Annotated in this window: 57 protein-coding genes and 1 tRNA gene (1 of these 58 only partly in view); 41 read left to right on the top strand and 17 right to left on the bottom strand. The window is 47.1% G+C overall.

Annotated features, from left to right (window positions below; genetic code table 11):
* From IC21_RS17600 to IC21_RS11910, 16 genes are all read left to right on the top strand, one after another.
* A protein-coding gene (locus tag IC21_RS17600) for a CDP-glycerol glycerophosphotransferase family protein (protein WP_050996537.1) crosses the window boundary here: on the top strand, positions 1-1,017 show its final stretch. The gene continues 1,131 nt to the left of window position 1, outside the view; only the last 1,017 of its 2,148 coding nucleotides appear in the window; its start codon lies beyond the left edge, outside the window; it ends in the stop codon at positions 1,015-1,017.
* A complete protein-coding gene (locus IC21_RS11980) occupies positions 1,014-1,817 on the top strand; it encodes an ABC transporter permease (protein ID WP_029141773.1) in 804 nt (267 codons plus the stop codon). Before IC21_RS17600 ends, IC21_RS11980 begins: the two co-directional genes overlap by 4 nt.
* A gap of 45 nt (positions 1,818-1,862) precedes the next feature.
* Positions 1,863-3,413: a glycosyltransferase family 2 protein gene (locus IC21_RS11975; protein WP_029713773.1), complete on the top strand. Its 1,551-nt coding sequence runs from the start codon at positions 1,863-1,865 to the stop codon at positions 3,411-3,413.
* 403 nt (positions 3,414-3,816) lie between these two features.
* Positions 3,817-4,962: a DUF4097 family beta strand repeat-containing protein gene (locus IC21_RS11970; protein ID WP_029141771.1), complete on the top strand. Its 1,146-nt coding sequence runs from the start codon at positions 3,817-3,819 to the stop codon at positions 4,960-4,962.
* A 123-nt stretch (positions 4,963-5,085) separates the two neighbouring features.
* A complete protein-coding gene (locus tag IC21_RS11965) occupies positions 5,086-5,430 on the top strand; it encodes a phage holin family protein (RefSeq protein ID WP_029141770.1) in 345 nt (114 codons plus the stop codon).
* A 421-nt stretch (positions 5,431-5,851) separates the two neighbouring features.
* Complete coding sequence (gene hprK / locus IC21_RS11960) at positions 5,852-6,805, top strand: HPr(Ser) kinase/phosphatase (RefSeq protein WP_029141769.1); 954 nt, start codon at positions 5,852-5,854, stop codon at positions 6,803-6,805.
* A gap of 63 nt (positions 6,806-6,868) precedes the next feature.
* Complete coding sequence (gene lgt / locus IC21_RS11955; protein WP_013858682.1) at positions 6,869-7,684, top strand: prolipoprotein diacylglyceryl transferase; 816 nt, start codon at positions 6,869-6,871, stop codon at positions 7,682-7,684.
* Between the two features lie 100 nt (positions 7,685-7,784).
* The gene (gene ppaX / locus IC21_RS11950) at positions 7,785-8,438 is read left to right on the top strand and encodes a pyrophosphatase PpaX (RefSeq protein WP_029141768.1); all 654 of its coding nucleotides are present in this window, start codon (positions 7,785-7,787) and stop codon (positions 8,436-8,438) included.
* Complete coding sequence (locus IC21_RS11945) at positions 8,435-8,950, top strand: acyltransferase (RefSeq protein WP_029141767.1); 516 nt, start codon at positions 8,435-8,437, stop codon at positions 8,948-8,950. Before ppaX ends, IC21_RS11945 begins: the two co-directional genes overlap by 4 nt.
* 99 nt (positions 8,951-9,049) lie before the next feature.
* Positions 9,050-10,561, top strand: a complete 1,512-nt coding sequence (locus tag IC21_RS11940; RefSeq protein WP_029141766.1) for a tetratricopeptide repeat protein — start codon at positions 9,050-9,052, stop codon at positions 10,559-10,561.
* A 182-nt stretch (positions 10,562-10,743) separates the two neighbouring features.
* On the top strand, positions 10,744-11,691 hold the full coding sequence (gene trxB, locus IC21_RS11935) for a thioredoxin-disulfide reductase (protein ID WP_013858686.1): 948 nt from the start codon (positions 10,744-10,746) through the stop codon (positions 11,689-11,691).
* A gap of 636 nt (positions 11,692-12,327) precedes the next feature.
* The gene (locus tag IC21_RS11930) at positions 12,328-12,786 is read left to right on the top strand and encodes an NUDIX hydrolase (protein WP_013858688.1); all 459 of its coding nucleotides are present in this window, start codon (positions 12,328-12,330) and stop codon (positions 12,784-12,786) included.
* Between the two features lie 36 nt (positions 12,787-12,822).
* Positions 12,823-13,713, top strand: coding sequence for an RNase adapter RapZ (gene rapZ / locus IC21_RS11925; protein WP_017551709.1), 891 nt, complete (start codon positions 12,823-12,825; stop codon positions 13,711-13,713).
* On the top strand, positions 13,710-14,690 hold the full coding sequence (gene mgfK, locus IC21_RS11920) for a gluconeogenesis morphogenetic factor MgfK (RefSeq protein ID WP_029141765.1): 981 nt from the start codon (positions 13,710-13,712) through the stop codon (positions 14,688-14,690). The genes rapZ and mgfK overlap by 4 nt, the downstream gene beginning before the upstream one ends.
* An 80-nt stretch (positions 14,691-14,770) precedes the next feature.
* Positions 14,771-15,724, top strand: coding sequence for a DNA-binding protein WhiA (gene whiA, locus IC21_RS11915; RefSeq protein ID WP_029141764.1), 954 nt, complete (start codon positions 14,771-14,773; stop codon positions 15,722-15,724).
* A gap of 110 nt (positions 15,725-15,834) precedes the next feature.
* Positions 15,835-16,104: an HPr family phosphocarrier protein gene (locus IC21_RS11910; RefSeq protein WP_014095819.1), complete on the top strand. Its 270-nt coding sequence runs from the start codon at positions 15,835-15,837 to the stop codon at positions 16,102-16,104.
* Positions 16,105-16,185: 81 nt separating this feature from the next.
* On the opposite strand, the gene clpP is transcribed toward IC21_RS11910, so the two are convergent.
* Positions 16,186-16,776: an ATP-dependent Clp endopeptidase proteolytic subunit ClpP gene (gene clpP / locus IC21_RS11905; protein ID WP_013858693.1), complete on the bottom strand. Its 591-nt coding sequence runs from the start codon at positions 16,774-16,776 to the stop codon at positions 16,186-16,188.
* 240 nt (positions 16,777-17,016) lie between these two features.
* On the opposite strand from clpP, the gene IC21_RS11900 reads away from it, so the two are divergent.
* From IC21_RS11900 to fumC, 5 genes are all read left to right on the top strand, one after another.
* Positions 17,017-17,088 (top strand) — tRNA-Arg (locus tag IC21_RS11900).
* Positions 17,089-17,373: 285 nt separating this feature from the next.
* Positions 17,374-18,327, top strand: a complete 954-nt coding sequence (locus IC21_RS11895) for an RpnC/YadD family protein (RefSeq protein WP_029141763.1) — start codon at positions 17,374-17,376, stop codon at positions 18,325-18,327.
* 1 nt (position 18,328) lies between these two features.
* Entirely contained in the window at positions 18,329-18,598 is a 270-nt protein-coding gene (locus IC21_RS11890) for a hypothetical protein (protein ID WP_029141762.1), read from the top strand.
* Complete coding sequence (locus IC21_RS11885; RefSeq protein WP_013858697.1) at positions 18,595-18,843, top strand: hypothetical protein; 249 nt, start codon at positions 18,595-18,597, stop codon at positions 18,841-18,843. Before IC21_RS11890 ends, IC21_RS11885 begins: the two co-directional genes overlap by 4 nt.
* Before the next feature lie 489 nt (positions 18,844-19,332).
* A complete protein-coding gene (fumC, locus tag IC21_RS11880) occupies positions 19,333-20,721 on the top strand; it encodes a class II fumarate hydratase (protein ID WP_029141761.1) in 1,389 nt (462 codons plus the stop codon).
* A gap of 54 nt (positions 20,722-20,775) precedes the next feature.
* Here the strand turns inward: fumC and IC21_RS11875 are convergent, their stop codons facing one another.
* The 7 genes from IC21_RS11875 to IC21_RS11840 form a co-directional block, all read right to left on the bottom strand.
* Entirely contained in the window at positions 20,776-20,982 is a 207-nt protein-coding gene (locus tag IC21_RS11875) for an alpha/beta-type small acid-soluble spore protein (protein WP_014095815.1), read from the bottom strand.
* Positions 20,983-21,330: 348 nt separating this feature from the next.
* Positions 21,331-22,425, bottom strand: coding sequence for an ABC transporter ATP-binding protein (locus tag IC21_RS11870; RefSeq protein WP_029141760.1), 1,095 nt, complete (start codon positions 22,423-22,425; stop codon positions 21,331-21,333).
* A 324-nt stretch (positions 22,426-22,749) separates the two neighbouring features.
* Positions 22,750-23,649 (bottom strand): PucR family transcriptional regulator, encoded by a 900-nt coding sequence (locus tag IC21_RS11860; RefSeq protein ID WP_029141759.1) that lies wholly within the window; start codon positions 23,647-23,649, stop codon positions 22,750-22,752.
* Between the two features lie 65 nt (positions 23,650-23,714).
* Positions 23,715-24,896 carry a YheC/YheD family endospore coat-associated protein gene (locus IC21_RS11855; RefSeq protein WP_029141758.1) on the bottom strand — a complete coding sequence of 394 codons (1,182 nt, stop codon included), beginning with the start codon at positions 24,894-24,896 and terminating at the stop codon, positions 23,715-23,717.
* Positions 24,893-26,254 (bottom strand): YheC/YheD family endospore coat-associated protein, encoded by a 1,362-nt coding sequence (locus tag IC21_RS11850; RefSeq protein ID WP_013858703.1) that lies wholly within the window; start codon positions 26,252-26,254, stop codon positions 24,893-24,895. The genes IC21_RS11855 and IC21_RS11850 overlap by 4 nt, the downstream gene beginning before the upstream one ends.
* Before the next feature lie 417 nt (positions 26,255-26,671).
* Positions 26,672-27,763 carry a YheC/YheD family endospore coat-associated protein gene (locus IC21_RS11845; RefSeq protein WP_029141757.1) on the bottom strand — a complete coding sequence of 364 codons (1,092 nt, stop codon included), beginning with the start codon at positions 27,761-27,763 and terminating at the stop codon, positions 26,672-26,674.
* Complete coding sequence (locus tag IC21_RS11840; RefSeq protein WP_029141756.1) at positions 27,753-29,093, bottom strand: YheC/YheD family endospore coat-associated protein; 1,341 nt, start codon at positions 29,091-29,093, stop codon at positions 27,753-27,755. Before IC21_RS11840 ends, IC21_RS11845 begins: the two co-directional genes overlap by 11 nt.
* A gap of 283 nt (positions 29,094-29,376) precedes the next feature.
* Here IC21_RS11840 and IC21_RS11830 point away from each other — a divergent pair, with 283 nt between their 5' ends.
* From IC21_RS11830 to IC21_RS11810, 5 genes are all read left to right on the top strand, one after another.
* Positions 29,377-30,510, top strand: coding sequence for a DUF445 domain-containing protein (locus IC21_RS11830; protein ID WP_029141755.1), 1,134 nt, complete (start codon positions 29,377-29,379; stop codon positions 30,508-30,510).
* Between the two features lie 191 nt (positions 30,511-30,701).
* Entirely contained in the window at positions 30,702-31,049 is a 348-nt protein-coding gene (locus IC21_RS11825; protein WP_029141754.1) for a YlbF family regulator, read from the top strand.
* A gap of 117 nt (positions 31,050-31,166) precedes the next feature.
* Positions 31,167-32,033 carry a Cof-type HAD-IIB family hydrolase gene (locus IC21_RS11820; protein ID WP_013858709.1) on the top strand — a complete coding sequence of 289 codons (867 nt, stop codon included), beginning with the start codon at positions 31,167-31,169 and terminating at the stop codon, positions 32,031-32,033.
* A 140-nt stretch (positions 32,034-32,173) separates the two neighbouring features.
* Positions 32,174-32,956, top strand: coding sequence for an enoyl-CoA hydratase (locus IC21_RS11815; RefSeq protein ID WP_029141753.1), 783 nt, complete (start codon positions 32,174-32,176; stop codon positions 32,954-32,956).
* Between the two features lie 4 nt (positions 32,957-32,960).
* Positions 32,961-33,146 (top strand): YhzD family protein, encoded by a 186-nt coding sequence (locus IC21_RS11810; protein WP_013858711.1) that lies wholly within the window; start codon positions 32,961-32,963, stop codon positions 33,144-33,146.
* 62 nt (positions 33,147-33,208) lie between these two features.
* Here the strand turns inward: IC21_RS11810 and IC21_RS11805 are convergent, their stop codons facing one another.
* Positions 33,209-33,976, bottom strand: a complete 768-nt coding sequence (locus IC21_RS11805; RefSeq protein ID WP_019721756.1) for a TerC family protein — start codon at positions 33,974-33,976, stop codon at positions 33,209-33,211.
* A 231-nt stretch (positions 33,977-34,207) separates the two neighbouring features.
* Here IC21_RS11805 and IC21_RS11800 point away from each other — a divergent pair, with 231 nt between their 5' ends.
* The 6 genes from IC21_RS11800 to IC21_RS11775 all read left to right on the top strand — a co-directional run bounded on the left by IC21_RS11800 (position 34,208) and on the right by IC21_RS11775 (position 41,762).
* On the top strand, positions 34,208-35,098 hold the full coding sequence (locus IC21_RS11800; RefSeq protein WP_174760510.1) for a permease: 891 nt from the start codon (positions 34,208-34,210) through the stop codon (positions 35,096-35,098).
* Between the two features lie 12 nt (positions 35,099-35,110).
* Positions 35,111-35,965 (top strand): TIGR03943 family putative permease subunit, encoded by an 855-nt coding sequence (locus IC21_RS11795; RefSeq protein WP_029141752.1) that lies wholly within the window; start codon positions 35,111-35,113, stop codon positions 35,963-35,965.
* Positions 35,966-36,087: 122 nt separating this feature from the next.
* Positions 36,088-37,359, top strand: a complete 1,272-nt coding sequence (locus IC21_RS11790) for a metallophosphoesterase family protein (RefSeq protein WP_029141751.1) — start codon at positions 36,088-36,090, stop codon at positions 37,357-37,359.
* A complete protein-coding gene (locus IC21_RS11785; protein ID WP_029141750.1) occupies positions 37,356-40,343 on the top strand; it encodes an AAA family ATPase in 2,988 nt (995 codons plus the stop codon). Before IC21_RS11790 ends, IC21_RS11785 begins: the two co-directional genes overlap by 4 nt.
* A gap of 143 nt (positions 40,344-40,486) precedes the next feature.
* Complete coding sequence (gene yhaM, locus IC21_RS11780) at positions 40,487-41,431, top strand: 3'-5' exoribonuclease YhaM (RefSeq protein WP_013858717.1); 945 nt, start codon at positions 40,487-40,489, stop codon at positions 41,429-41,431.
* Positions 41,432-41,567: 136 nt separating this feature from the next.
* Positions 41,568-41,762, top strand: coding sequence for a sporulation YhaL family protein (locus IC21_RS11775; RefSeq protein WP_013858718.1), 195 nt, complete (start codon positions 41,568-41,570; stop codon positions 41,760-41,762).
* 49 nt (positions 41,763-41,811) lie between these two features.
* Here IC21_RS11775 and IC21_RS11770 read toward each other — a convergent pair whose 3' ends face one another.
* A complete protein-coding gene (locus IC21_RS11770; protein WP_029141749.1) occupies positions 41,812-42,684 on the bottom strand; it encodes a peptidylprolyl isomerase in 873 nt (290 codons plus the stop codon).
* Between the two features lie 299 nt (positions 42,685-42,983).
* On the opposite strand from IC21_RS11770, the gene IC21_RS11765 reads away from it, so the two are divergent.
* Positions 42,984-43,076 carry a YjcZ family sporulation protein gene (locus IC21_RS11765; protein ID WP_017550228.1) on the top strand — a complete coding sequence of 31 codons (93 nt, stop codon included), beginning with the start codon at positions 42,984-42,986 and terminating at the stop codon, positions 43,074-43,076.
* A 534-nt stretch (positions 43,077-43,610) separates the two neighbouring features.
* Entirely contained in the window at positions 43,611-43,940 is a 330-nt protein-coding gene (locus IC21_RS11760) for a DUF1878 family protein (protein ID WP_019721764.1), read from the top strand.
* 14 nt (positions 43,941-43,954) lie between these two features.
* On the opposite strand, the gene IC21_RS11755 is transcribed toward IC21_RS11760, so the two are convergent.
* Together IC21_RS11755 and IC21_RS11750 are read right to left on the bottom strand one after the other, a co-directional pair.
* The gene (locus tag IC21_RS11755; RefSeq protein WP_029141748.1) at positions 43,955-44,521 is read right to left on the bottom strand and encodes an HTH-type transcriptional regulator Hpr; all 567 of its coding nucleotides are present in this window, start codon (positions 44,519-44,521) and stop codon (positions 43,955-43,957) included.
* Between the two features lie 144 nt (positions 44,522-44,665).
* Positions 44,666-45,028: a YtxH domain-containing protein gene (locus IC21_RS11750; RefSeq protein WP_019721766.1), complete on the bottom strand. Its 363-nt coding sequence runs from the start codon at positions 45,026-45,028 to the stop codon at positions 44,666-44,668.
* Between the two features lie 261 nt (positions 45,029-45,289).
* Between IC21_RS11750 and yhzF the strand changes: the two genes are divergently transcribed.
* The gene (gene yhzF, locus IC21_RS11745) at positions 45,290-45,478 is read left to right on the top strand and encodes a membrane protein YhzF (RefSeq protein ID WP_013858725.1); all 189 of its coding nucleotides are present in this window, start codon (positions 45,290-45,292) and stop codon (positions 45,476-45,478) included.
* A gap of 42 nt (positions 45,479-45,520) precedes the next feature.
* Here yhzF and IC21_RS11740 read toward each other — a convergent pair whose 3' ends face one another.
* Both IC21_RS11740 and IC21_RS11735 read right to left on the bottom strand, forming a co-directional pair.
* Positions 45,521-46,045 carry a tryptophan transporter gene (locus IC21_RS11740; protein ID WP_029141747.1) on the bottom strand — a complete coding sequence of 175 codons (525 nt, stop codon included), beginning with the start codon at positions 46,043-46,045 and terminating at the stop codon, positions 45,521-45,523.
* Positions 46,046-46,278: 233 nt separating this feature from the next.
* The gene (locus IC21_RS11735) at positions 46,279-46,692 is read right to left on the bottom strand and encodes an HIT family protein (RefSeq protein WP_019721768.1); all 414 of its coding nucleotides are present in this window, start codon (positions 46,690-46,692) and stop codon (positions 46,279-46,281) included.
* Positions 46,693-47,181: 489 nt separating this feature from the next.
* Here IC21_RS11735 and IC21_RS11725 point away from each other — a divergent pair, with 489 nt between their 5' ends.
* From IC21_RS11725 to IC21_RS11715, 3 genes are read left to right on the top strand one after another with little or no spacing between them, the layout of a single operon-like run.
* Complete coding sequence (locus IC21_RS11725) at positions 47,182-47,928, top strand: ABC transporter ATP-binding protein (protein ID WP_013858728.1); 747 nt, start codon at positions 47,182-47,184, stop codon at positions 47,926-47,928.
* Entirely contained in the window at positions 47,915-49,129 is a 1,215-nt protein-coding gene (locus tag IC21_RS11720; protein ID WP_029141744.1) for an ABC transporter permease, read from the top strand. The genes IC21_RS11725 and IC21_RS11720 overlap by 14 nt, the downstream gene beginning before the upstream one ends.
* 57 nt (positions 49,130-49,186) lie before the next feature.
* Positions 49,187-49,459: a hypothetical protein gene (locus IC21_RS11715; protein ID WP_142236772.1), complete on the top strand. Its 273-nt coding sequence runs from the start codon at positions 49,187-49,189 to the stop codon at positions 49,457-49,459.
* 15 nt (positions 49,460-49,474) lie between these two features.
* Here IC21_RS11715 and IC21_RS11710 read toward each other — a convergent pair whose 3' ends face one another.
* The 3 genes from IC21_RS11710 to IC21_RS11695 form a co-directional block, all read right to left on the bottom strand.
* A complete protein-coding gene (locus IC21_RS11710; RefSeq protein ID WP_019721772.1) occupies positions 49,475-50,656 on the bottom strand; it encodes a M20 family metallopeptidase in 1,182 nt (393 codons plus the stop codon).
* A gap of 244 nt (positions 50,657-50,900) precedes the next feature.
* The gene (locus IC21_RS11705; RefSeq protein ID WP_029141356.1) at positions 50,901-52,295 is read right to left on the bottom strand and encodes a hypothetical protein; all 1,395 of its coding nucleotides are present in this window, start codon (positions 52,293-52,295) and stop codon (positions 50,901-50,903) included.
* A 415-nt stretch (positions 52,296-52,710) separates the two neighbouring features.
* Positions 52,711-53,223: an antibiotic biosynthesis monooxygenase family protein gene (locus IC21_RS11695; protein ID WP_029141741.1), complete on the bottom strand. Its 513-nt coding sequence runs from the start codon at positions 53,221-53,223 to the stop codon at positions 52,711-52,713.
* A gap of 409 nt (positions 53,224-53,632) precedes the next feature.
* Here IC21_RS11695 and hemE point away from each other — a divergent pair, with 409 nt between their 5' ends.
* The 3 genes from hemE to hemY all read left to right on the top strand — a co-directional run bounded on the left by hemE (position 53,633) and on the right by hemY (position 57,137).
* Positions 53,633-54,688: a uroporphyrinogen decarboxylase gene (hemE, locus tag IC21_RS11690; protein WP_029141740.1), complete on the top strand. Its 1,056-nt coding sequence runs from the start codon at positions 53,633-53,635 to the stop codon at positions 54,686-54,688.
* On the top strand, positions 54,688-55,638 hold the full coding sequence (gene hemH / locus IC21_RS11685) for a ferrochelatase (RefSeq protein WP_019721777.1): 951 nt from the start codon (positions 54,688-54,690) through the stop codon (positions 55,636-55,638). Before hemE ends, hemH begins: the two co-directional genes overlap by 1 nt.
* Before the next feature lie 68 nt (positions 55,639-55,706).
* The gene (hemY, locus tag IC21_RS11680; RefSeq protein ID WP_029141739.1) at positions 55,707-57,137 is read left to right on the top strand and encodes a protoporphyrinogen oxidase; all 1,431 of its coding nucleotides are present in this window, start codon (positions 55,707-55,709) and stop codon (positions 57,135-57,137) included.
* Positions 57,138-57,459: the final 322 nt, after the last annotated feature.

The following is a 57,459-nucleotide window of genomic DNA, read 5'->3' as shown; positions in this document are numbered from 1 at the left end:
TATAAATTATATTGGAGTGTTGATAGGAGGTTTTCTTTTAATTTTGAGAATAGGGATTTAATTGTTGTAAAACGTCTTTCAATCAGATGGCTGTTTGCTATGGCGAGGGCAAGATACTGGGTTGTGAACAGCAGAATGCCGCTTTGGATACCGAAGCCGGCTCATACAGTCTATCTTCAAACCTGGCATGGGACGCCGTTAAAAAAACTGGCTGCTGATATGGAAGAAGTTCATATGCCCGGCACAACAACTGAGAAATATAAACGTAATTTCCTTAAAGAAGCGAGCCATTGGGACTACCTTATTTCTCCAAATGCTTATTCTACTGAAATTTTCAGACGAGCTTTCCGCTTTGACAAGGAAATACTTGAGACGGGGTATCCTCGTAACGATTTTCTTTTCAAAAAAAATCACCCTGAAGAAATACGGGCTTTGAAACTCAAATACGGGCTCCCGGAAGATAAAAAAATTATTTTATATGCTCCGACATGGAGAGACAATAAGTATTATGGGAAAGGCAAGTATAAGTTTGACTTGGCATTAGATTTGGAAAAACTTAAGGAGAAATTAGGTGATCAATATATCATTGTGATGCGGATGCACTATCTTGTTGCCAGCAAACTGGATCTAAAGCTTTATACTGGGTTTGCTTATGATTTCTCTAATCATGAGGATATCCGGGAATTGTACCTCTTAGCCGATTTATTAATTACAGATTATTCATCCGTGTTCTTTGACTATGCAATCCTAAAGCGGCCAATGATCTTTTTTGTTTATGATATTGATGAGTACCGTGACAAATTACGTGGTTTCTATTTTGACTTTGAAAAGAGCGCACCAGGGCCGCTAGTAAAAACAACTGATGAAATCATTAATGAAATTAAAAAGCTTGATGCGAATGGCTATAAACTTCCGGAGTCTTTTAGTGTTTTTTATAAACAATTCTGTTATTTGGAATCCGGAAGATCATCTGAAAAAGTCGTAAACCGCGTTTTTCTAGGAAGGAAAGAAATATGAAATCAGCTATTATTGTCATAAGGGAACAAATAAATAGTTTTTATCTAATCCTTAGATTGTCGGCTTATGAAATGAGAAGCCAAAATAAAAGTAATTACCTGGGAGTTTTGTGGGAAATCATTAACCCGATGATTCAAATATCTATATATTGGTTTGTATTCGGTTTTGGTATTAGAGGAGGGCATCCTCGCCCTCAATTTATTCCATGGATGCTTTCGGGTATATCTGTATGGTTTTTTATTTACCCTTCTGTCTTGCAGGGTTCTAGATCTGTTTATACAAGAATTAAAATGGTAGCGAAGATGAATTTTCCACTAAGTGCCATTCCCAGTTATGTGATTTTGTCTAAGTCTTATCAACATTTCATGCTTTTAGCGATTGTTATTGTGGCCTTAAATTTAAAGGGATATCCGGTTTCTATTTATTATATTGGTATACCCTATTACTTTATTAGCGTCTATATTTTTGTATTTGGATTGTCCCTTGTTACTTCAACTTTATCGACTATTGTTCGGGATGTACAAAATATAGTTCAAGCTCTTATGAGAATGATGATTTATCTTACACCAATTTTATGGAATCCTAATACACTTTCTCCCAAAATACAAGCAGTTTTAAAGCTTAATCCGTTTTATTATGTCATTGAAGGTTATCGATACTCATTACTCGGAAATGGAGGATGGTATTTTATTGATCATTGGCACTATACATTATATTATTGGGGAATGACCATTTTTATTTTTATTATAGGTTGTATCTTACATGTAAAATTTAGAAATCGGTTTGTTGACTTTCTTTAAGTTAACCTTTTATAAGAGGAATATCTAAAAAAGGCTGGGATTATTGTGGACGAAAAACAACTGTTGGAAAAGAGGAAGGCTTTCGAGAGGCAAAATAATATTAAGTATAATTTGGAAGGTTACTTTGTTAAAAATAAAAAATATTTTTTGAAAACAAATGTTTATCCTAAGGTAACAGTAGTGACGCCGGTTTATAATGCGGAGAAAAATTTAGAAAAGACAATCAAGTCAGTGATTAATCAAACGATTGGCTTTGAAAATATTGAGTATATTCTAGTGGATGATTGTTCGAACGATAATTCTAGGAAAATCTTATTGGAATTCAGTGAAAAATATTCAAACATTGTAGTTGTTTTTTTGAAGAAAAATACAGGGACACCTGCTCAGCCTAGAAATTTGGGAATAAAATTGTCAAATGCAGATTATATAACGTTTTTGGATGCTGATGACTGGCTCGATCCAAATGGCATAAAAGAAATGTATGATATTTTAGAGAAAACAGGGGACGACTATATTGTAGGCAAAACGATAGAAGTGAATTCGAAGGGGAATAAAATTGTAGGGGAACATGAGTCGTGTGAGGAAAGAAGAAGTGTTTCTCCATTTTCAATCCCACATATTTTTCAACATTTAGGACCGAGAGCCAGAATGATGAGAACAAAGTTATTAAAGGAAAATAAAATAAGATTCCCTGAAATGCGATTTGCAGAGGATAAACAATTTTTTATAGATGTTCTTATTAATTGTAAAGCAATCTCCACAACAACTGTGCCAATTTATTATCTAAATAGGTTGGATGAAAATAATGGTTCTTTAACAAAGAAAACGGATATTACAGAGAAAATGGAGAGCAATATTGCGGTAATCAATTATGTTATCAAGAAACGTTTAGATGTAGAGAAAGAAAAAATGATATTAAATCGATTATACGAATTTGACTCCATTACTCGGCTCTTTAACAGGCAACATTTTTTAAAGAGCAAAAACAAAAGTACTTATTTCAATATTTTTGAGGAAGTACTAAAAACAACCCAAAAATTAAGATACGATTTTTCGGAAAACTTTTTCAAACCAATTAACAAAGCCGCGTATGAACTTTTTAAAGAAGGTCGATATGACGATATTGAAAAATTGTTCAAATGGGAAAAGGGGGAGAAGGTAAAGGATGTATTAATTAAAAACCAGCTTCCTTATGTTGTTTCCCCTTTGAAAGATGAAAAATATAAATTCATCAGAGTTTCAATGCTTGCTGTTTTTCAAAAAGATTATTTTGAAGGGGATTGCTACCATTTAATATTTAGTGTTTATGGGGACTATGTAGACAAAGTGAAAGATGTTTTGTTTGTTGATAAACAGAATGCACTGTACCAAAAAGCTTATCCTGTAGATATTGATGAAAATGGAACTGCCCATTTAGTGGTGAATATGGAGGAATTAAAACCCCTTCCGACTTCGAGTTTTACAATATATTTGCGATACAATGGATACGAAAAAACAAATATAAGAAGAATCAACGAAAATAAAATCACTTATGAAGGGCGAAATTACACTTTCTATACAACTGTTAACTCTAATATTGCCCTTAAGATAAAATGAATAAAAAAGTGCCTCGAAAAGGCGCTTTCTTTGTATATTGAGCCTGCTACAAAAGACATGCTGGATAAAATTTTGAGCAAAGATAAAAACCGGTAACTTGAGATTATTTAACTGAATTTTTTAACAAATATTTTATATTTTGATGACCAGATTTGGGCTTTTATTTAACTTTATCTGAGTCGTTCAGCCAGATATCTGAGAGTAACAAATTTGAATACGAAAATTATTGTAGATTTCAACAGAATTATTAAAAATCGGATGTTTTAACTTATTTTTTACGTTTTTCAGTATGCATTTGAATTTTTATTTGCATTCAAATATGCTATAGATATTAGGTCAAAACAGAAACTTTGCTTTCCTGTTTTTCGTAAGAGTGTTGTAGGTATAAAAAAGGAGGCCCCCCATGGAAAACAAACGAAAACGGATTTTGGATATGGTGAAGGACGGGAAGTTGTCGACGGATGAGGCGCTAACGCTGTTGGAGGCTTTGGACCGGGAAGAGGCGGGCGAAATGGCGCCGAAAGAGGATCCGGCAGAAAGCGGGAAACAGGATGCAAACGGCGGCAGCGGAGAGGCTGGGAGCACAACCGGGCAGAAAAAGTTCCGGGATGCAGACCGGAATATTAATGAAACGAAAGAAAAACTGTTTGATCTTGTCGGCGGCGCGCTGAAAAAAATAAAGGACTTTGATCTTCAGCTGGGCCAGTCTGCCGAAGTCTCCCATGTCTTCCAGCAAAGCCTGCCGGAAACCGATATGATTGAATTGGATATCGCAAACGGGCATTTAACGTTTAAACAATGGGATCAGGAAGATGTGCGAGTGGAATGTCAGGCAAAAGTGTACCGTACCAATGACAGGGAAGATGCCCGCAGTTTTCTGCTCAACAATAGCACGTTTTCGGTGGAGGGCGGCAGGCTTGTGTTTTCTACGCAATCCAAATGGATGAAAGTGGATACTGCCGTTTACGTTCCGGCGTCCCGCTACCGGAAAATCACGTTGAGCACTTTCAATGGAAACGTCCAGGTGAAAGACATTCAGGCAGACCAGTTAAAAGTGAAAACACTCCACGGAAAAGTACTTGTGGAACATGCCGATTTGGAAACGGCGGAAGTCGAAACGGGAAACGGCACCATTGATTTTGACGGAAATACAATCGGGCAGGTTGAAGCACAGACGATGAACGGGGATATCCGGTGGAACGGTGCTTGCAGGCGGTCAGACTTTGAAGCCTTTAACGGCAATATTACGGTAAAAATGGCTCCGGGCGCCGATTCATTGCACAGCAAGACCGTCTCCGGAAACATTGAAATGACCATCCCGGAAAACATCTCCGTACATGGGGAAGGAAAAACCAACTTCGGCAACTTTGCGATCGACCTTCAAGGCATGGAGAAATATGAAGAACGAAAAGAAATGATTCAGAAAGTGGCGCGGTTCAGCAGAAAAGGGACCACCGAGCCCGCATTATACATTTTTGCCGATGCCAAAACAGGGTCCATTACGATCAACGAACAAAAGTTGGAGGAAGAAGAAAGCCCGGAAGCATAATCGCATTTTTGCCGGGGAGCAGAAATTCCGCGAAAAAAAGATGCGTGCCTGCTCTGCTACTGGCATCAGCAGCTGTGTCGTTATATACTGTAAAAAGAACCATACAGAAAAGGTTTGATGATCATGCGCTGGTTACTTGGAATCTTGATCAATGCTGTATTATTTATTGCCCTTTCCGGCTATTTTCATGGCTTTTATGTCGAAAATATCGGGGCTGCCGTTATGTCAAGCCTCGTCTTGTCCATTTTGAATATTTTGGTGCGGCCGATCCTGATTTTGCTTACATTGCCGATCACGATTCTCACCCTGGGCATCTTTTTGCTCGTCATCAACGCGATTACGCTTGTGCTGACGGATGAACTGATGGGCGCAAGTTTTGAAATTGACAGCTTCGGCATGGCTTTTATCGTAGCGGTCATCATGGCGGTCGTAAACTTGATTTTACAGAAAACCGTATTCCGTAAATAAGACAGGCGGCGGACCGGACAGAGGCTTTGAAAAAGCGGCGGCGAATACCCGCCGTTTTTTCATGCCATGGCCCGATAGGCTAAATCATTTTCAGGCAGCCAAACTGTTTTACAATGAAAACGCACCGCCCGGCATTTATTTCAAAGGACTTAAGCATGAAGCATCCATCTTTTTACAACAGGGTGGCGATTTTTCGTTCATTTATAGCGTCCGCCCTTTTGGAAGAGGAGAAAAGCAGCATCCGCTCTGATTTGCCATGCAGGCCCTGAACCGCTTTAACGCAGTTTATACGGCATGGGATGATTTTTGGTTGAAAAGGGTGGAACGGGCCCTTTGGGAAATGATAAAATAATAAGAAGCCTTTGAATCATCAACAAGCCGTTCCGGTGGTTTTCATCCGGAATTAACAGGAGGAATTACAGTGGCAAAGGTGCGCGTAGCAGATATTATTGAACATTTTAATCTGGAATTGATCAGTGGGGAAGAGGGCATCCACCGCCCCATTACCACAAGCGATATTTCACGGCCGGGGCTCGAGATGACGGGATTTTTCGATTATTACCCGGCCGACCGGATCCAGCTGCTCGGGATGACGGAAATCACATTCAGCAACAGGCTCTCGCCGGAAGAACGGAAAAGCAGGATGGACAACTTATGCAGCGATATTACACCGGGCATCGTGATATCACGTAATTTGGAAGTGCCGGATGAATTAAAAGAAGCTTCCGAAGAAAAGTCGGTCCCTGTGATGCGGACGCCGATGAAAACAACCCGGTTTTCAAGCCGCTTAACCAATTATTTGGAATTTAAGCTCGCCCCGGCAACAGCCATCCACGGTGTGCTTGTGGATGTGTACGGGGTCGGCGTTCTGATTACCGGCAAAAGCGGTGTCGGCAAAAGCGAAACAGCGCTTGAACTTGTCAAAAGGGGGCACCGCCTTGTCGCGGATGACTGCGTGGAGATTGTCCAGGAAGAAGAAGGGTCTCTGATCGGGCATGCGCCGGAATTGATCGAGCACTTGCTTGAAATCCGCGGCCTTGGCATTATCAATGTCATGACGTTGTTTGGCGCTGGCGCGGTCCGCAGCCATAAAAAAATTACCATGATCGCCAATCTTGAGTTATGGGACGAGCATAAGCAATATGACCGGCTCGGGTTGGATGAGGAAAAAGTCAAAATCCTTGATACCGAAATTACAAAGATGACGGTACCGGTACGGCCGGGGCGGAACCTCGCCATCATCATCGAAGTGGCGGCGATGAATTACCGCCTGAAAAATATGGGCGTCAATGCGGCGCGGCAATTCACGGCCAAGCTCGCAAACGTCATTGAAGAACACGAACAGGGAACGGAAGAAGAAAAGAACGAACCGTAAAAATGGCCGGCTGTATTTTAGGCTGGCCTTTACGGCGCGGAAAAAAAGGAGTGGTTGTGGAAAATGGATTCGAATATAACCCCGCTCGATCCGATTGCATTTCATTTAGGCGGGTTTAGTGTGCACTGGTACGGAATCATTATCGGCTGCGGCATTCTTTTGGGCCTTGCCCTCGCGATGCGGGAAGCTGACCGGCTTTCGGTTGACCAAAATATCATTGCCGATTTATGCATATGGGCGATTCCGGTTTCAATTATTTGCGCCCGTATTTACTATGTCCTGTTTGAATGGAAATATTATGCACAACATACAAGTGAAATCATTAAAATCTGGAATGGCGGCATTGCCATTCACGGCGCGCTGATCGGGGCGGTCGCCACCGCGATTCTTTTTACACGTGCAAAGGGTGTTTCTTTCTGGAAAATTGCAGATATCGTTGCGCCAAGCCTGATTTTAGGGCAGGCGATCGGGCGCTGGGGCAATTTTATGAATCAGGAGGCGCACGGCCGGGCTGTGTCCAGGGCTTTTCTCGAAAACTTGCATCTCCCGGACTGGATCATCAATCAAATGTACATAAACGGCACTTATTACCAGCCAACATTTTTATACGAATCACTTTGGGATCTTGCAGGTTTCGTTTTTTTGCTTTTGTTGAGAAGGCGGGCGGCGATGCACAGGGGCGAGATTTTCCTGACCTATCTTATCTGGTACTCGATCGGCCGGTTCTTTATCGAAGGCTTGCGGACGGACAGCCTGATGTTGACCGCGCATATCCGCATGGCGCAGGTTGTATCTTTCATACTGATTGTTTGCGCGCTCATTCTCTGGTTTTACCGTAGAAAAACAGGCTTATCGGCCAAACGATATGACGAGCAGTGAAGAGGATTGATTTTTCCGGATAGTTCAGCCCGTTGCTGGCAGAAAAACGGGCTTGACAGCCAAACGTTTTATGAGCCTTGAAAAGAAAGAGGGAAGCAGATTGAAAAACCGGATTACGACATTGCTGTTTGACTTTGACGGTACTTTAATTGACACAAACGAATTGATTATCCAATCCTTTTTATATACGCTCAATGCGTACTATCCGGGCCGTTATAGCCGCGGGGATGTGCTCATTTTTAACGGCCCGCCTTTAATCGACACGTTTGCGTCGATCGATCCGGAACGGGCGGAGGAAATGACTGCCAAATACCGGGCGTATAATATTCAGCAGCATGATGCGCTTGTCAAGGAATTTCCGGGCGTATATGACACGATTAAAATGCTTAAGGAACACCGCTTTAAACTCGGGATTGTTTCAACAAAAATGAAGGGCACCATCATGAAAGGGATGAAACTTGCAAAATTGGAACCGTTTTTTGACGTGGTGGTGGCGCTTGATGATGTCAAAAAGGCCAAACCGGATCCGGAGCCTGTCCAAAAAGCGCTCCGCCTTCTCGGTTCGAAGCCGGAAGAAGCGATCATGATCGGAGATAATTACCATGATATCGAAGCGGGGAAAAATGCCGGCACCTTGTCGGCCGGTGTCGCATGGTCGGCAAAAGGGCGCGCTTTTCTTGAGCAATACAACCCGGATTTTATGCTCGAAACGATGCCGGATCTTGCTGAAATTGTCGGGGTCCATGTAAAATGAGAAATACAAAGCGGTATCCGGTTAAAGGATCGAATGCCCTTTGGCAAATTTATAAAACCGTTTCGTTCTGGAAAGTGTTTAAAAATGTGCTTGTCATTGAAATCGCGCGTTTTCTTCCGTTTTTGCGCCTCAAAAATCAAATGTACCGCACCTTTTTGTACATGGAAGTCGGGGACAAGACGGCTTTTGCCTACAAAGCGCTTGTCGATATTCTGTTCCCGGAGATGATCACAGTCGGCAAAAACTGCGTGATCGGCTATCATACGACCATTCTCGCGCATGAATATTTGATTGATGAATACCGGATTGGTGAAGTGGTAATTGGCGATGATGTGATGATTGGCGCGAACACGACCATCCTTCCCGGCGTAACGATCGGAGACGGGGCGGTGGTGGCCGCCGGTTCTGTCGTCCATAAAGATGTGCCGTCCGGTTCCTTTGCCTGCGGGAACCCGCTTCAAATCAGGCATAAAAGCAGCGAAAAGAACGGTCCGGGACAAACAAAACTGTAAAAAAGGGAAGAATTACTTCATCCCAAAAGGTTAAAGGCTTCCCGATTGTATGTTATACTACAAGAAATAATGAATGTTACTTGTTTGTGAGGGAACAACATGAGCAAAGATTCCAAATTAAGGCAGGAGCATGGCAATGTGCTGTCTTTTATACCGACGGGAGAATACTATTTTAATAAAGGTGTCCAGGCTTATGACCGCCGGGATATCAAAAAAGCATTGAAATATATGCAGCGCGCTGCCCAGCTTGACCCGTACGATCCGGTCATCGCCTGCCAGCTTGCGATCATTTATACCTATTGCGAAGAATATCGAAAGGCAATTGACATTTTTCGCCATATCCTGGCAAAACTTGATCCCGGCATGGTCGAATGCCATTATTTTATTGCCAATAATTATGCGGACCTCGGGCTTTTTGATGAAGCTTTATACAATGCACGGAAATATCTTGAACTGGACCCGTTTGGCGAGTACAGGGAGGAAGCGGAAGAACTCATTTATATACTGAACGCCGAAAAAGAGGATGAAACGGGTTCTTTTTCGTATGAACAGGACGAACTCATGGCAAGGCAGGAGGAAGCCAGGCAGTATCTCGAAGCGGGACATTTCGAAATGGCGCTTTCGGAGCTGAACAAATTGATCAAGAAATATCCTGATTTTTGGTCCGCCTACAACAACATGGCACTTGCGTATTTTTACCTTGGCCAGACGGAAAAAGCGGTTGCGGTGCTGATGGATTTGCTCGAAAAGAACCCCGGCAATCTTCATGCGCTTTGCAATTTAGCGGTCTTTTACTACCATAAACACGATGACGAAAAGCTGGAACAGATTGTACGCGGCCTTGAAAAAGTCCGGCCAGTGTTACTGGACCATCAATATAAACTTGGCGCCACATTTGCGATTGTCGGACGCTATGAAGAGGCGTACCTTTGGCTGAACCGGTTGAGAAAAGCTGGATTTGACGGGGATGCTTCGTTTTACTACTGGCTTTCGCAGGCGGCTTACCATACGGGCCGGCAACAGGCAGCAGAAGCCGCCTGGGAACAGCTCGTGGAACTGAATCCGGAGAAAAAAGGCTGCGAACCATGGAACCGGGAAATGGAAAAGAAAATGAACGAGAAAAATGTCCAATTTGTTTTGGACAGGCTGAACAGTGCGGAGTTGCCCGAGCGGTTTTTCGGGATTTTCATGATCGGGTTGTCCAGCAACCGTTCGGATATTGTCTCGCATCCGGATTTTAAGCCGCTTGATGATTTTACGCTTGCCGAAAAAATTTACCTCGCCCATGTGCTGGAATCGGATATTCGCGAGCGGTTTGACCCGGATGAGGTGTTTGTGCACGGCCACAATATTGCATGTATTCTCCACAGCCATTACGGGCCGATGTTTCCGGGCTACACCAACTTAATGATCGCCTGGTTTTCGATCTTTTTAACCGGCCTGAAACGCGGGGAACGGTTTCAAAATGAGGCCGGATTTGCCGCCGCTTTCGATTACTTGTGGCACCGCCAAAAAGGCGACAAAGTGTCCCAGCAGGCGATTGCAAAGGAGTACCGGATTTCCGTCTCCACGTTAAGGAAATACGCAAACCGGATCAAATCGCTCCTTTAAGCACAAGAATGGACGATAAACCAATATTCCTTTACTATAGAGAATGAAAGAAAACCCCACTGCATAAAAGAAAGTGGGGTTTTTTCGAAAAAATCGTATGGAATTGCATCTTTGTGGAACGATGAAAACAGGCGGCCTGCGGTTTCCCGGCCGCGGCCCTTCAATAAGGAGTGGTACAAACGATGAGTGAAGAACAAATTTATGATGTGATCATTATCGGGGCGGGGCCTGCCGGGATGACAGCTGCCGTTTACGCATCGCGGTCAAACTTGAAAACCTTGATGATCGAGCGCGGCGTTCCGGGCGGCCAGATGGTCAACACGGAAGAAGTGGAAAATTATCCGGGTTATGAATCGATTCTCGGCCCGGAGCTGTCAAATAAAATGTTTGAACATGCCAAAAAGTTTGGTGCCGAATATGCATACGGCGATATTAAAGGCATTGACACAGACGGGGATTATAAAATTGTCAAAGCGGGCACAAAAGCATACAAAGCGCTTGCTGTGATTATCGCAACGGGCGCCCAATATAAGAAACTCGGTGTCAAAGGCGAAAACGAACTGGGCGGCCGCGGCGTTTCTTATTGTGCGGTGTGCGACGGCGCTTTCTTCAAAGGAAAAGACCTCGTTGTGGTTGGCGGCGGCGACTCGGCTGTCGAAGAAGGAAATTACCTGACGCGCTTTGCCAATAAAGTGACAATTGTACACCGGCGTGATCAGCTGCGGGCGCAAAAAATCCTGCAGGACCGGGCTTTTAAAAATGAAAAAATTGACTTTATCTGGAATCATACGGTGAAAGAAATCCACGAAGAAAACGGAAAAGTCGGCTCTGTCACGCTCGTTTCGACTGTGGACGGATCGGAAAAACCATTTAAAACGGACGGCGTTTTCATTTATATTGGCATGGTGCCTTTGACCAAGCCTTTTGAAAACCTGGGCATTACCAATGAAGCCGGTTATATTGTGACGAATGAGGAAATGGAAACAAAAATTCCGGGCATTTTTGCAGCCGGTGATGTCCGCGAAAAAACGCTCCGCCAAATTGTCACGGCAACAGGAGACGGCAGCATTGCCGCACAAAACGCCCAGCATTATGTGGAAGAATTGAAAGAAGCTATGAAAGCCGGTTGAGTGCTGGATAAAAAGGCGTGCATCCCCCGGCATTTTGTCGAAACAGGGAAGTTTGAAACGTCAAGTGGTTTTAACGTGTTTGTAACCCGTATGAAATAAACTTGCGGTATGATATAAATATAAATTGACCCCCTTTTTTATATGTTTGAACCAAGAACACTTATGGCTCCGGCTATAAGCGGTTCAAAGACCCTATCTCCCAGGCACAGGAAAACCCTGTGCCCTTTTTTTGTGCAAAACTTGCAGCCGGTGCAGGATATTGCGCTGCTTTTTCCGATTGATAATGCGCTGGTTCTTTGATACGGGAGATGAAAGACAATTAAAGGGGTGGCGTGCGCCCATTTGTCCTTCATCGGCATAATGAAAGACAGAACAAAGCGTGGCTGCCGGCTATTTGTCCTTCATTTGCCCGGTGAAAGACAAAACAAAGTTCGGGAGCCACGGCCTTTCACCCGCGCGATTTTCTCGATTGGGGAAAACTTGACATATACGGGGCGGGTGCATTCATTGTTCAACCATTTCATTAATAGTATAATAAAAAAGTACATGGTTTTTACGCACGGGAAAGGTTTATCCATCGGTTGAATAGATGCGGATTTGTCCGCATCATTCCGGTTCAGATATGAGGTGACTCCTTTGCAAAGAATAACAAATTGTGTATTCATCAAGGACGGACAGGTTTTATTGCTGCAAAAGCCGCGGCGCAACTGGTGGGTTGCACCTGGCGGGAAAATGGAACAGGGAGAATCGGTCCGTGAAGCCGTGATTCGCGAATACCGCGAAGAAACTGGCATTTATTTAAAACACCCTGATTTAAAAGGCGTTTTCACGATTGTCATCAAAGACAGGGATAAACCCGTGTCTGAATGGATGATGTTTACGTTTGTCGCAACAGACGGCGACGGCAAAAACTTCGAGCAATCTGCTGAAGGAATTTTGCAGTGGCATGCTATTGATGAAATTAAAAACTTGCCGATGGCGGCGGGAGATACCCATATTTTGGAATATATGGTCCACGGAAGCGGCATCATCTACGGCCAGTTTACGTACACGCCCGACTTTGAATTGCTTTCATACAGGCTCGATCCAAGCTGAAACGCCATGCTAAATTTTCCGTCAGGGGGAAAAAGAATGGGTTTAGAAGGAAATCAAATGCAGTTTGTCATCATTACCGGCATGAGCGGGGCCGGAAAAACGGTTGCGATCCAAAGCCTGGAGGATCTCGGGTTTTTCTGTGTCGATAATTTGCCGCCGACGCTTTTGCCAAAATTTCTGGAACTGATGAAAGATGCCAGTAATAAAATGAATAAAGTCGCGCTTGTAATGGATTTGCGCGGCCGCGAATTCTTTGATGACTTGTTCCGGGCACTGGATGAACTTGACAAGTCTTCGTGGGTTACGCCCACCATTTTATTTTTGGATGCGGATGATTCTGTGCTCGTGCGCAGGTATAAAGAAACGCGCCGGTCCCACCCGCTTTCGCCGGATGGGACGCCGCTCGAAGGGATACAGCAGGAAAGAAAAATCCTCGAGGAGCTGAAAGGGCGCGCGCAGCTTATTCTCAACACATCCAATTTAAAACCGCGCGAACTCCGCGAAAAAATCGTGTTGGAGTTTTCGGCGAATAAGCAGTCGGTTTTCACGGTCAATGTCCTGTCGTTCGGCTTTAAAAACGGCATTCCGATTGACTGCGACCTTGTTTTTGATGTCCGGTTTTTGCCGAATCCGTTCTACATTGAGCATATGCGCCCGAAAACCGGACTGGACGAAGAGGTATACACTTACGTTTTAAAATGGAATGAAACGCAAAAATTTCTTGAAAAGCTGACCGATTTGCTTGCTTTTATGCTCCCGCATTACAAACGGGAAGGGAAAAGCCAGCTGGTGATCGGCATCGGGTGCACGGGCGGCCAACACCGTTCTGTCGCGCTTGCCGAGTATATCGGCCATTTTTTTGAAAAAGACTATCATACAACGATTTCCCACCGTGATATCAAAAGAAAGGAGGAGCGTAAGCCATGAGGCATCCGAAAATTGTGCTGATCGGAGGCGGGACAGGGCTCCCGGTGCTTTTGCGGGGGCTGAAAAAATACCCGGTTGAGATCAGTGCCATTGTAACTGTTGCAGATGACGGCGGGAGTTCCGGAAGAATCCGTCATGAAATGGATATGCCTTCCCCAGGGGACATCCGCAATGTGCTCGCAGCTCTATCCGATGTGGAGCCGCTGCTTGAAAAAATGTTCCAGCACCGTTTTGAAACCGGCGATGAACTTTCCGGGCATTCGCTTGGCAATCTGATCATTGCGGCGCTCACTTCGATAACTGGAGATTTTGTACACGCCGTAAAGGAACTGAGCAAAGTCCTGAATGTCCGGGGGCAGGTTTTACCGTCCGCCAACCAAAGTGTCGTGCTGCACGCGGAAATGGAAGACGGATCGATCATTGCCGGGGAATCCAAAATTCCGAAGTCCGGCAAAAAAATCAAAAGGGTGTTTTTGACGCCTGAAGTCATTCAGCCGCTTCCGGAAACATTAACGGCCATTCAGGAAGCTGACCTGATCGTGATCGGCCCGGGCAGCCTTTATACAAGCATTTTGCCGAATTTAATGGTGCCGGGTCTTGGAGAAGCGGTATGCCAGGCACATGCGAAAAAAGTGTATGTATGCAATTTGATGACACAGGCGGGCGAGACGAATGATTATACTGCCGCGGATCACGTGCAGACGATTTTCAACCATATGGGCAGTGCCTGCATTGATACGATCCTCGTCAATGATGAAGATGTGCCGGAACCGGTTATGAGCCGGTACCGCGAGGAGCTGGCACAGCCTGTTGTATACGACGTGAAGCGTTTAATGGGGCTCGGCCTGGAGGTGGTTTCGGGAAATATTTTAACGTATAAAGGCGGGGTCATCCGCCACGATACGGAAAAAGTTGCCGAAATCCTTTATGATATTTTGAAAAAGCAGCAATGGCTTTCACGCTCCAGTGCCCGGTGAAAGGATAAAGGTGGAACATCCCCTTTTCATGTGCATTTTTTCGCATAGCTCTAAATTTTGCCAAGGGAGGGGCCTGGAGGATGTCATTTGCATCAGAGATCAAGAAAGAGCTGACCAATTTAGCAGTAAAAGATTGCTGCGTGAGATCCGAATTATCGGCACTGATCCGGATGAACGGATCTTTATCTTTTTCCAACAAGGTGCTGGTTGTCAATGTGCAGACGGAAAATGCCGCCATTGCCCGGCGGATTTACGTCCTTGTAAAAAGATTATATGATGTCCCGGTGGAATTATTAGTCAGGAAAAAAATGCGCCTGAAAAAAAACAATGTCTACATTGTCAGGCTGAAGGCCCGGGCAAAAGAAGTATTGGAAGATTTGCATATTCTCGGTGAACATTTTACCTTTACCCGGAATATTTCCCCGGAACTGCTGAAGAAGAAGTGCTGCAAACGCTCCTATTTGCGCGGGGCTTTTCTGGCGGGCGGATCCGTTAACAATCCGGAAACTTCCTCTTATCATTTGGAAATTTCCTCCCAATACAAAGAACACAACGATGCACTATGCCGCCTGATGAACGGGTTTCATTTAAACAGCAAAACGCTTGAAAGAAAAAAAGGATATATTACGTATTTAAAAGAAGCGGAAAAGATTACGGAATTTCTCAATATTATCGGCGCCCATCATGCCCTGCTCCGGTTTGAAGATGTCCGGATTGTCCGGGATATGCGCAATTCCGTCAACCGGCTCGTCAATTGCGAAACGGCCAATTTGAATAAGACGATCGGGGCGGCCCTCCGCCAAGTGGAAAATATCCGCTATATTGAAGAAACGGTCGGCCTTGACGTACTGCCGGAGAAATTGCGCGAGATTGCAGTATTGCGCGTGAACCATCAGGATGTGACGTTGAAGGAACTCGGCGAAATGGTGTCCGGCGGGCATATCAGCAAATCCGGCATCAATCACCGGCTCCGCAAAATCGATGAAATTGCCGAAAAACTGCGGGCAAACGGGCCTGCCAATAAAAATTCATAATGGGTGCCAAAAATTAATCATGTAAGATGGATAGGTTTAAAAAGTATAAAGACGGGGGGCGTATTGGCAGAAGGCGCCCCCGTCCTGCTACTTGAAAGGAGAGGGTTATCGTGATCGAAAAACAATTGGAAGTGAAATTAAAATCCGGTTTGCAGGCGCGCCCTGCAGCCCAATTTGTCCAGGAAGCCACCCGCTTTTCATCGGAAATTTTTCTTGAAAAAGAAGGAAGAAAGGTAAATGCAAAAAGCATTATGGGGCTGATGACCCTTGCTGCGGGCCACGGGGAAACTGTTACGCTGAGCGTGGACGGGAGCGATGAAGAAGAAGCTTTTGAACACTTGGCAAACTATATTGAAGGGAAAGAAAAACTTCCGTCCTGATGTAAGCGCATGCGGCCGTCAGCCTGCGGGTTTTTCAAACACAGCACAAGGCCGCCCGTTTGCGGACGGCCTTGTTCAATCTTATTTCAATTCTTTTTTTGTCATAATATGGTCAATCAAACCATATTCTTTTGCTTTTTCCGCGCTCATGAAGTTATCGCGGTCTGTATCCCTTTCGATCACTTCAATCGGCTGGCCGGTATGGTCGGACAAAATTTTGTTTAATTTCGCGCGCGTGTACAAAATATGTTTTGCCGCGATTTCAATTTCTGTTGCCTGGCCTTGGGCGCCGCCTAATGGTTGGTGAATCATCACTTCGCTGTTCGGCAGGGCATAACGTTTCCCTTTCGTGCCGGCGGTCAACAGCACGGAGCCCATTGATGCAGCCATCCCGACGCAAATCGTTTGCACGTCCGGTTTGATGATCTGCATGGTGTCATAAATGGCAAGGCCCGCAGTGACACTCCCGCCAGGACTGTTAATATAAAGATAAATATCTTTTTCAGGGTTTTCCGCTTCCAGGAACAAAAGCTGGGAAACAATCGAGTTGGAAACATTGTCGTCAATCGCGCTGCCAAGCATAATAATCCGGTCTTTTAACAGGCGGGAATAAATGTCGTATGCGCGTTCCCCGCGGTTTGTTTGTTCAATTACTGTGGGAATTAAATTCATATTGAGTATCCTCCTTCTTCTCTTCGGAATGGTCCATCATATGCTAATCATGGATGTTAAAGGAATTATTCTCCATCCTTATGTACTGATCATACAATATTGGTCAATGAAGGTCAAAAGAATTGCCTTCACCTGAACTATAATACCCATCATAACCAAATTCCGATAAAATAAAACCAAAAAGGGGCTTGCTTTTTTGTTCATTGTCCTTTATAATCTATTATTGTTGAATCACTTATTGCCCTCGTGGTGCAAAGGATAGCACGTGAGATTCCGGTTCTCAAAATGTGGGTTCGATTCCTGCCGAGGGCGTTTTCTAAAAACTGAACAACTAGCTTAAAATTTTTTAAAACCCTTGATACGACTGCATTTGCAGTCGTTTTTCTTTTTCTCTGAATGTGAAAAAATAATGCAACAATCGATTGAATTTTTCACCGATTTTGCACTACAAATCTCATTCATTGCGCCACCTGCGACATTTCGTTCATAGTGCCATATATTCAGGTTTTGAACAGTTTCTGTATAAATCATGGAACTTGAAAAACGAACGTTTGTCCTTTATAATAAAACTGAAAAATAAGAAAAGAGGTGTTGCCATTGGAACTGGTAATGGAAAAGAAAACCGGTTACAATGTACATGATCGTTTGTTTAAGGAGCTGATCCAAAACTTTTTTCAGGAGTTTATGGAGGCGTTTTTCCCGGATGTGTCAGCGGATCTCGACTACCGCCGGGTGAGGTTTTTGTCGCAGGAACAGTTTACGGACTTTCCGGGCGGTGAACAAAAACGGGTTGATATCCTTGCCGAAACGAAGGTAAAAGGGAAAGACACCGTGATTCTCATCCATGTAGAGCCGCAGTCATATTACGAGAAACCCTTTCCTGAACGCATGTTTCGTTATTATATGATGATCAGTCTCCGGCACCAGAAACCGGTATTGCCGATTGCCGTTTTCAGTTATGAGGAGAAAACAGAAACCCCTGATACATACACCTTTGCGTTCCACAACATTGAAATTCTTCGTTTTCACTATTTATCCATTCATCTGATGAAACAAAATTGGAGAAATTATATCCGGAGCAACAACCCTGTTGCCGCGGCATTATTAAGCAAAATGGGGTATACAGAAAAAGAACGGGTGCAGGTCAAACTGGAGTTTCTGCGGATGCTGGCACGCATGGAACTCGACCCTGCAAAAATGAGGCTGTTACACGGTTTCTTTGATTATTATTTAAAACTGAACGAAAAAGAGGAGGCGGAAGTGATGGAAAACATTAAGATGCTGGATCCGGATGAAGCAGAGCAAGTATTAAAGCTGCCAAATTCTTACTTTGACCGCGGGTTTAAGAGGGGGAAAGAGGAAGGCAGAGAAGAAGGAATTGAAATAGGAGTAGAGAAGGGAAGAGAAGAAGAAAGAAAAAAATTGCTGCAAACGATTCCAATTGCCATCAAAATGTTGCTGGCGGGTATGGAGCTTCAATTAATTGTAGAAAAAACCGGTCTGAGCCAGACGGAAGTGGAAAAAATAAAACAGCAACTGGAGCATTCATAAGATGGAAGTCAGATTTCCCGGTGTGGATGGAAAAGAAGTTGTCCTGGACTTGCCGAATTCCTATTTTGATCGCGGGTATAAGAAGGGAATTGAAATAGGAGTAGAGAAGGGAAGAAAAGAAGAAAGAGAAGAAGGGGAAGATAAGTTAAGAAGATTTATTGCTAACTTGCTAAAAAATCAAGTGGATGTGAAGGTCATCGCCCAAGCATCCGGCTTGAGTGAAGACGAGATCATGAAGATCAAAGGGCAGATAGAATGGGAAAAGCCTTGAACCCGAGTTATGACGAGACGGAGCAAGTATTAAAGCTGCCAAATTCTTACTTTGACCGCGGGTATAAAAAGGGGAAAGAGGAAGGAAGAAAAGAAGAAAGAGAAGAAGGTGAGCAAAGGTTAAGAAGATTTATTATCAACTTGTTAAAAAATCAAGTGGATGTAAAAGTCATTGCCCAAGCATTCGGCTTGAGTGAAGACGAGATCATGAAAATCAAAAGGCAGATAGAGAGGGAAAAGCCTTGAATACGGGTTATGACGAAACAGAACTAGTATTGAAGCTGTCGAATTCTTATTTTGATCCGCGAATATATGAAATAAAATAAGTGCACACCATTGCGAACAGGCTCTCAGGGCGGTAGCAACCCGCAATGCATTGAAAAAACGGCCGGCCTGAGTCAGCAGGGGTGCCGTTCAAGCGGTCGTTAGCGGGGTATGATGTCTGTTACAATCCGGCAAATCCGGAGAGTGGCAGGCATTTTTTCAGGACTGTGACACCGGCAAACGGTAAATGTACGGCATTGGCCGGCTCGTGAACGGATATGCCGCTTTTTTGGTGCAAGATTTCTGAAAATATGTTCTCAAAAAGGAATTGAACAGCGACTCGCGAGCGTTGAGGTGTTGCTTTGCGGGAATTTATAGTAAAATAAACTTGCAGCTACATATCGGCAAGTTTTTTAGGCTTGCCGCCGTTTTGCAAAAGCCAAATGTAAGCACATACAGGAGGGGAAGAAAGTGGAGTACCGGATTGAAAAAGACACACTCGGAGAAATGAAAGTGCCGCGGGACAAATATTGGGGGGCACAAACGCAGCGCAGCAAGGAAAACTTCCCGATCGGCGGGGAAAAAATGCCGATGGAAGTGATCCGCGCTTTTGCCCATTTGAAAAAAGCGGCTGCCGTCAGCAACAACCGCCTCGGCAAATTATCGGATGCCAAAATGAAGGCTATTGTTCAGGCTTGTGAAGAAGTGCTGGACGGGAAATTTGACGGGCATTTTCCGCTTGTTGTCTGGCAAACAGGCAGCGGCACCCAGTCAAATATGAATGTGAATGAAGTGGTGGCAAGAAGGGCAAACGAAATCCTTTCCGCCCAAAACAGTGCAGAACACGTCCATCCGAACGATGATGTGAATATGTCGCAAAGCTCGAACGATACGTTCCCGACTGCGATGCATATTGCCGCCTACCATGAACTGCAGACAAGGCTGCTGCCGCCGCTGGAACAGCTGAAAGAAACGCTGCTTGAAAAAGAAAAAGCATACATGAAAATCATCAAAATCGGGCGCACGCATTTGCAGGATGCAACGCCGCTCACTCTCGGCCAGGAAATCAGCGGCTGGCGTGCCATGCTGGAAAAAAGCGAACGCATGATCAAAGAAAGCGCAAAACATATTTTGAACCTGGCGATCGGCGGCACGGCTGTCGGCACCGGCATTAATGCGGACCCGACTTTCGGCGGTAAAGTTGCGGAAGAACTAGAAAAACAAACCGGCTACCCGTTTGTTTCTTCTGATAACAAATTCCATGCGCTCACAAGCCATGACGAAATCGTTCATGTCCACGGGGCATTAAAAGGGCTTGCTGCAGATTTAATGAAAATAGCCAATGATGTCAGATGGCTTGCGAGCGGGCCGAGAAGCGGCATCGGTGAGATTTCGATTCCGGCCAATGAACCGGGCAGCTCGATTATGCCTGGCAAAGTCAATCCGACCCAGTGCGAAGCTTTGACGATGGTAGCGGTCCAGGTATTCGGGAATGATGCCGCAATCGGATTTGCCGCAAGCCAAGGCAACTTTGAATTAAATGTATTTAAACCGGTAATTATATATAACTTCCTGCAGTCCGTCCATCTGCTCGGCGATGCGATGAAGTCATTTGATGAAAGATGCGTGCGCGGCATTGAACCGAATGTGGAAACGATCCGGGAAAATGTCAATCGTTCCCTCATGCTGGTGACGGCCCTGAATCCGCATATCGGTTATGAAAAAGCGGCCCAGATCGCGAAACTGGCTTTCAAGGAAGGCACAACGCTGAAAGAAGCCGCCATTAAAACAGGTTATGTAACCGAAGAACAATATGATGAGTGGATCGTGCCGGAAAAAATGGTCAATTTAAATCACTGATAAAAAGGGAGGCGGTTGCCCCCCTTTTTTTAGCCATTTTATTGGTTTGTTATATTACGAATGGAAAGTACCGCCAAGTTGTTGTTCAGCCATTTGCACAAGGCGTTTTGTAATTTCTCCCCCGACAGATCCGTTCGCGCGGGATGTCGTGTCTGCGCCGAGGTTTACGCCGAATTCTTGTGCGATTTCGTATTTCATTTGGTCGAGAGCCTGCTCAGCACCGGAAACTAACAATTGGTTTGAATTGCTGTTGTTTGCCATCTGTGTCATCTCCTTGTTGTAAGTTTTTTGGTTGGGCCGGCTGGAATTGCACCAGCAAGCGGGGAATTCCCCGCCACCTTCTTGGTTGAACCCAGCGGAATGTGATCGATGTACTACGTATTATGGAGGAAAAAATTTTAATTATACTGGTTCCCGGCTGGTAACTATTGGCGGCGATTGCGGAGAAAATCAAAAAGCCGGATATAACAGCGAGGCACTGAAAAAGCACCCCAAAAATAGAAAAGACGTTGAGACACTCATGCTGCTTGTGTTTCAACGTCTTTTTGCATTTTATATGTTGGATATACGGATATAAAAAATCACTTTTTCAGTGGCAGGCTTTCTGGTTCACCCAATCCTTAACTCTGTTTCGGCATCAAAGAAATGGGCTTTATTCATATCAAGCCCGAGCGTGATTTCGTCACCCGGTTTGACAACTGTTCTGGAATCGATGCGGGAGATAAACTCCTGCCCGTTGATTCTGGAATAGAGCATCGTTTCAGCGCCATGAAGTTCAGAAACATCAATCGTGGCTTTGATGGCCGAGCCCGGCATTGTTTCAATGAAAACAGGTTCATCGTGGATGTCTTCAGGGCGGACACCAAGAATGACATCTTTGCCGATATGGCTTTTCAAATGTTTCATTTTCCCTTCCGGCACATCAAGCTGGACCGATTCGTTTAAGTGAAATTTGCCGTTGTCCAGTTTACCGCGGAAGAAGTTCATCGCTGGCGAGCCGATAAAACCGGCGACGAACAGGTTGGCAGGTAAGTCGTATACTTCGCGCGGCGTTCCGACTTGCTGGATGACACCATCTTTCATGACGACAATCCTTGAAGCCATCGTCATCGCTTCCGTCTGGTCATGTGTCACATAAATGGTCGTCGTTTGCAGCCGCTGGTGAAGCCGGGCAATTTCGGTCCGCATTTGCACCCGCAATTTCGCGTCCAGATTGGATAAAGGTTCGTCCATGAGGAACACTTTTGCATCCCTTACAATCGCGCGGCCGAGGGCAACCCGTTGCCTTTGCCCGCCTGATAAAGCTTTCGGTTTCCGTTTTAAATATTCTTCAAGGCCAAGGATTTTTGCGGCTTCCTGTACCCGCTTGTCAATTTCCGCTTTCGGCACTTTGCGGAGTTTCAGCCCGAATGCCATATTGTCGTATACCGTCATATGCGGATAAAGCGCATAGTTCTGGAATACCATCGCGATATCACGGTCTTTCGGCGCTACATCGTTCACCCGTTTGCCGTCCATGTATAAATCGCCTTTTGAAATTTCTTCAAGCCCGGCAATCATCCTGAGCGTCGTCGATTTCCCGCAGCCGGAAGGACCGACAAATACAATGAATTCCTTGTCCTTAATATGTAGATTAAAATCGGATACAGCGGTTACATTATTGTCGTAAATCTTATAAATATGCTCAAGCGCCAGTTCTGTCATCGTAAAAACCCTCCCCTGTCATAAGTTGTCTTTATTATAAGGAAAACCCTTTCGTAAAGGGAACGGCAGGATGCACAAAAAATGCAGGGCGATTTTCGGCACCCTGCCCATCCCGTTTTCCCGGCAGATTGGCGCAGTAAAATCCGGGGGCCGGGATCCTTGGAAATTTGAAAGCGGCTCGTTTTCCAATCTTCCGGTTGCGCGGCATTCATTGCAACATGGGATACGATGCCGGTATGCCGCTCTTGATACAACCGGTTAGCCAACTGGTGCCATTTTGAGTAAAACGGGCTTGTTTCCTTTTCAAGGCAAATAACGCGCGGCTTATCGGTGGGAGTTGCCGTCAAAGGTTTCGAGACAGGCGAAATACGCAAAGATGGCATCTGTAAAATGTTTTAAATCCAAGCCCGTTTTTTCTTCAAATTTTTCAATCCGGTACTGCAAGGAATTGCGGTGGATGAACAATTGTTTTGCCGTCAGGCTGGCATTCGCAAAATTTTCAAGATACCGTTTGATCGTTTGCCCCATTTCCCGGTCTTCTTCAAACAGCCTGCGCAGTGATTGGAAGAGCAGGCCCTTTTCCCCTTCAGGCAAATGGGACAGCAAATAAAGAGGGAGCAGAGCATGAGCCGTGAACAAAGCGGACGTTTTCCGGCGGCTTTTGGCAAATTCGAAAAGCCGGCGTTCGAATTGGAAGCTGCGCTTTAATGCCGCCACTTCCTTAAATTCGCCTAAATACAGCAAAACAGGGGTATAGAAATCCCCTTCAAACGCACGGATGGATGCCTCTAGATCGTCTTCGGCCGCTGCTGTTCCGCTTTTTTCTTCAATCACCATGCCTTCAAGCTGATTGGTCATCATCACCAAGACATCATGCACAAACATGTTTTTGATGGCTTCCTGAACGCCGGATACATCCGGCCCTTCTTTTGCCAGCGCAAACTGTGTAACGCGGTATACGCCGCCACGGGCAGGGGCCTCGGCATCCGGCAAAAACAGGTAGTCATACCATTTGGATGCTTCGCCCGCCGTGCCTGGAGCATTTTCCCGGAATTTGGGGAATAATGTTTTCAACAGCATCGTTTCTTCCGGCGTCAATTCGCCCGGATCAATCCCGAAATACTGTTTTTCTTCTTCCATCCAAAACCATAACAAAGGTTTCGCTGCAATCGGTTCATCTGCAATGCAGGCATTTGGATACCTTGTTTTTAATCTGTCGAGCATGTTTGGATCCCTCGGTTTTTCATTGGATATAATCTATTTTACTCAAATTTTTTAAAGAGAGGGAATCATTTTTCCAAAAAGCCGGTAATGGCATAAAACAAATCGGCAAGTTTCCGGGTTTTTGCTGCTTCAATTTCAGGTTCATCAAAGGACATTGGCTTTGCATTCAGTTCAAACAAATAAAAGCCGCCTTCATTGCCGGGCGCGATGTCAGCGGTAAATTCCCCGAAAAAGCCGTACGATTCCGCTAAAGCATTGCCGCATGCTGAAATGACCGGCGCAATCTTTTTTTTAATCTCCATTTTTTCATTGGAAGATAGTACCAGCGTTTCCCCGCCTTTTGCCGTATGGGTCGTCATTCCGCCGGGGTGGGCAACCCGCACGCCGATGCCGGTTATCCGGTAACCTGTTCCGTTGTAATGGGCGTGGACACGGTAGTCATATTTCCGGCCGTCAAGCAATGCAGTTGGCACGGTTTCCTGGACAATGTACGTTTCTTTTTCTGCAAAGGGGCCAATCTCCTCCCACACATCCGAAAAGCTGGCGGGCAAGTGGGCGGATTGGGGCGTGTAAAATGTCCATGCTTCACAGGGCCCCTGCACAATGCGGCGGATGCCGTATCCTTGCGAACGGGCGGCGGGTTTGATATAGACATCCTTGTGCTTCAGTAAAAAGGCGTGAAAGCTGCTTTTATCGGAAATAAGCGCCGTTTCCGGAAGAAAACCGGCAATCGCCGGATCCTGCTTCAATTTTTCGTACACCTCATATTTATTTAAAAAATGCGGGTTGAAAAAAGGGATCCTTTTTTGCCGGAGAAGCCTGGTAAATCGACGGAAATCTTCCTCCAATTCTTCCTTTCGCTTCCGGATCCGGTTATAAACCACGTCTGGAAACGGAAACATTGCCCTGTGCCATTTTTCTTGTTTTACATCCCAAAACACGCCGGTAATATGCGCTGAAATATCGGCAAGGCTGAATAAAAAAGACAGGCCGCCCTGTTTTTCCTGTAATGTTTGTTGGATGGCGATAAAAAAATCACGGTCTCCGCTGATGGCTTTCTTTGATTTACTGATGAGTATCCCGATCAGGGGGCCGGCTGATGCCCCTTTTAACATCAGACGATAAGGCGTTTCCTCTCCGGGTTTCGTGGAGAAAGGAAGCAGTTCCGCTTCTTTTCCCCAAAAAAGCGGGGACGGGGCAGTACGCTTAAATATTTTTTCCTTGCGGTCAAACCAGATGGCGGTCATGGGAACATTTCCCCTGGTGACTGCACTTGCCGTTCCGTCAAATAAACGGCAAACGATAAGCTCAGTTTGCGCGTCAATAAATCGCACGCTTTCATGAACGGATTGTTGAAAATGGAGCGCCCGGGCTTCGAATTGGCTTCAAACAGCCATACTTTCCCGTCCGTGCCGATGCCGAGGTCAAACCCGATTTCCCCAATCACTCCTTCGACATGTTCATCGATGGCGCGGGAAAGTTTGAGGGCGGCTGTTTCCAGCGCATGCCGGTACATCTCCTGTTGCTCGGGGTTTTCCGTAAGTTCGGGAAGTGTTTTAATTAACCCGCCGCTTCTCACGTGCGTTGTCGGGCTGCCCGGGCCGGCCACTTTTGCCGCGATTGCTGTAACGACCCAGTTTCCGCCCTCGTCTTTATTGGTATGGACCCGGAAATCAACCGGCCGCCCTCCGTCTGTTACGAGAAAAATGCCCTGCTGGACGAGCAGCCGGTTCCATTGCTTTTTAGAAAAAACATGGTTGATCAAGTTTTCAAGGCTGCTGAATTTTAACAATCGGTTGCCGGTGTCCCGGTACCGGCAATAATACGCGCCGGAAGCATGGTGGTAATGGATTTGATGGACGCCAAGGCCAAGGCTGCCGTTCACCGGTTTGATGTAGACCATCCCGTAATCAGACAGCATCCGTTCAATTTGATGAAAAGAGGTGAGCGGGTTCGTTTCCGGCAAATAGGGGCGCGCTTCCGGATCTTGAAACAGCCGCTCGTGAATTTCCAGTTTGTTGAAAAAGCCGGGATTGTACCACGGAATAAAATATTCTTTTTCCAATTTTTCTTTGATTTTCTGCGCATTTACAAGTTTTTCACTTTTCCGGTTCGGGAGCCGGTCGTAAATGGCATTGGGAAACGGGACTTCCTGCTTTTCCCAGCCCGCTTTCCCGTAAAAGTAGCCGGTGATCACACCCTGTTCCCAATCGATATGCTGTTCGCCAAATAAAAACGGCACCACGCAGGCAGCAGACTGGGCGGAAAGAAGTTTTGCAAACCACGCCGACCTTGCACCGGCCGGGCGGTTTTCAAAGGGGGTGAAGCCGGCCGTAAAAATGCCGACAAGCGGGCCGAGCATCAGGATATCGCTGTTTTGGAAACAGTGAAGAACCGTTAAAAAGGCGGGCATTCTCAGTTCACCGGCAAGCGCGCTTGAGACGGAAAAAACATTGCGGCCATTTGGATGCGGTTCGATTTTTGCGGCAGCGATTTTAGAGCCGAATGCCACTTTGCCGGTGTTTTCAAGTACCGGAAGGCTTTGCGGCGTGTACAGGATCGGGTCGGAGGCATCAAAAAACTCAATTTTATATTTTCTGGCCATTTGTAAAGCACCTCGTTTCATTTAGATGACCTTTTGTTAAACCGGCAGCGGATGAAATGAACCAACCAAATTTTTCCGGCTACTATCGCGGCTCTTTTTCTCGGGTTCCCTTCTGTTTCAAAAGCAATGTGGCAAAAATTCAGGCGCGTTCTATGCGAAAAGGCTGTCGAAAAATGCGCTGCTTCTTCACATAGGAGCGCTCTATGCGAAGGTATGCCGTTGAAAGCGCCCGGTTTCTTGACGCAGGCGCGTTCTATGCGGCCAAAATTGCCCGGTTTCTTATGGGCACTCTGTGTGAAGGAGAGCCGTCGAAAACGGTGCTGTTCCTTAAACACAGGCGCGTTCTATGCGAAAAGGCTGTCGAAAACGCGCTGTTCCTTCACATAGCCGCTAAAGAGCAGTCCCATTTCTTTCATTTTACACATTTCCGGCCTGCACGCGGTTTCCGATTTCCTGTAAATACCGGCAGTAGGCAAGCGGGGCTTCAGCCATTTGCCCGGCTTTTTCCGGATGGAGAAGGCTGACCATTTTTCTGCCCGGTTTTGAATTGATGTCGAGTATCCAGATGGATTGGTCCCCCGCAATAAGCAGATCGATTCCCAACTCAAATAGCGGTTGAAAAGTTTCTTCCAAAACAGCCGGCAAGATGCTGATGATGTCAGAGATTTCCTGGCTGATATAGACATGATTAAAATGCGGCGTTTCGCGTTGCCAGTTCCCGTATGTTGAGAGGCTTGCCCCCGCGCTCAAATTGGTTAAAATGCCGTTTTCCATGCCGGTACGGATGCCCCGCGTCACTTCCTGCCACTCGCCGCGGCTGTCTTTTTGCAAAAAGATGCGCAGATCAAAAGGCCGGTTTTTCCGGTCCATATTGTCAATCCTTGCCTGAATGAGAAAATCATGCTTTCCGAGCAGTGTATTGAGCCACGCTTGAAATTTATCCAAACGGCCGAAGTTCTGCGATATAAGACTGCCGTTTTTCGTCGTTCTTACAAGCAGCCCGCCCGTTTTCTTTTCGAGGGAATACACCGCATATCCATGCGCACCGTTTGCCGGTTTTAAAATAATGGAAAGATATTTGTTCAGTTCCCGCAAAACCGTTTCCGTACTGTCCGCCCTTACTGTCTCCGGCAAATACGGGGAGATTTCCGGAATTTCCTTCAGACGGTCGTAAAGCGCGGTTTTATTCGGCAGCCCGTATCCGAGAAAGGTAAGGTCTTTCCGTTCTTTCAGCCATGCGACGATTTTTTTGGCATCTTTTGATGGCTGGTCTTCGCCGTAAAAGCAGCGGTCATAAAGGAATTCCGGAATCTGGAAAACTTCTTCTTTCCATATGCCGCTTGTAGTGTCAAAATGAAGTCCCTTTGCTTTCTGCGTGCCGGGCAGTAAATCAAGGGGGGAGAATGAATAAAGATCGGTCCCATATTGTTTTGATTCATGTGCCATTTGGTCAAAATAATCCTGCCGGGAAGCAGGATCCAGCGTAAGAATGCCTAATTTAGCCGGCATGTTCCATTCCCCTTTCAGTCCATAGAAATAAACCGTAGCGGTATAGTGCTTTTACGGATGGGCGGATGCCGCCGCGGGATACGCCAAACGCGGCCTTAGACGGCTTTACGTTTGCTTCAATTACCCACGGTTTTCCATCCCAATCCACCCCTATATCGATCCCGAATTCCGCAAAGTGCCCGTTTCCGGCGGAACAGAGCGTGATGGCGGCGGCTTCCGCCAGCTCATGCATGAGTTCCAGCACGAGCCGGCCTTTTTCCTTTCCAAAATGATGGAAGATAAGCGGCGCCGGTTTTGCCGGAAGCCCTCCTTGTGAGAGGTTTGACACAATCGCATCGTCTGCCGCTGTTCTTGCGAGGGATGACGCGATCTGCCAATCGTTTTTTGCGCCGGTTCTCCAGACAAGGAACCGGAAATCGGTTTGCCTTCCATCTGCCGAAAGCAATGGAATGCCTTGTTGAAGGATATACGGAAGGGTTCCGGTGAGTTGTTCCATTTTTTGAACGGTGTCTTCCACATTTTCTGCAACTTCCGGCAAACGGTTTTCCTGGTGCGTATGGCCAAGGAGGAACCGGCTTTCCTTTTTTTCAATCCGGATGATGCCGCGCCCCTGGCTTCCGTTTTCGGGCTTTGCATACAGGATATTGAATGCCCCAAGTTTTTCCGCTAGGCACGCCGGACCGTACCGGCAAGTTTCCGGTAAATACGACCGCAAAAATCGGTTTGCATAAAGGCATTCGTAAACTTCCATTTTTGTTAAATACTTGGCATTAAAAAAACCGGTTCCCTTTTCTTTGTACGCTGCTGTTTTCATTCCAAACTGGCGGCTTTTTTCAGCCAGCCTAGAATGAATGCGGTTATAGACAATGTCCGGTTCCGGCACTTCCCCCGTCTTCCAGCCATTGGCGGAAAACGTGCAGCCGGTGCCGGCGCGGGAATCCAAGCCTTCCACAAAAAGGCAGCCGCCTTCTTTTTCGATCAGGTGGTGCAGTTCTTCGCAAAATGGCCGGATGTTTTCAGAAGGGGCACTTCCAGTAAGTTCTGTCAGGACGGCGATCACCGGGCCAAGTTCAAGCACCCCCTGCCGGCAGAAGGCTTTCAACCGGGCGGGCGGGACAGGGAGCTTCAGGTGTTTGTAACCATCCGCAGAGAGCATCATTACCGTTTTGCCGGATGCATCGGTTTCCACTTTTGCTGTGGCTGTTTTTCCGCCGAACCGGATGGTGAGCCCGCCGTTTGAAATGCGCAAAAAGGAAAGGAGCGCCCGTGGAATTGCCGCCGCCGCGCCTTTCGTTTCATCGTCATGCCGGAATGCAATGGTTGATGCCAATCCGTTCCCCTCCCTTCCTCCTGAAAACACGGGCACGAACACGGCTAATTTTTGACTTTATTGGGCTTTTGCTGATATCTTATGATTAGTACAGAAAATCGGTTCAAAAAAAATAGCTGATTTCAGAAATACCCGGCCGCAAAAAAGGGTATTTTTTCATTAAGTTTGCGGTTTTCCGCAGCATAGAACCAAAATCGACCGTTGTGTCCGCATAGCGGGCTGGAAACTTCCCGTGCTTCTTTGGAAAAAATTTCACAACGAAAACAATGAGGGATGATTGTGTATGCATGCATTTTTGGAAATTTTGTTTATGACTGCCGTGGGGGCAGTGATCGGCGGATTCACAAATTATCTGGCCATTAAAATGCTGTTTCGGCCGTACGAGGCGATCTATATTAAAAATTGGCGGCTTCCGTTCACGCCCGGATTGATTCCGAAAAGGCGCGAAGAGATTGCGAAGCAGCTTGGCGAAATGGTGGTGCGCCATCTGGTCACCCCGGAAAGCATCGAAAAAAAGCTGCTGTCGCCCGGGTTCCGGAAAGAGACGGCCCAATGGATGGCGGATACTTTTTTGAAATGGCTGGAGATGAGCTGGACGACCCCGCAAATTGCCGGTTTTTTTAAAGCGGATTTGTCGGCGGAGCGTGTTCAAAACGGGATCAAAGAATTCATCCGCACCCGTTACGGGGAGGCAAAACAACATATCGCACCGCAAACGCTTGAAGCACTGCTGCCGGAAGCCGTGATCAAAAAAGCTGAAGAAAAAATCCCTGTTTTGGCGGATTTGATCATTGCAAGGATTAGCGAATACATTTCAAGCCCTGCTGGCCGCACGAAAATTGAAGGGATGATCAGCCATTTTCTTGATGACCGCGGCATGATCGGCGCGATGGTGAAACGTTTTATCGGAAACACTTCGATTGCCGATAAAATCCAGCCTGAGATCACCCGGGCACTCCAGGAACCCGGAATGAAAGCAACAATGGCGGAAATGCTGGAAAGGGAATGGAACGGCCTGAAAGCAAAACAGGCAGGGGAACTTTTGCCGGATCTACCGGATGAAGAAATTAGCGGATGGCTGGAGAAAAATATTTTATCTGCCCTTCCTGTCGAACGTTTTTTAGACACACCCGTCCAGGCATTTGTTGCCCGGTACCGGAATAAAATTGAAGAAGAATGGATCCCTGTATTGGCGGAAAAAGCGCTGCACTTCATCAGCAAAAACGTGCCTTTGATCATCCGGAAGCTGCAGGTGGCGGATCTTGTGCGCCAGGAAGTGGAATCTTTTCCGATTGAGCGCCTGGAAGGGCTGATTCTCGGCATTACCGCCCGCGAATTTTCAATGATTACGTATCTTGGCGCGTTACTGGGCGGCCTGATTGGGATCGTTCAGGGGGTGATCGTGCTGCTTGTATAGAGGAAGCAAGCTTTGGCGCATTGTTGGAATAACGCCGGCCTGATCCTGCTGCTCGTGCAGGAAAGAGAAAACAGGAAACCCATGCATCCCTGCATTTCCGTGGCAGGCTTCAAGCGGCCCGGCTGCTCCTTGTGTAACGAAAGCAAGGCCGGGAAACCATCCGTGATGAATAAAACATAAGGAGGATTTACATGCCATCCCATTTAAATGAATACGCGCGCATGCTTGAAAAAGGAATCCGGGAAAGCCATGAATTTGCTGCGTTGAAGCAGGCGTACGAAAATGTCCGGTCAAACGGCCAGGCGAGAGCATTGTTTGACCGTTTCAGGCAGCTTCAACTCAATCTGCAAGATAAACAAATGCAGGGGCTTCCGGTTACAGAAGAAGATGAAAAGCAGGCGCAGGCTGCCATGCAAGCGGTCCAGGCAAATCCCGCCATTATGCAGTTGATCGGCGCTGAACAGCGGCTAAGCGATATGCTCAGCGAAATCAATCAGGTGCTGATGAAGCCTGTCGAAGATTTATACAACGGAAAGTAGAAGAATGCAGCCGGAAAGTTCTATTTCCCCCTTTTTTCTCATACATCTGTAAAAGAAAGCAGGCTGTGTGAAAAATCAGCCCGGCAGCCGGGAGCATCATGAAGAGGGGGAGCATCCATGATCTATAAAATGCTGGCGTTAAATATTGAGGGAACATTGCTGCAGGATAACGGCCGGCTCGGCAAAACAACGAAAGAAGCGATTGAGTATGCAGGTGCAAAAGGCATTGCGGTGACGCTCATTACGTCAAAAAATTTCGCTTCGGCCCACCGGATTGCCAAATGGCTGAAGCTGCATTCTTCCTTAATCACGCACCAGGGCGCTTATATTGCCAGTGAACTGGATAAACCGATTTTTGTCAGAAGGATCAGCGAAGAGGCCACCCGTGACCTTGTGCGGTTTTTGGAAGGGTTTCAAGCCCAAATCCGCCTTGTTTCCGAGCGGTTTACATTGTCAAACAGGGTGAAGCATCCGAATAAGCTGATGGGAAAAGTCATTTATCAAACGTCCAATCCGTTTTCTTATGCAGAACAATATGTGGACGATTTATCGGCAAAACTGGAACAAACGCCGCTTTCCCCGCCCAAAATCGAAGTGATCTTTTCCGACGGAGAGGACATTCAGGCTGCCAAAAAAGCAATTGCCAATATGTTCCATGAAGTGGATTGCATTGTGTGCGGGAACGGGAAGCTGGATATTGTGCCGGCTGGCATTTCCAAGCTTCGCGGGCTTTTATATGTATGCGACCGGATGAACATCCGCCGTGAGGAAGTGGTCGTCATCGGTTCGGGCCTCGATGATCTCCCGCTTGTCGAGTGGGCAGGGCTCGGCGTTGCGATGGGGAATGCGCATCCCGCTGTCAAAAACGCGTCCGACTGGGTGACCCGTTCTAACAATGAAAACGGAGTGTCTTATATGGTAAAAGAGCATTTCCGGAAACAGCAGCCGATTGACTTTTTGAAAAAAATGAAACTGCTGAAATAAGGATGGAAGGGGCTGTTTGCTTAGGCGGCAGCCTCTTTTTTTGATGAATTTTTTAAAAAGACGCCATTTTGTATTGGAAATTGCCGAATATTTCGCTATCCTAGTAATAGGAAGAATAAAACAAAGGGAGAGGGATTTCGGTGATTTCTACGTATGAAACAATCCAGGTGGAGGAAAAAGACGGGGCAGCCTATTTGTATTTCAACCGCCCGGACGCAATGAATGCGCTGAACCTGGAGATGATTAAGGAACTGGCGGACTCGTTGAAAGCGATTGCGATGAAGGATGACATTCACATTCTCGTATTATCCGGAAACGGCAAAGCATTCTCCGCAGGCGGGGACATCAAAGCCATGCTTGCGATGGAGGAAGAAAAAGGGTTCATCTCTTTTATGGACCAAATAAATGAAGCCGTTTCCATTCTTGTGGGTATGCCGAAACTCACCATTGCGGCGATTAATGGCGCTGCTGCAGGATTGGGCTTAAGCCTTGCCCTTGCCTGTGATACCATTATCAGCGATTTGGACAGCAAAATCGCGATGAACTTTATCGGGATCGGCCTTGTGCCGGACGGCGGCGGCCACTATTTGCTGCAGCGCCGGATCGGCCAGGAAAAGGCGAAAAAGGTGATTTGGGAAGGAAAAGTCATGTCTGCTGAAGAGGCAGCCGAAACGGGCATTATCGATGAAGCGGTACCCGATCTTGCGCTTGCCGTTGACCAAAAAATTACAGAATGGCAGAAAAAGCCGGTCCTCGCGATGATCAAAACGAAAAAAATCTATACGGAACTGAACCGCCCGGACTTCAATAAATCATTGGAACTGGAAAAACATGCGCAGTGGAAAATGCGCCAGACGAAAGACCACAAGGAAGGCATCCGCGCTTTTGTAGAGAAGAGGGCGCCGCAATTCAAGGGGGAGTGAAAGCATGCGCGACTATAAACTGACTGCCTTTGAACCGACAGGGGAAAAGATTCTCGATGAAGGTTTTGAAGCACAGGATGACACGGAAGCGAAGAAAAAAGGGGAGGCGCTTTTAAAAGAAAAAGGCGTCCATGAGAAAACGCACCGTTGCGTATCCCCTGAAGGAAAACTGATTTTGTTCCACCGGTAAAAAGAACCCGGGCCAATCCAGCCCGGGTTCTTTTAATAGGGAACGGCGTAAGTTCTGCGCCATTAATGGATATGGACATGCTGCTTAACATCCTGTTTTATATCCTGTTTTACTTGCTTAACCTGCTTTGCCGCCGTCCGACGGTTCGAAAGCCAGCCAAGAAACAAAACCAAAACCGTAAGAAAGCCGCCGATCGTATACGTTAACGGCCCGTGTGATATATCCAGCCATTTCAGGATTTGCTCATCTTTAAAGAGCATTTCCGCCGCTGTCCAGGCGAGGATGCCCGACCCGGCATAGGCAATCCAGCTGTAACGGTTCATCGCTTTTACAATCATCTTTGAACCGAATATCATAACCGGAATACTGATGGCAACGCCGAGGGCAATCATGCCGATATGCCCGTTTGAAGCACCGGCCAGCGCCACCACATTGTCGAGGCTCATAATTGCATCAGCCATGATAATCGTGCCGATCGAAACGAGCAGCCCATTTTTTGCTCTGACTTGGACATTTTCATCTCCGCCGCCGAGCACTTTATATGCGATCCAAAGAAGCAAAAGCCCGCCAATGACATTTACATAAGGAATTTTCAGCAAAGCAACGATCGCCATTGCCAGCAGAATTCTTAAAATCACCGCACCGGCTGTCCCCCAGAAAATCGCTTTGTTTTGCTGTTCGCGTTGCAGTTTCCGGGTCGCCATGGCGATCACAACCGCATTGTCGCCCGATAAAATGATATCGATCATAATGATCTTAAGCAGCGCAACAAAAGCCCCGGCAGAAACAACCAACCCAAAGTCAAATATAGATACCGGCAATTGCTTCATTCCCTTCACGTTCTTAATACTAGTTCATTTGACACTATCATAACACAGTCCGGCCCAAAAAGTAATAGAATCGCATGGGTTTCATCAAATTGGCAATCATTTTTTCACATGGTTTTCCTGCTTGCCCGCCATTTCCCGGTTTTCTTCATTTACGCCAAAGAAGACTTATAGTATCCTAGTTGGGAGAGTTTTTTTGTGAGTGTGATAGAAAAAAGGAGACGATATGCTGTTATGGTCCAGTCCTTATTGCAAATGAATACCATTTTTATCAGCATTATCATCGAGGCGTTGCCTTTTATTGTGCTGGGTGTATTCATTTCAGCGGTGATCCAGATGTTTGTCACTGAGGAAATGATTGCAAAAGTGATGCCGAAAAACCGCTTTTTATCCATTGCATTCGGCACCGGGATGGGCGCGCTTTTTCCGGCCTGCGAATGCGGCATTGTCCCGATTACGGAAAGGCTTGTCCGGAAAAATGTCCCGCTTTCTGCTGCCATCGCGTTTATGCTGACGGGGCCGATTATTAACCCGGTTGTCATTTTTTCTACGTTTGTCGCGTTTGGCGATTCCTGGAAAATGGCACTGCTTCGTTGCGGGCTGGCGATTTTTACTGCTGTTTTAACCGCGATTGCGATTTCTTATTTTTTTTCCGAAAACCAGCTTCGCGAATTTGTGGAGGCCAAATTGCACCACCACCATGGCCGCGAAGTACAGCATGCACCGGGTTTTCTGCAAAAAATCACCGGAACGATCGACCATGCGATTGATGAGTTTTTTTCCGTTGGGAAGTTTCTCGTGTTTGGCGGCCTGATTTCTGCCGCCATGCAGACCTTCTTCCGGACGAGTACGCTGCTGTCGCTCGGACAGACAAAAATGGCGGCGATTCTGATTATGATGCTGCTCGCTTTTATCATGTCGATCTGTTCCGAGGCGGATGCCTTCATTGCCTCGTCTTTCAACGGGATGTTCGGGACGCCGGCCATTCTTGCATTTTTAGTATTTGGCGCCATGGTGGATATTAAAAATCTGCTCATGATGATGCATTCATTTAAAAGAAAGTTTGTCTTTTCGATGATCGGGCTGATTATCGTTTTTGTGTTTACGGGTGCATTCTTAATATAGAAGGTGTTTAAAATGTTGCGATTTATCGTATTGTTCGGCTTCGCGTATTTTTTTATGAAGCTGCACGCGACAGGGGATATTAGCAAATATATCAATATGAAGTATGCGTATTTGTCGTTTTCCATGATTTTTGCAATGGGCTTTTTATGTTTATACCAGCTCGTGAAATGGGTCAGGGCGGGAAACGGGGCGCATGACCATCATCACGGCGCCCACCACGGCCATTCCCATGAAACGGATGAAAATACATGGTACAAAAAAGTGTTTACGTACGGCATGATTTTAATCCCGGTTGTAACGGGCATTTTTCTTCCGGTGGCCACCTTGAATTCCACCGTTGTCAAAGCAAAAGGCTTCCACTTTTCGATGATTGACAATGACAAGGACCAGTATGCCAATCACCAGATTTTGCGGCCGAATTCCAGCCTTTACTATGATAAGGACCAGTATACAGAAATGGAAAATTCGGATTTAAAAAAGTACAGCAAATTGCAAAGCATCGTCCTCGATGATGACCATTACTTCCACGGGCTTGAAACGATTTACAATTATCCGGGGGATTTTATCGGCAAAAAGGTGGCGATAAAAGGGTTTGTCTACCGGACGGATGATATTAAAGCGAATCAGCTGTTTGTGCTCCGGTTTGGCATTATCCACTGTATTGCCGATGCCGGCGTATACGGGATGCTCGTTGATTTTCCGGGCAATATGGCAAACGTGAAAAAAAATACATGGATTGAGGTTGAAGGGAAACTGGATATGACGTACTATACGCCGTTTAAAGAGAATATCCCGTATTTAAAAGTAACAAGTTACCATAAAAGCAGCGAGCCGAAAGATCCGTACGTCTACCGGCAATACAATTAAACGGGTTTGGCATGTTCAGCCATTTTTTTGTTGCCTGAACGTGCCAAACCTTTTATAATGGAGATAGAACATATATTCTGTGAAATGTGTTTTATTACGAACAGTTTGGATTTCACAATAAAATGGCAAACTGCCGTTTATTTTTTCGCGAAAGAGTGATGGCGTTGAAAAGGATTCGCTTTGTCCATGCGGCCGACCTGCACCTTGACAGCCCGTTTGCGGGGCTACGCAAGCTTCCGCCGGCGCTGTTTGAACGGGTAAAGGAGAGCACTTTCCGGGCATTTGAAAATGTTTGTAACCTTACAATTGAAAAAGAAGCGGATTTCCTGCTGATATGCGGGGATTTATACGACGGGGAAGACCGCAGCCTGAAAGCTCAGGTGAGGCTGAAGAAGCAGTTTGAGCGGCTCAAAGAGGCCGGCATTGCCGTATTTGTGCTGCACGGCAATCACGACCATTTAAGCGGGTCATGGACAAAACTGGACATGCCTGGAAATGTCCAGATATTTTCCGAGCGTGTCGAAACCAAATCCTTTACAGCTAAAAACGGGTCGAAAGTCCATATGTACGGGTTCAGCTACCCGAAGCGGCACGTGCTGGAGAATAAAACGGATGAATACAGGAAAACGGGGGAGGCCGATTTCCATATTGGCATGCTGCACGGTTATCTTGAAGGCGGGACGAAAATGCACCAGCCTTATGCTCCTTTTGCCTTGCGGGATTTGCTGGAAAAGGGGATGGATTACTGGGCGCTCGGCCATATCCACAAACAGCAGATTTTACATACGGATCCCTATATCATTTATCCCGGGAATATCCAGGGGAGAAACCGGAAAGAAACGGGCCCGAAAGGCTGTATGGTTGCCGAAATGGATCCGCTTGGCGCGCATGCCGCGTTCCATGAGACGGCAGATATTTTATGGGAAAGGCGCGCCGTTTCCGCAAAAGGCGCTAATGATTTTAATAGCCTTTACACAGCTTGCCGCCATGCCCTTGAAGAAGAAAGAAAAGAGGCGCAGGGCGTATTTTTGCAATTGGAGATAAAAGATCCGGATTTGCTGGATGATGAAGCGCTTGGAAAAGTGAAAAACGGCGAGCTGATGGAAGTACTGCAGGAAGGCGAAGAAGCAGACCGCAACTTTGTCTGGGTACACCGCATCACACTGCCTGAAAATGCCCTCTTATCCGAACGGGATGACGGTTTTATTTTGCAGGAAATGAAGAAGACGCTGGCGCAATTGGAAGAAACTTCCATAGATGAAGCGGTCTCCCCGCTGTACAGCCACATGTATGCGGGCCGCTACCTGGACTTGGACGGAGACGAAAAGCAGAGGCTTCTGTTGGAAGCGGAAGCGGCTGTTTTTGAGAAGTTGAAAGGCAGGGGGAAACGATGAAAATACGGGAGGTCCATATATACGGTTTTGGCCGGCTAGTTGATTTTCATATGGAAAACCTTTCAGATCTGCAGGTCATTTACGGGGAAAACGAAGCCGGCAAATCAACCTTCATGGCTTTTATTGAAGCCGTTTTATTCGGGTTTCCTTCAAGGCAGCAAAACGGGCAGCGCTATGAGCCGAAATTTTCAGCGGTGTACGGCGGGCGGCTCGTCCTGGAAACAGAAAAAGACGGAAACATAACGGTGGAACGGATAAAAGGAAGGGCAGCCGGAGAAGTGTCCGTCACTTTTGCAAATGGCAGAACAGGCGGCGAAGAGGCGCTTGCACATGTTTTAAACGGGATGAACCGGCAGATGTTCCAGTCCATTTATTCTTTTAATCTGCAAAGCCTCCAGGAAATCCGCAAATTAACAGGCGATGATATCAGCCGCTATTTATTTGCCGCAGGGACGATCGGGACGGATGCGCTGCTTTCGGCGGAACGGGAACTCGAAAAGGAAATGGAAGCGCGTTTTAAACCGAACGGGCGGAAACCGGTATTGAACGTGCAACTCCGGAAACTTCAGGCTATGGAAAAAGAACTGAATCGCCTGAAAGCGGAAAACGGCCGTTACGGCGAATGGAAAGCCCGGCTGGCAGCGCTTGAAGCAGCACAGGCAGAAGCGGAAGCGGAGCTGGAAGCCTTAAGGGGAACGGTTCAGCAGTATGAACACCTCACAAGCCTTTGGCCGCTCTATGCGGAAAGAAAGCATGTCAAACTGCAGCTTTCGGAAATCGGCCCCGTCCGTTTCCCCGCTGACGGAATCCGGCGCCTCGACGGGCTGATGTCGGAATGGCGCGCTTCTTCCGGGCGCCTGTCAGCCGTTAAAAAACAGAAACAGGTGCTGGTGGAAAAAATGGAAGGAGAGCAGCCGGACCCGCTTTTTGTCAGGCATGAAGGGGAGATCAAAAAGCTGCTTGATGACTGGCCGCAATACCGCGGGTGGCAGGCGGAAACGGAGCGCCTCCAATCTGAATGCGACATCCTGGACAGCCAAATCTCCGAATTAGCGGGAATGCTGCATCTTACGGCATCGCAAGTTGAAAAAGTTCCACAGCTTGACTTAAGCATTGCGGCAAAAGAAAGGCTCAGCACCCTCGTAAGGGCGTATGACCGCCACCGTACCCGCAGCGATGCTTTACAGGCACAGCTTGAGGACTTGCGGGCCCGGATGAACGCTGTTGAGCAGGAATGCGCACTTTTGGAAAAAGAGCTCGTATCCGAAGAGGCTTTTCGCGATTTATCGGCAAAGCGGCAGGAAAAGGAAAAAAAATCATTGCTTGAAGCCGATATCAGGCGCGGGAAACAGCAGCTTTCCCGCCTGAAAAAAATGGCGGATGAGGTCCGGAAGCCCTCTTTCCTGTTTTTCGGCCTTGCATTATTGTTTCTGATGGCCGGCGTGTGGAGTTTTCTCACAGGGCAATACTTGTTTTTGGGCGTTTTTGTGCTCGGCGCAATCGTGTCAGGCTACCATGCTTTCAAGGGAAACCGGAACCCGTTGGAACAAGAAATCCGCGCGCTCGAACAGGAACTGGGGGAAAAGGAAAAAGAACTGCGGAATTGGAAAGAGGGGGACACGGACTGGCATGAATATGAACGGCAGAAACAGCTGCGCGAAAACTGGAAACAGCTCATTTTGAAACTTGAGGAAGGCGAACAGAACGGCCGGCAAATGCAAAACCGGAAACAGCGCCTGGAAGCGGAAGAAAGACAGCTGCTGGCAGAAATCAGCCGTTTCAGGCAAACTTTGCAATTGGGTGACGGCTTCCGGCCAAGACAGCTGCCCGAAGCATTCCAACTTTTGACGGAATTAAGCGGGAAAATGCGCGAGCGGACGCGTATCGAAAAGAAACTGGCGCAGCTTGCCGATTCCCGTTCGGCATTTGAAGAAAGGATGGAAAAACTGTGGTCCCGGCTCCATGTCAACTGGCCTTTGCGCCAGGAAGGCATCTTGTTGCTGCAGCAAGCCTGTGCGGAACAACAGGAAAGAAAAATCCGCCGGCAGGAATGGGAAAAGAAATGTGCCGAGCTGGAAGAACAAGTGCAGCTGCTTGAATCGGAAGCGGAAGCAACAGATAATGAGATCAAAAAGCTTTTTGCCCTTGCCGGTGCCGTGAATGAGGAAGATTTCCGGAAAGCCGGCAGCCTTTTTCAGCAATACGAAAAATTGTCCGGCCAGCTGGAAATCATGGATTTACGGATCAGCCGGGAAGACCTGGAACGGCTCGAAACGGTAAAAGATGTTTCTATGTTGGAACAGGAAAAGCAAAAGCTGGAAGAAAAAATCGTGGAAAAGGCAAACGCGCTCCGCAGCATGAGAAAAGAATCGATGGAAATCCGGTTTGAACTGGACAGGTTGGAAAAAGGCGGAACGTTTACCGAAAAACTGCATGAATATTACAGCGCGCTTTCGGAATTCCGGGAAGAAGCTTTTGAATGGGCGCGGTATGCCACGGCAAAACGTTTGCTTTCCGGCATGATGAAGCGGCTCCGGGAAACCCGCTTTCCGCAAGTCCTGCACAAAGCCGAAGCGTATTTGCAATGTTTAACAAACGGATCGTATGTCTCCCTCCATATGGGCGGGGAGGATAGCCGTTTTTATGTTAAACGGCGTGATGATGTGCTGTTTGCCGCAAATGAGCTGAGCCAGGCAACGGCGGAACAGCTGTATATTGCTTTACGTTTTTCCCTTGCGGAGGCGCTCGGCGGGGAATTTCCGTCCCCGGTTGTCATTGATGACGGCTTTGTTAATTTTGATATTTACCGGACAGAGAAAATGGCCCGGCTGCTGGACCAGGTGAGCGAATCGAGGCAGGTGCTGCTTTTTACATGCCAGCAGCCGATGCTCCGGTTTTTTAAAGGCCATGGGGTGAAAACCTTGGGGGCTGTACACGATCAAGGGATGGCGGGATCCGGAAACATCAGCCGCATTCAGCCGTAAAAAGAGGGGCGGGTCCGAATGCCTGTATTTCAACACGGCAGGGAAACACACAAGCAAAGCCGGTTGAGATAAAAAGCGGATTGCGGCCGGATTATGGTATACTTTAAGACAAATAATCAGGGGTTAGATCGGAGGATTCATGTATGGCAAAAGGGCTACTCTACTATGAGGTGGGCGAGCAGTTTGACGCGTTTCTGCTCATCAAACACGCAACAAAGGGGATCGCGAGCAACGGCAAACCTTTTTTAACACTGATTTTGCAGGACCGGACCGGGGATATCGAAGCGAAGCTCTGGGATGCGACCGAGCAGGACGAACAAACATACAAACCGGAGACGATTGTAAAAGTAACCGGGGACATTTTAAATTACCGCGGGCGGCTGCAGCTGAAGATCCGCCAAATCCATCCGGCACAACCGGGGGACGGCGTCCGGATTGCCGATTTTATCGAAACGGCCCCGGTATCGCAGGAAGAAATGATAGGAAAAATCACCCAGTACATTTTTGATATGAAAAACCCAAATATCCAAAGGCTGACCCGGCATCTGCTGAAAAAATACCAGAAGCGGTTCCTTGTCTATCCGGCTGCAACGAAAAACCACCACGAATTCGTATCGGGGCTGGCGTACCATGTTGTCTCCATGCTCGACCTTGCCAAGGCAATCGCGGGCCTCTATCCGTCACTCGACCGGGATTTGTTGTATGCCGGTGTCATTTTGCATGACTTGGGAAAGGTGCAGGAACTGTCCGGCCCGGTCTCAACAACTTATACGGCTGAAGGGAATTTGCTCGGCCATATCTCGATTATGGTCAGCGAAATTGCAAAGGCAGCGGAGGAACTCGGAATCCACGGAGAAGAAGTGATGGTGCTGGAACATATGGTGATCTCCCACCACGGGAAAGCGGAATGGGGAAGCGCCAAGCCCCCGATGATTAAAGAGGCGGAAATTCTCCACTATATTGATAATATTGATGCGAAAATGAATATGCTTGACCGTGCGCTCCGCAATGTCAAACCGGGCGAATTCTCGGACCGGATTTATGCGCTTGATAACCGCTCTTTTTACAAACCGGCGTTTCATCAGTGAGATTCATAGAAATGCAAACGTTTGGAAAGCGCCCGTCCGGTGAAAAAATTTTAAAATGCCTTTCAAAATGAAAGGCATTTTTTAATGGATTGCGCCATACATTATAGCAGGGACAAACCGAAGAGGAGGGAAAAACATGGATTTCCCGATCTGGATTTATTTTGTTGTGGCGGGCATCGTCATATGTGCGTTTATGGCGGTGAAAACAGCCAGGGAAGAACACGAACAGGAACAGGAATGGATTGAAAAAGAAGGGGAAGTCTTTATTGAAAGGATGCATAAAGAAAAAGAACTGCGCAGCGGTGAAGCTGAAAAAGCCCATGAAGCATAACGGCCACAAAAAACCGCCCATAATCGGATGGGCGGTTTTTTGTGCAGCATTATTTGCTTGATGAAGTCCCGAGCAGGGAGTCAAAAGTCGTTTTCAAATCTTCATCTTTTACTTTTACGTCAGCCGCTTTTAATTCTTTCTTCAAAGCGGACTGGATTTTTTCCGTTGTTACTTTCGATGCTTTATATTGTTTGACGACGTCTTTTTTCATTTCGCTGTACGGTTTTTTCTTTTTTTCACCGGTCAGTTGAATAATATGGTAGCCGTAAGAAGTCTTAACAGGGCCGCTGATTTCATTGACTTTCAGCTTATATGCAGCATTTTCAAAATCGCTGTCCATTTCGCCTGCACCGAACCAGCCGAGATCTCCGCCTTTAGAAGCTGTTGCGGTGTCGGTTGAATACTTTTTGGCCAATGTCGCAAAATCGGCGCCTTTATCCAGTTGTTTCTTGATATCTTCTGCTTTCGACTTGCTGGAAACAAGAATATGGCGCGCTCTAATTTCCGGTTTTATATCATTGTTATAATAATTTTTTAATTGTTTTTCCGTTGGATGGATTGTCGCCTCTGCAGCTTTTTGTTCAAGCAGGCTGACTTTCACGCTGTTGCGGAAATCTTTTTCGTTTGCATAACCGTATTGCTGCAGCGCTGTATCAAATGAGCTGCCCAATTGTTTTTTTGCATCGTTTACTTGTTTGTCAACTTCGCTCTTTTTGACAGTGTATTTTTTGGACAGGACTTTTTCAATGGTAAGCTGCTGAAGCACAGTTGAACCATATTTATCCTTCATTGCATTATATAATTCGTCTTTGGTAACATTTCCGGCTTTCGTCTTAACGACGGCGCTGTTGCCGCTGTTGCCGCATGCTGCAAGTCCGAACACGCTGCCTGCCAAAACAAGGGATAGTACCCATTTCTTCATTCAAAAACAACTCCTATTCATTTTGTCGTGCAAGAGAGATTTACAACCACTACTATAACATAAATTGAAAGAGAAAAGAAAGGGATTGCCAGGTTTCTTATGGAATTTTCACACCATGCCAATCTTCTTTTCATATGGGGCAGGCGTTTGCAGAGGGCAGGATGGATGTTTGCAGCATAGGATATGATGTGGAGTTCCATTGCGGATTTGTGAAATTTAGGCCGGCAAATAGACGGAAGCCTTAACCAATACAGGGGCGGATGAATAATATACGTATGAAACAAGAGGAGGTGGATGGAATGAGCGGAGGAGCAGCTTACGGAGGCGGCTTTGCCTTACTGGTTGTGTTGTTCATTTTATTGATCATTATTGGTGCATCCTGGGCTTGGTAAAATTTGGGGCCGGCAGCAGCCGGCCTTTCTTGTTGTGCGCTGTTATGGAATGCCAAGGTAGGAGGAAAACAGTAAAATGGTCATGAGGATGTTGATTGTCCAAAAAAATCCGGGCTGGTGTTCTTCCGGTATTTCTTTTTTTGTACATAGATGGCTTGTCAATACGTTGATAAAGTATAATATAAAGAAAGCGTAACCTGTAAAAAAACAAGCACATACATGCCGGCCGGGCCCCCTCCCGAAAATTTGCAGTAAAATAAAGGCGGAGTGCTCCGGTTTTGAACCCTGGATTCGTAACGTTCCGCCTGTCTTTCGGATGGCAAATGTGTGATGCACGCTGATCTTTTCCATGCAAGGTGGATGAACGACTATTCATTTTTAACAGGCACTGCTTGTACCGCTCGTGGCGGATGCCGCGGGGAAGTTTTTAAGGGCCGGCAGGACAATGGGCCTTGCCGGAAAACAGGCCCTGTCTATAGCCGGGGCCGCGCTGTTCTTAGCTGAACCATAAAAACATATAAACGAGGGAACTGAATGGAATCGATTGAACAAAAGCTGGAAAGACTGGAATTTTATCAAACATTGCTTTTAAAAATGTTCGGGACCGGCCAATATCCTTTTTTCAGGCTGATTATGGAAAAACAGCTTTCAAAACAGGACATTGAACAATTTTATGCGTTGTGCGATCGTTTGAGCGATGAGTTGAAAGAACAGAAGGCGGACAAATTTGTATTTTTTTATCCGCTTTTTCAAAAGTTTAAGGATTCCCTGCATGAAAAACTGCAGCCGGCGGAAGTGATTGCCGCCTGTTTGCAGCAGGGGCTGTATCCTGAATTAATGAAGGCATTGAAACGGAATTTGTAGCTGTCCGAAACGGGTCAAAAGCGGTTCAGTGAAGGTTTTTCCAACAGTTCCGTTTCAATGGCGTCATCCAGCTCCCTGTTGAAAATGGAATTTTCCACAATGTCCATAAAATCCTGGCCGTAAATTTGGCGTACGATCGCAGCCAGTTCCATCATATCCGGAAATTTGCCGTAAAGATCGTATAGCGGCATTGTGCCCTGTATGACAGAGCTTTTTTTCGGGTTAAACGCTTCCAGCGATTTCAAAAAAATCTCTCTTCCTTTATGGGTTAATTGAATATACGTGTTCCGCTTGTCGTTTTCCTTTTTTGAGAATTCGAGCAAGCCGCGCTCCTCAAGCTTTTTCGAAAAATTAAAGGCTGTTGATACGTGCATCACCCCGAATTTTGCCACGTCCGAAATCGATGCGCCCTTTAAATGATAGGCTATCCATAAAATATGATGTTCATTGATGTTCAGATCAAAAGGCTTAATCCATTGCTGCCAGTCTTTTTCAATCGTTTTCCAGAGCGCTTTCGACAATTGCGTGACCCTTTTGCAAAATAGAAGATACTCATTGGTCGTCAACATTTGTTCCGTCATATTTTTCCCATCACCCCTTACCCTATATATTATCATTATGCCAGTAAAATAAAAAGTAATAAAAAACAATATACAAAATTTTTTTGAAATGAACAGCAAAGAAAAAAACCGGAAAGCGGCAACCGCTTTCCGGGCAGCGAAAATTCAGGAAGATTTTTTCTCCATTTGTTGTTCCATGTTTTCAATCGTTTTCCGGATGTCCTTGATTTCATTTTGCAGGGCTTCTTTGTTTGGCTCAATGCTTTTTTGCCATTCTTCGATACAATGTTGGAGTTCCTCCATTACGTTCGTGGCAACTTTTTTGCCTTCCGTTGAAAACGATTCGACGGATTCTTTTAAGTCTTTCACATTTTCGGCGATTCTTTTGGCTGATTCAATGAAATCACCGGAGTTATTTTTGATGGCTTCCCGTACTCTTTTTCCGGAAGCGGGTGTGGTGAAAAGGACGGAAACAGCGCCTGCTGTTGCCCCAACCAGTAATCCGTAAAATAAACTGGACTTGTTCATGGAAAGCACCTCCTGCAATGGTCTTTTATCCTCATGATATAGAATTTCCCAGCCTTTTGCAAAGTTCTCTTTCTTCTTTGCCGCCCTTGCCCAAAGCGATATTCCAAGCCTGGACGCGAACGGTCCTTCATAGGCGGGATGAAGGACAAAAGAGCGAACTTTGCGCGTTCCTTCTGCTTGTTCTTTACCCCTGTCTGGTACATGTTAATCCGCATCAGGGCATATGATGTAATAGTCCAGGCAGAAAAGAGGGGGAGTTCGTTGGGGCGTGTTGCTTTCTGCTTTTTAATGGCCGGCGTTGTCCTGTTTGCCGCGATGGTCCGGCACATGCTGCTGTACCAGAAAAGAAGAATTTATCCGCCGCGGAAAATCATCAGAAAAAGGATCGCATTTTTCGGAACGGCCGGAATGGTTTTCCTGCTTCTTGCCGCTCTGTTTCACTTATTTTAAGCTGCGCAGCGAAAAAAACCGCCGGAAACCCGGCGGCCATTTTCACGCTTGTATGCTGTGGGCGGCATTTGTGCGCTTTGCAACGGTTGAGACGATCGGAAAAAGAATAAACATCGCAACTGCATTGAGCGCGGTTGCCGGCAAAACAACGGTGCCAAACAAAATGGCAAAAGGCCCTGGCAACCCGGCAATGAAAAACGCGGATCCTAAGAAAATGATGCCCGAAATCAGTGTGCCGACGGCCGTGAATACAATAAGTGCCGGCAGCTTTTTTGCCAGTTTTCCGGACGCGAGAAGCAAACCGTAAAAAGCAAAAGAAGTGATGCATTTATCGATGATGTTCGGGAAAAAACCGCCCGGGAAGCTGGTAGTCAGGCCGGAAATGATGCCGGTCAGCACACCAAGCAACAGTACGTATTTTTTCTCCCTGAACAAAATAATGCCGATAAACATCATGGTAAGCATCATATCCGGTTTCATCCCGAACACAAAGCCCGGAATCACCGTGTGTAATACCGTGCCGATCCCAACGAGCAACGCCAAGCTGACAAGGGATTTTGTCTTCATCTGTCTCCACTCTCCTGTTCTCATCTCATCTGGTGCTTTCCCGCCGTACCCTCATGGCCGGCGGCGAAAGATTAACCTTATTATAGCATGCAGACGGAAAAAGTGGCGCATGTTTTGAACAAATTGGGCGCAACAAAAAAACAGCAGCCCAAATGGCCGCTGAATAAAATAAGCGCGAAACCGGCTGCAAAGACGCAAAAATGGGATTTTTCACCGGTGCTGCCCGGTGCGGCTTATATATTTTGGGAAATCTCCGCGGCGATTTGCCGGAGGTCCTCCTGGCTGTAATCTTTTTCATGTGTTTTCCAGACTGCCCCGAAGCCGTCTCCTTTTCCATATCGCGGGATCAGGTGCATATGATAATGGAATACAGACTGGCCGGCAATCTCGCCATTATTGTTCAGCACGTTGAGCCCTTCCGGCTGGAATGCCGCTTTCAAAGCATTGGCTACGACCGGGACGGATACAAAGAAATTGCGGGCAATCTCCGGCGTCAGTTCGTAGACATTCTCTTTATGTATTTTCGGGACAATCAGGGTATGGCCCTTTGTCACCTGGCTGATGTCAAGAAAAGCGTATACATGCTCGTTTTCGTACACTTTTGCACTCGGGATTTCACCGTTTATAATCTTGCAAAAAATACACATTTTGATCAACCTTTCCATTTTTTTGATTTCATTATAACGGATGAAAAGGCGAAAGAAAAGGAAACGGGGCGGAAACCTGCGTTTCCGCCCCGTTCTGCAGGGTTTTTCAACTAGCCAAAAGCGCCTTTGATCAACACTTCATTTACGAATGATATGGTTGATAATGGGCTTCCTTAACTTTTTCCAACGCGATCATCCCCTTATTGGGTAACGTTTAAAGTGCATCGCCTTTAAACAGATTCACCGCCAGCACCTCATTGTAAAAGATGCCTGGAAGTCGGTTATGGCTAATGTAAAGCATCGTTACTGGTCTTTGACAACCACCCCGATTGCATGTTTCCCCTGCAAGTATAGGATGGGCAAATGGCTGGAATTTATACATGCGTACCGCAAAAATTTTTTAGGCGCGCAGTTGGCATTCAGTCATGAACGCTTTCATGGTACAATAACGGTACAGATCAGAACTTTTGACACAAAGGGGTTCTTTAGATGACATTATTGGAAGTGGCGTCCTTAACAGGCGGATATACGAAAAAACCTGTGATTCAAGATGTTTCATTTACGGTAGAAGCGGGGCAGCTGGTCGGGCTGATCGGTTTAAACGGCGCCGGAAAAAGTACGACCATCCGGCATATTATCGGGTTAATGGAGCCGAAAAAAGGGCGGATCACGATCAACGGCAAAAACTTAAACGCGGATCCGGACGCTTATCGGAAGCAGTTTTCGTACATACCGGAAACCCCGATTTTATATGAGGAACTGACGCTGGAAGAACATTTGAAACTGGCGGCAATGGCATACGGCATCGATGAAAAAACCTATGCGGACAGAACCGCGCCTTTATTAAAGGAATTCCGCCTGCATAAAAAGCTTGGCTGGTTTCCGGCCAATTTTTCAAAAGGCATGAAGCAAAAGGTGATGATTATGTGCGCCTTTTTAGTCGAGCCGAGCCTGTACATTATTGACGAGCCTTTTCTCGGCCTCGACCCGCTCGGCATCCAGTCACTGCTGGATTTGATGGGCACGATGAAAAAAAAGGGGGCGGGAATCCTGATGTCCACCCATATTCTTGCAACGGCAGAACGGTATTGCGACGGATTTATCATTTTGCATAACGGGCGGATCCGCGCGAAAGGAACATTGGAAGAGCTTCAGCAGCAATTTTCGATGCCCGGCGCAACATTGGATGATTTATATATCCAATTGACAAAGGAAGATGACGATGAACGAAATTGACCTTCTTTGGAAAGAAAGGTTTGCTTCCTATTTAAAAAACTTAAGGCGCTATACCCGGTATATTTTTAATGACCATTTGCTGTTTGTGCTGATTTTCGGGCTGGGTGCCGCCGCTTTTTACTATAGCCGCTGGGTGAAGCATCTCGGTCCGGATTTTCCCGTTGCCCTTGTAATGGGCCTTTTGCTCGGGCTGTTTCTGGCGGCGAGCCCGGTGTACACGCTGTTAAAAGAAGCGGACCGGGTATTCCTTATCCCGATGGAAACGCGGATGCGCCCGTTTTTTAAAAAAGCGATCCTGTTTTCTTTCAGTATTCAAGCTTATCTGCTTTTGTTTGTACTTGCCGCTTTGATGCCGATGTATGCGGCTGTTACGGGGCACGGATTCGGCCGTTTTTTTGGCCTGCTGGTCCTGCTTCTCGCGTTAAAAATGTGGAACCTGCTTTTGAGCTGGAATGTGTATAAACTGCCGGAACCGTATGCCCCTGTTTTCGACTGGATCATCCGGTTTGCATTAAGCGCCGCGTTTGTGTTTCTCGTTGTCAATGAGGCAAGCCTCTTTCTTGTGGGCATTCTGGCTGCCGTTATGCTCGGCTTGTTTCTGTATTTTTACCGGCTCGCCCAAAAACGGACACTCAGATGGGATGCGCTCATTGAACGCGAGCAAAGGCGGCTGATGGGTTTTTACCGGTTTGCAAATCTGTTTGCCGACGTGCCGGAACTCAAAGGGCAGGTCAAACGGCGCAAATGGCTCGATCCGCTCCTCGCCGGCATCCGATACGGCCAGGAACATACTTATCAATATTTATTTGCCCGCACGTTCCTCAGGACAAGCCAGTATTTCGGGCTTTTTGTGCGGCTGACCGCAATCGGGGCCGTGCTGTTGTTTTTCAGCCATGAACGGGTGCTCGCGCTCGTTCTTGCCGTCGTGTTTATTTATTTGACAGCTTTCCAAATGATTCCGATGATCGGCTCCCACGATTTAAAAATCTGGCTGCGCCTTTATCCGGTGCCCCGCATGTTAAAAGAAACATCTTTTATCCGGCTGCTTGCAGTCTGCCTGTATGTGCAGACGGCCATTTTTGCAGCGGCGGCCGCATTGAACGGCTTGTGGATGAACGGCCTTTTCGTTCTTGCGGCAGGAGCCGTATTTTCCTGGCTGCTTGTCGCCTGGTATGTCCCCGGAAAAATCCGGCGCCAGTAACGTCGGGCCGGAGTGCATGCCCTGTCCGTCAACTTAAAAAAACGGCACAGGCTCCTCATGCAAGCGGCGGGTTCGGTTAAAGCAGGTGGCAACCTGCCCGTAAACATGAAAAAACGGCACAAGCCGGAGAGCCTGTGCCGTTTTTTCATGCCCAATCCGTCCGGTGCCGTTTTTAGCAATGCGCCCGTCTATGGCGTTTCAGCCACCGGCCAAAAAGCCGCCCCTTGCATTAGCAATTGCAAGTTTTTGCCGAAAAAACGGCCCCTACGCCTGCAGCGGTTTTTCAAAACGCCCGGCTTGCCAGGAAAAAAGCCGGGCTGGCAACGCTGATGCTTGAGCGCTTTTTCAGGCGTTCTGGTACCGGATGGCTGCTGCGCCCAAAGTTTTGGCGGCAATGAGCATCGCTTTTTCATGAATGTCAAAGCGCGGATGGTGATGCGGATAGGCCGGGTCGGCTTTTTCCGGGTCCGCCCCTGTAAAGAAAAAGGCGCCTTTTACATGCTGTAAGTAATAGGCAAAATCTTCCCCGATCATCGACGGGTCGACTTCTTCCACTTGGGTGACGCCTTCGATTTCTTTTGCGCAGTCCGCCAAAAATGCTGTTTCAGCCTCATGGTTCACAACCGGCGGATATCCGCGGAAATAGTCATAATCATATGTGCAGTCCGCGGCCAGGCATGTGCCTTGGATGATCCTTTCGATTTCTTTTTCCACCCTGTCCCGCACATCTTCGTCAAATGTCCGGACCGTGCCCGTGATTTTCGCCGTATCGGCAATGATATTGAAAGCATCGCCGGAAGAAAAGGACCCGACCGTTAAAACCGCGGACCGGATCGGATTAATCCGGCGGCTGATGACTTGCTGGAGATTCGTGACAAGTTGCGCACCGGCCACGACTGCATCTTTCGAAAGATGGGGCTGGGCGCCATGCCCGCCATGGCCCTGGATCGTCACTTCAAACCGGTCGGCAGCCGCCATGAACGGCCCTTTCCGGTACTGGATGTGGCCAACCGGGACCGTTGCCCATAAATGCGTGCCGAAAATGGCGTCCACGCCTTCGAGACAGCCGTCTTCGATCATGGCTTTTGCCCCGCCCGGCGCGTATTCTTCGGCATGTTGATGGATGAAAACATACTCGCCTTCCAATTCGCTTTTCACTTCATGTATGGCTTTGGCGAGCATCAGCAGTGCCGCCGTATGCCCGTCGTGTCCGCATGCGTGCATCACACCCGGCACCTGTGATTGATAGGGCACATCATTTTCTTCCTGAATCGGCAGCGCGTCAAAATCGGCCCGGAGCGCAATTGTTTTTCCCGGCTTTGCGCCTTTTATACGGGCGACGACACCGTTTCCGCCGACATGTTCGCGCGGCCGGATGCCGAGGTTTTTGTAAAAATCAGAAATATAACGGGCTGTTTCTACTTCTTTAAAGGACAGTTCCGGGTGCATATGGAGATATCTTCTTGTCTCCACCATTTCCGGGTAAAAACCGTCCAGTTTTTTATGTAATTTTTCCAACACTGTCATCTGCGATTCCCCCAACCTGTTATTTTTACTATTATACCATAATTGTGAAAAAGTCTGCTGCTTTATCGCGGTAACAGCTAAAAGGAAGCGGCACCTGCGGATGCAGGCTGCCGCTGTTGGCATATGTGAATGGACGGGCGCCTTACTCCATCCATTACAGCACCGTGTCTAAACGGGCCGCTGTTGGCCTGCGCGAATGGAGAGACCATAGCTTCAGCCGCCCCGTTTCCAGCCTGCTCTGCGGTCAGATTAGAAACATCGCGACAATTGTTGTCACAATGAGGCCGGTGATGACAGGGATTAAATTGCGCCTTGCCAGTTCAAACGGGTCGACATTGCAAATGGCAGCAGCTGGAATTAATGCCCACGGAATGATCGTTCCCCCGCCGACAAAAATTGCGGCAATTTGCCCAAGCGCGGTCAGGGTGGCGGCTCCCGAACCGATTGCATGGGCAAACAGCGCTGCAATTGAGCCGGCGAGCGAAATGCCGGAAAATCCCGAACCGTCAAGGCCGGTAATGACGCCGACTCCGGCTGTTGTCAGTGCGCCGATTTCTTTTGAGACCGGCATAACCGATGCCAGGGCGCCGCCGAGATCATTTACAATCCCCCGTGAAGCGCCCGGCAGATCGGCGCCGATCATCGTATGGAAACCATCGCCGCCAAGATAGAAAAATGCGGCAATCGGAATGACGGGGCCGAACACCTGGAAACCGAACTGCAGGCCGTCTATCAAATATTTTGTCACTTTTTCAAAGCCGCTTTTACGGGAACCGGCCATTGTAATGAGAAGCAAGATCATGATCGAGGTGCCGCCAACGAGTGCGGTTGCCGCATCCCCCTGCAAATGAAAAAGAACCATGGCAACGATGTCAAGGATGAAAAACACAGGAATAAAAAAAGCAAAAAGTTTTTTGTATACCGGCTTGAGCCCGGGGACTTTTGCATCAGGCGGTGCAGTGCTCCCGGCCGGTTTCTCTCCGGCAGCAAGCAAGCCTTTTTTCATATCGCGTTTAAGCAGCAAAAAAGCGGTAACGGTCGTCACCACGCCCATCACAATGACGAGTGGGACGCTTGCTTCTATGACGGACGATACAGGAATGCCGGCGCCGTCAGCCGTCAGTTTCGGCGCCCCTTGGATGACATAGTCGCCGGAGAGGGCGATCCCGTGCCCGAACAAGTTCATGGCAACAGCCACGCCGATCGCCGGCAGCCCGACCCGGATCGCAACCGGCAAAAGCACAGCCCCCATCAGCGCGACAGCAGGGGATGGCCAAAAGAAAGTCGAGATAAACAGCATTAAAAAGCCGATGATCCAAAAAGCAAGATTCGGCCCTTTTATCAGTTTTGCGAACGGGGCCACCATCACATCATTGATTCCGGTATCAAGCATGCTCCTGCTCATCGAGACGATTATGGAAATGACAAGAATGATGGGCAGCAATTCTTTGATCGCAAATACAAAACTCGTAAAAATACCGCTGACAGACGCAGTGAACGATCCAGTTGCAATCCATGCAATGATGAAAATACCGGCAATACATACAAGGGACGTATCCTTTTTCAGGACCATCATCAGGATAATGAAAAGAATAAACATCAAATATACAAAGTGAATGGCAGTCAAATCAATGCCCATTTCCATTGCCCCCTTCTTGATGCAATATATGGCGGGGGCAAGAAATGGGTGACTGTCACGATAATGCCTGCCACCCTCCGGATCATGCCGCAGGCCATCTGCTGGGCGTGCAGGCACGGTTTTACCTGCCTATCCTGTTCCGGAACCTTTGCAAATCAGTGTACCTAGTTTTTGAATCTCTGTACTGGCCTGCCTTTTTCGCGGCTGATTTGCAGGCCGGGCGCGGAAAGACAGGCTGCGGACTAAATTTTTTTCCCGATTGGCACTCCCACTTTCCCGCTCTGGAATTTTTCCAATCGCCCATTCTTCCGGTTCCTGAAATGGTCCGTGTATATCGCGGGGCCGGCCGGCAGCCTGCTTAACGGGCGGTTACAGCAACAGATCCCGGCTGCCTGAGCAGGCGGCCGGGATCTGTTTATCCTTCCTCTTCATCTTGCGGGATGACATATTCTTTTGTAAAAGCTGGGGCGTCATACGTGATCTTGTTTGCGCCAATTTCTGTCAGATCCAGGCTGTGGACGAGCAAATAATCAATGGAACGCTTCCACTTTTCGAAACTCTCTTCGTCTTTCCAGCCGGTAATGGCGATATACGTATCCCCTTTTACCGGGCGGAGGAGCCGGTATGCTGCAAAGCCGGGCTTGCTTTCTATGGCCGGGGTGTTTTTTTTGAAGTGGAATTCGTAAACCGGTTTTCCTTCATCCGGAATCGGAAGATGGGTAAAAATGAAGAATATGCCGTCTTCCAAATTTCCGCTGGAGGCAGCCAGCTGATAACGGCGTGGCGAGGCAAAAACGGTTTTCCCCTCCGTTTCGTGCAACAACAGCGCATGTTCCGAGTTCTGCAGCAGCACCATCTTTTCATCGGGATACTTTTCCTTTATTTTTAAGAGAAAGTCATAAGTACCCGTTGTGATATATGCATTCATTCTATCACCCCTCTTTGCTTCCAGTTTAACGTATATCTTTCCGCTGTTCAATTTGTAAAGTTTTTCAAAATAAAGACGACGGCTGAAAGCGGTTAATAAATAGGGAAGCGGCTCACGCCTTTTCATCTTTTCTGCCTGTGCCGGGGAGGCGCCGGAGGGAAGGAAACGGCAAAAAATTAGATAATAATGGAAAAACCGGGCCGATAGCGGACACAGGCTGAATTTCGCGTACAAACCGGGGAAAAGCAAAATACGGCAAATTTGTGACAGTTGGAAGAGCTGGCTGCACAATGCTTTTTGAAACGATTATAGTAAAAAAAGATATTGCCCTCTCAGGATAAAATAGTTTTTATTTGAAAAGAATTATTATAAAATAAATGGTGACTGTGTGGCGTGAGGAGGATAACATTTGAAGAAAAAGATCTTAAACGATTCCCTTTTAAAAGCGGCAAGGGGAGAACAGGCAGGCCGCGTCCCCGTCTGGTATATGCGGCAGGCCGGCAGATCCCAGCCCGAGTACCGTAAACTGAAAGAAAAGTATTCTCTGTTCGACATCACGCATCAGCCGGAACTTTGCGCATATGTGACAAGGCTGCCGGTAGAGCATTATGATGTGGATGCCGCCATTCTTTATAAAGATATCATGACACCGCTCCCCGCCCTCGGTGTGGAAGTTGAAATCCTCAAAGGGGCAGGCCCTGTTATACATAACCCAGTTTCTTCGTTAAAAGATGTGGAAAAATTGGGGGAGTTGTATCCGGAAGAAGATGTTCCCTATGTACTGGAGACGATCCGGCTGTTAACGGAGGAACAATTGACGGTTCCATTGATCGGATTTTCCGGCGCGCCTTTTACTTTGGCCAGTTATATGATTGAAGGGGGGCCTTCAAAAGATTATCGAAAAACAAAAGCGTTTATGTATACAGAACCAAAAGCGTGGTTTGCACTGATGGAAAAACTGGCAGATATGATCATTGTGTATGTAAAAGCGCAAATCAAAGCCGGTGCGAGTGCCATCCAAATATTTGATTCATGGGTGGGCGCTTTAAATGCAGCGGATTACCGCAATTATATTAAACCTGTGATGGAACGGATATTTACCGCATTGCAAAAAGAGAATGCCCCATTCATCCTGTTCGGTGTCGGGGCCGGTCATCTGGCGCTGGAATGGAACAGCCTGCCAATTGATGTGGTTGGCCTCGACTGGCGGCTGCCGATCCAAAAAGCGCGCGCGCTCGGCGTGACAAAAGCAATCCAGGGGAATCTTGACCCCGCCGTGCTCTTGGCCCCGTGGGAAGTTATTCAAGAAAAGGCGGCCGCCATACTGGACGAAGGCATGGCGCAGCCGGGTTACATCTTTAACCTCGGGCATGGTGTCACCCCTGATGTCCGTCCGGAAACATTAAAAAGGCTGACAACGTTTATTCATGAATACAGCGAAAGAAAACAACAGGAGGAAGCATAATGGAAAAGAAAAAAATCGGACTGCTCGTGATGGCGTACGGCACGCCGTATAAAGAAGAAGATATTGAGCGTTACTATACCCATATCCGGCACGGGAGAAGGCCCCAGGATGAGTTGCTGGAAGATTTGAAACGCCGGTATAAAGCAATCGGAGGCTTGTCCCCGCTTGCCAAAATAACGGAAAACCAGGCATATGCGCTTGAATCGAGGTTGAATGAACGGCAAGACGGGGCAGAATTTAAAGCTTATATCGGCTTAAAACATATTGAACCTTTTATTGAAGATGCAGTCAAACAAATGCATGATGACGGTATTGAAGAAGCGGTATCGATCGTGCTTGCGCCGCATTACTCGGCTTTCAGCGTGAAATCGTACAATGAAAGGGCGAAAGAAACAGCGGCAAAACTGGGCGGGCCCGCCATCCAATCGGTCGAAAGCTGGTATGATGAACCGAAATTTGTCGATTTTTGGGCACATCAATTGAAGAAAACGTATGCTACAATGAGTGAAGAAGAACGCACGTCTTCCTGCTTGATTGTATCCGCCCACAGCCTTCCGGAAAAAATTCTGCAGTACGGCGATCCGTATCCGGAACAAATCCGGGAAACCGCTGATCTGATTGCGGAGGCAGCGGGCGTGCAGACGTATGCAGTCGGCTGGCAAAGTGCAGGCAATACGCCGGATCCGTGGCTCGGCCCCGATGTGCAAGACCTTACAAGAACGCTGTATGAAAAACATCATTATAAAGCCTTCATTTATGCGCCGGTCGGGTTCGTTGCGGAACATCTGGAAGTTTTATATGATAATGATTATGAGTGCAAGGCAGTTTGCGATTCAGTTGGCGCATCGTATTACCGCCCGGAAATGCCGAATGACAACCCGGCTTTTATTGATTCGCTGGCTGAGGCTGTTTTGAAAAAAACAAAATCAGGGTTGCTGCCGCAAGAATAGGCAGCCGCCTGAGATTTTTTCACGGATTTCCATAAAACATGACATTATTGCCAAAGAAGGTGCTGACAATGGCCGGAAACAGAAAAAAAGTAGCTGTGCTTGGCGGCGGAATCACCGGCTTGACAGCTGCTTATTATTTGCGGCGCCTTGTTGAGGACCAACAGCTGCCGTTTGATGTGATATTGTTGGAAAAAGGGCGCCGGCTTGGCGGAAAAATCCAGACGGTCAGGCGGGACGGATTTGTCATTGAACGCGGGCCGGATTCTTTTCTGGCAAGAAAGCAAAGCGCTTTGCATCTGGCAGAAGATCTCGGGCTGTCGCCTTCCCTCGTATCCAATGCGACAGGCAAATCTTATATTTTATTAAACCAACAGCTCTATCCGGTGCCAAGAGGTTCTGTGATGGGCATTCCGACAAGATTGGCGCCTTTTTTTGCTTCTCCTTTGTTTTCTGTTACCGGCAAAATCCGGGCGCTCTGCGATTTGATCCTTTCCCGGAAAAATACCGGCGAAGACCGGTCAGTCGGGGATTTTGTCCGCTACCGGCTCGGTGAAGAAGTGCTGGAAAACCTTGTCGAACCATTATTGTTCGGGGTGTATGCCGGAGATGTCGACGAGCTGAGCGTGCTGGCAACGCAGCCTCAATTTTTCGAGGCTGTCCAAAAACACCGAAGCCTGATCCTCGGCATGAAAAAAGTAGCGGCGGAATTTGCGCAAGACTCCAGGCCAACCCGGAATAAGGGGGCTTTTTTAACCTTTCAAAACGGCCTCGAAACGCTCGTTGAAGCACTTGAGGAAAAAATCGGCGCTGAGGCGGTCATGAAGGGCGTGACAGTGGATACGGTTGAAATGAGTACGGGCGGCGGGGATTACAGGATCACACTGACAAATGGAACCCGCATCACAGCGGATTATATTATCTCGGCCCTTCCTCATTTTTCGCTCCCCCATATTTTTTCAAAGTATGCTTTTTTTGCGCCGCTTGAAAAGGTGCCATCCACATCTGTTGCAACAGTCTCGATGGCGTTTCCGGAGAGCGCGGTGAAAAAAGACATTGACGGGACAGGCTTTGTGGTGACGAGAAACAGTGATTATACAATTACCGCCTGCACCTGGACGCATAAAAAATGGCCGCATACAGCACCGGAAGGAAAGGCGTTGCTCCGCTGCTATATCGGCCGGTCAGCGGAATCCGCAGTCGTCGATCTCGCGGATGACAGGATTCAGAAAATCGTGCTGGAAGATTTAAATAAAATCATGGAAATAACAGCAGAACCGGAGTTTACTGTTGTTTCCCGCTGGAAATATGCGATGCCGCAATATACGGTGGGCCATAAAGCAAGAATCGGGAAAATTTTAGCGGCAGCCAAAAACGAATTGCCGGGCATTTCTTTTGCCGGCAGCTCGTTTAACGGGGTCGGCGTGCCGGACTGCATCTCCCAGGGAAGGGCGGCGGTTAGCGAGATGCTCCGGTACTTCCGGCTTCGGGCTGAATTTTAATAGGTGATGAAGAAAGCGGCATGGTGCATTCGGCTGGCACCTGCCGTTTTTATTGTCACGAAAACGGGAAGCATACATGTGTAAAATCTTTTCCGGCGCGTTGCCATGCAAGTATGGCGCAGCGGCGGGAGATCATTCCCAACGAAGGAATGCTTTTACTTGAAGAAACGAATGAAAAATGCGCCAATGAAAAGCACTGCAGAGACTTGGCCGGAAGCATCATGGTTCCCGGATCAGCTCTGAGGAGTAAAAATTTTTCGTGATAATTTAACTATCCCCCCCAAAAATGCGGCTAAATATGTAATAATTTAAATAATTAGAG

This window comes from Heyndrickxia coagulans DSM 1 = ATCC 7050 (genome assembly GCF_000290615.1).
Taxonomy (GTDB): domain Bacteria; phylum Bacillota; class Bacilli; order Bacillales; family Bacillaceae_C; genus Weizmannia; species Weizmannia coagulans.
This window is presented reverse-complemented; position numbering and strand designations above follow the sequence as displayed.

Bases quoted from the DNA above. Each gene is read 5' to 3' on its own strand.
- IC21_RS11980 (WP_029141773.1), top strand. From the start codon at position 1,014: ATGAAATCAGCTATTATTGTCATAAGGGAACAAATAAATAGTTTTTAT.
- IC21_RS11970 (WP_029141771.1), top strand. From the start codon at position 3,817: ATGGAAAACAAACGAAAACGGATTTTGGATATGGTGAAGGACGGGAAG.
- IC21_RS11965 (WP_029141770.1), top strand. From the start codon at position 5,086: ATGCGCTGGTTACTTGGAATCTTGATCAATGCTGTATTATTTATTGCC.
- lgt (WP_013858682.1), top strand. From the start codon at position 6,869: ATGGATTCGAATATAACCCCGCTCGATCCGATTGCATTTCATTTAGGC.
- IC21_RS11945 (WP_029141767.1), top strand. From the start codon at position 8,435: ATGAGAAATACAAAGCGGTATCCGGTTAAAGGATCGAATGCCCTTTGG.
- IC21_RS11940 (WP_029141766.1), top strand. From the start codon at position 9,050: ATGAGCAAAGATTCCAAATTAAGGCAGGAGCATGGCAATGTGCTGTCT.
- trxB (WP_013858686.1), top strand. From the start codon at position 10,744: ATGAGTGAAGAACAAATTTATGATGTGATCATTATCGGGGCGGGGCCT.
- rapZ (WP_017551709.1), top strand. From the start codon at position 12,823: ATGGGTTTAGAAGGAAATCAAATGCAGTTTGTCATCATTACCGGCATG.
- mgfK (WP_029141765.1), top strand. From the start codon at position 13,710: ATGAGGCATCCGAAAATTGTGCTGATCGGAGGCGGGACAGGGCTCCCG.
- whiA (WP_029141764.1), top strand. From the start codon at position 14,771: ATGTCATTTGCATCAGAGATCAAGAAAGAGCTGACCAATTTAGCAGTA.
- clpP (WP_013858693.1), bottom strand. From the start codon at position 16,776: ATGAATTTAATTCCCACAGTAATTGAACAAACAAACCGCGGGGAACGC.
- IC21_RS11890 (WP_029141762.1), top strand. From the start codon at position 18,329: ATGGAAGTCAGATTTCCCGGTGTGGATGGAAAAGAAGTTGTCCTGGAC.
- IC21_RS11875 (WP_014095815.1), bottom strand. From the start codon at position 20,982: ATGGCAAACAACAGCAATTCAAACCAATTGTTAGTTTCCGGTGCTGAG.
- IC21_RS11870 (WP_029141760.1), bottom strand. From the start codon at position 22,425: ATGACAGAACTGGCGCTTGAGCATATTTATAAGATTTACGACAATAAT.
- IC21_RS11860 (WP_029141759.1), bottom strand. From the start codon at position 23,649: ATGCTCGACAGATTAAAAACAAGGTATCCAAATGCCTGCATTGCAGAT.
- IC21_RS11855 (WP_029141758.1), bottom strand. From the start codon at position 24,896: ATGACCGCCATCTGGTTTGACCGCAAGGAAAAAATATTTAAGCGTACT.
- IC21_RS11850 (WP_013858703.1), bottom strand. From the start codon at position 26,254: ATGGCCAGAAAATATAAAATTGAGTTTTTTGATGCCTCCGACCCGATC.
- IC21_RS11845 (WP_029141757.1), bottom strand. From the start codon at position 27,763: ATGCCGGCTAAATTAGGCATTCTTACGCTGGATCCTGCTTCCCGGCAG.
- IC21_RS11830 (WP_029141755.1), top strand. From the start codon at position 29,377: ATGCATGCATTTTTGGAAATTTTGTTTATGACTGCCGTGGGGGCAGTG.
- IC21_RS11825 (WP_029141754.1), top strand. From the start codon at position 30,702: ATGCCATCCCATTTAAATGAATACGCGCGCATGCTTGAAAAAGGAATC.
- IC21_RS11820 (WP_013858709.1), top strand. From the start codon at position 31,167: ATGATCTATAAAATGCTGGCGTTAAATATTGAGGGAACATTGCTGCAG.
- IC21_RS11810 (WP_013858711.1), top strand. From the start codon at position 32,961: ATGCGCGACTATAAACTGACTGCCTTTGAACCGACAGGGGAAAAGATT.
- IC21_RS11805 (WP_019721756.1), bottom strand. From the start codon at position 33,976: ATGAAGCAATTGCCGGTATCTATATTTGACTTTGGGTTGGTTGTTTCT.
- IC21_RS11800 (WP_174760510.1), top strand. From the start codon at position 34,208: ATGGTCCAGTCCTTATTGCAAATGAATACCATTTTTATCAGCATTATC.
- IC21_RS11795 (WP_029141752.1), top strand. From the start codon at position 35,111: ATGTTGCGATTTATCGTATTGTTCGGCTTCGCGTATTTTTTTATGAAG.
- IC21_RS11790 (WP_029141751.1), top strand. From the start codon at position 36,088: ATGGCAAACTGCCGTTTATTTTTTCGCGAAAGAGTGATGGCGTTGAAA.
- IC21_RS11785 (WP_029141750.1), top strand. From the start codon at position 37,356: ATGAAAATACGGGAGGTCCATATATACGGTTTTGGCCGGCTAGTTGAT.
- yhaM (WP_013858717.1), top strand. From the start codon at position 40,487: ATGGCAAAAGGGCTACTCTACTATGAGGTGGGCGAGCAGTTTGACGCG.
- IC21_RS11775 (WP_013858718.1), top strand. From the start codon at position 41,568: ATGGATTTCCCGATCTGGATTTATTTTGTTGTGGCGGGCATCGTCATA.
- IC21_RS11770 (WP_029141749.1), bottom strand. From the start codon at position 42,684: ATGAAGAAATGGGTACTATCCCTTGTTTTGGCAGGCAGCGTGTTCGGA.
- IC21_RS11765 (WP_017550228.1), top strand. From the start codon at position 42,984: ATGAGCGGAGGAGCAGCTTACGGAGGCGGCTTTGCCTTACTGGTTGTG.
- IC21_RS11760 (WP_019721764.1), top strand. From the start codon at position 43,611: ATGGAATCGATTGAACAAAAGCTGGAAAGACTGGAATTTTATCAAACA.
- IC21_RS11755 (WP_029141748.1), bottom strand. From the start codon at position 44,521: ATGACGGAACAAATGTTGACGACCAATGAGTATCTTCTATTTTGCAAA.
- IC21_RS11750 (WP_019721766.1), bottom strand. From the start codon at position 45,028: ATGAACAAGTCCAGTTTATTTTACGGATTACTGGTTGGGGCAACAGCA.
- IC21_RS11740 (WP_029141747.1), bottom strand. From the start codon at position 46,045: ATGAAGACAAAATCCCTTGTCAGCTTGGCGTTGCTCGTTGGGATCGGC.
- IC21_RS11735 (WP_019721768.1), bottom strand. From the start codon at position 46,692: ATGTGTATTTTTTGCAAGATTATAAACGGTGAAATCCCGAGTGCAAAA.
- IC21_RS11725 (WP_013858728.1), top strand. From the start codon at position 47,182: ATGACATTATTGGAAGTGGCGTCCTTAACAGGCGGATATACGAAAAAA.
- IC21_RS11720 (WP_029141744.1), top strand. From the start codon at position 47,915: ATGAACGAAATTGACCTTCTTTGGAAAGAAAGGTTTGCTTCCTATTTA.
- IC21_RS11715 (WP_142236772.1), top strand. From the start codon at position 49,187: ATGCAAGCGGCGGGTTCGGTTAAAGCAGGTGGCAACCTGCCCGTAAAC.
- IC21_RS11710 (WP_019721772.1), bottom strand. From the start codon at position 50,656: ATGACAGTGTTGGAAAAATTACATAAAAAACTGGACGGTTTTTACCCG.
- IC21_RS11705 (WP_029141356.1), bottom strand. From the start codon at position 52,295: ATGGGCATTGATTTGACTGCCATTCACTTTGTATATTTGATGTTTATT.
- IC21_RS11695 (WP_029141741.1), bottom strand. From the start codon at position 53,223: ATGAATGCATATATCACAACGGGTACTTATGACTTTCTCTTAAAAATA.
- hemH (WP_019721777.1), top strand. From the start codon at position 54,688: ATGGAAAAGAAAAAAATCGGACTGCTCGTGATGGCGTACGGCACGCCG.
- hemY (WP_029141739.1), top strand. From the start codon at position 55,707: ATGGCCGGAAACAGAAAAAAAGTAGCTGTGCTTGGCGGCGGAATCACC.